Source organism: Streptosporangium sp. NPDC020145 (assembly GCF_040631275.1).
Taxonomy (GTDB): domain Bacteria; phylum Actinomycetota; class Actinomycetes; order Streptosporangiales; family Streptosporangiaceae; genus Streptosporangium.
In genome coordinates, this window is the sequence record NZ_JBEXZT010000027.1 from 1 (window position 1) to 57538 (window position 57538).

At 70.0% G+C, this 57538-nt stretch carries 53 protein-coding genes (1 of these 53 cut by a window edge); 33 read left to right on the plus strand and 20 right to left on the minus strand.

Going from position 1 to position 57538, the window contains the following annotated elements; all coding sequences use genetic code 11:
• Positions 1-1133: 1133 nt before the first annotated feature.
• Complete coding sequence (locus ABZ463_RS33695) at positions 1134-1505, minus strand: YciI family protein (RefSeq protein ID WP_362782404.1); 372 nt, start codon at positions 1503-1505, stop codon at positions 1134-1136.
• Positions 1506-1974: 469 nt separating this feature from the next.
• Between ABZ463_RS33695 and ABZ463_RS33700 the strand changes: the two genes are divergently transcribed.
• The 7 genes from ABZ463_RS33700 (at position 1975) to ABZ463_RS33730 (ending at position 9551) form a co-directional block, all read left to right on the plus strand.
• The gene (locus ABZ463_RS33700; protein ID WP_362782407.1) at positions 1975-2259 is read left to right on the plus strand and encodes a hypothetical protein; all 285 of its coding nucleotides are present in this window, start codon (positions 1975-1977) and stop codon (positions 2257-2259) included.
• 895 nt (positions 2260-3154) lie between these two features.
• Positions 3155-4870, plus strand: a complete 1716-nt coding sequence (locus tag ABZ463_RS33705; protein ID WP_352012883.1) for an ABC transporter substrate-binding protein — start codon at positions 3155-3157, stop codon at positions 4868-4870.
• Entirely contained in the window at positions 4857-5786 is a 930-nt protein-coding gene (locus tag ABZ463_RS33710; protein WP_362782410.1) for an ABC transporter permease, read from the plus strand. The genes ABZ463_RS33705 and ABZ463_RS33710 overlap by 14 nt, the downstream gene beginning before the upstream one ends.
• Positions 5783-6769, plus strand: coding sequence for an ABC transporter permease (locus tag ABZ463_RS33715; protein ID WP_352012885.1), 987 nt, complete (start codon positions 5783-5785; stop codon positions 6767-6769). Before ABZ463_RS33710 ends, ABZ463_RS33715 begins: the two co-directional genes overlap by 4 nt.
• Complete coding sequence (locus tag ABZ463_RS33720; RefSeq protein ID WP_362782414.1) at positions 6762-7796, plus strand: ABC transporter ATP-binding protein; 1035 nt, start codon at positions 6762-6764, stop codon at positions 7794-7796. The genes ABZ463_RS33715 and ABZ463_RS33720 overlap by 8 nt, the downstream gene beginning before the upstream one ends.
• Entirely contained in the window at positions 7793-8692 is a 900-nt protein-coding gene (locus ABZ463_RS33725) for an ATP-binding cassette domain-containing protein (RefSeq protein ID WP_352012887.1), read from the plus strand. Before ABZ463_RS33720 ends, ABZ463_RS33725 begins: the two co-directional genes overlap by 4 nt.
• Positions 8693-8702: 10 nt before the next feature.
• Positions 8703-9551 carry an alpha/beta fold hydrolase gene (locus tag ABZ463_RS33730; RefSeq protein ID WP_362782418.1) on the plus strand — a complete coding sequence of 283 codons (849 nt, stop codon included), beginning with the start codon at positions 8703-8705 and terminating at the stop codon, positions 9549-9551.
• Here ABZ463_RS33730 and ABZ463_RS33735 read toward each other — a convergent pair.
• Both ABZ463_RS33735 and ABZ463_RS33740 read right to left on the minus strand, forming a co-directional pair.
• The gene (locus ABZ463_RS33735) at positions 9538-10500 is read right to left on the minus strand and encodes a LysR substrate-binding domain-containing protein (protein WP_362782421.1); all 963 of its coding nucleotides are present in this window, start codon (positions 10498-10500) and stop codon (positions 9538-9540) included. The genes ABZ463_RS33730 and ABZ463_RS33735 overlap by 14 nt on opposite strands.
• A gap of 247 nt (positions 10501-10747) precedes the next feature.
• Positions 10748-11482 carry a LysR family substrate-binding domain-containing protein gene (locus ABZ463_RS33740; RefSeq protein WP_362782424.1) on the minus strand — a complete coding sequence of 245 codons (735 nt, stop codon included), beginning with the start codon at positions 11480-11482 and terminating at the stop codon, positions 10748-10750.
• Between the two features lie 55 nt (positions 11483-11537).
• Between ABZ463_RS33740 and ABZ463_RS33745 the strand changes: the two genes are divergently transcribed.
• Complete coding sequence (locus ABZ463_RS33745) at positions 11538-11912, plus strand: DUF5997 family protein (RefSeq protein ID WP_352012891.1); 375 nt, start codon at positions 11538-11540, stop codon at positions 11910-11912.
• A 21-nt stretch (positions 11913-11933) separates the two neighbouring features.
• Here ABZ463_RS33745 and ABZ463_RS33750 read toward each other — a convergent pair whose 3' ends face one another.
• From ABZ463_RS33750 to ABZ463_RS33760, 3 genes are all read right to left on the minus strand, one after another.
• The gene (locus ABZ463_RS33750) at positions 11934-12389 is read right to left on the minus strand and encodes a hypothetical protein (protein WP_352012892.1); all 456 of its coding nucleotides are present in this window, start codon (positions 12387-12389) and stop codon (positions 11934-11936) included.
• A 206-nt stretch (positions 12390-12595) separates the two neighbouring features.
• Positions 12596-13672 carry a ParB/Srx family N-terminal domain-containing protein gene (locus ABZ463_RS33755; RefSeq protein ID WP_352012893.1) on the minus strand — a complete coding sequence of 359 codons (1077 nt, stop codon included), beginning with the start codon at positions 13670-13672 and terminating at the stop codon, positions 12596-12598.
• A 182-nt stretch (positions 13673-13854) separates the two neighbouring features.
• Positions 13855-14418, minus strand: a complete 564-nt coding sequence (locus ABZ463_RS33760) for a hypothetical protein (protein WP_362782428.1) — start codon at positions 14416-14418, stop codon at positions 13855-13857.
• A 213-nt stretch (positions 14419-14631) separates the two neighbouring features.
• Between ABZ463_RS33760 and ABZ463_RS33765 the strand changes: the two genes are divergently transcribed.
• Positions 14632-15324 (plus strand): DUF6461 domain-containing protein, encoded by a 693-nt coding sequence (locus ABZ463_RS33765; protein WP_362782431.1) that lies wholly within the window; start codon positions 14632-14634, stop codon positions 15322-15324.
• A 313-nt stretch (positions 15325-15637) separates the two neighbouring features.
• Entirely contained in the window at positions 15638-17254 is a 1617-nt protein-coding gene (locus tag ABZ463_RS33770; protein ID WP_362782434.1) for an RICIN domain-containing protein, read from the plus strand.
• Between the two features lie 148 nt (positions 17255-17402).
• Here ABZ463_RS33770 and ABZ463_RS33775 read toward each other — a convergent pair whose 3' ends face one another.
• The 5 genes from ABZ463_RS33775 to lgt all read right to left on the minus strand — a co-directional run bounded on the left by ABZ463_RS33775 (position 17403) and on the right by lgt (position 24278).
• Entirely contained in the window at positions 17403-17840 is a 438-nt protein-coding gene (locus ABZ463_RS33775; RefSeq protein ID WP_362782436.1) for a nuclear transport factor 2 family protein, read from the minus strand.
• Positions 17841-18191: 351 nt separating this feature from the next.
• On the minus strand, positions 18192-18920 hold the full coding sequence (locus ABZ463_RS33780; protein ID WP_362782438.1) for an alpha/beta hydrolase: 729 nt from the start codon (positions 18918-18920) through the stop codon (positions 18192-18194).
• 145 nt (positions 18921-19065) lie between these two features.
• Entirely contained in the window at positions 19066-21915 is a 2850-nt protein-coding gene (locus tag ABZ463_RS33785; protein ID WP_362782440.1) for an FtsX-like permease family protein, read from the minus strand.
• A complete protein-coding gene (locus ABZ463_RS33790) occupies positions 21912-22673 on the minus strand; it encodes an ABC transporter ATP-binding protein (RefSeq protein WP_352012900.1) in 762 nt (253 codons plus the stop codon). Before ABZ463_RS33790 ends, ABZ463_RS33785 begins: the two co-directional genes overlap by 4 nt.
• Positions 22674-23219: 546 nt before the next feature.
• The gene (gene lgt, locus ABZ463_RS33795; RefSeq protein ID WP_362782444.1) at positions 23220-24278 is read right to left on the minus strand and encodes a prolipoprotein diacylglyceryl transferase; all 1059 of its coding nucleotides are present in this window, start codon (positions 24276-24278) and stop codon (positions 23220-23222) included.
• A gap of 179 nt (positions 24279-24457) precedes the next feature.
• Between lgt and ABZ463_RS33800 the strand changes: the two genes are divergently transcribed.
• The 3 genes from ABZ463_RS33800 (at position 24458) to ABZ463_RS33810 (ending at position 28346) form a co-directional block, all read left to right on the plus strand.
• A complete protein-coding gene (locus ABZ463_RS33800; protein ID WP_362782447.1) occupies positions 24458-25807 on the plus strand; it encodes a hypothetical protein in 1350 nt (449 codons plus the stop codon).
• A gap of 62 nt (positions 25808-25869) precedes the next feature.
• A complete protein-coding gene (locus ABZ463_RS33805; RefSeq protein WP_362782450.1) occupies positions 25870-27108 on the plus strand; it encodes a MoxR family ATPase in 1239 nt (412 codons plus the stop codon).
• Positions 27105-28346 carry a VWA-like domain-containing protein gene (locus ABZ463_RS33810; RefSeq protein WP_362782453.1) on the plus strand — a complete coding sequence of 414 codons (1242 nt, stop codon included), beginning with the start codon at positions 27105-27107 and terminating at the stop codon, positions 28344-28346. Before ABZ463_RS33805 ends, ABZ463_RS33810 begins: the two co-directional genes overlap by 4 nt.
• An 88-nt stretch (positions 28347-28434) precedes the next feature.
• Here ABZ463_RS33810 and ABZ463_RS33815 read toward each other — a convergent pair whose 3' ends face one another.
• The 3 genes from ABZ463_RS33815 to ABZ463_RS33825 all read right to left on the minus strand — a co-directional run bounded on the left by ABZ463_RS33815 (position 28435) and on the right by ABZ463_RS33825 (position 31324).
• Complete coding sequence (locus ABZ463_RS33815; protein WP_362782456.1) at positions 28435-29664, minus strand: cytochrome P450; 1230 nt, start codon at positions 29662-29664, stop codon at positions 28435-28437.
• Between the two features lie 183 nt (positions 29665-29847).
• On the minus strand, positions 29848-30429 hold the full coding sequence (locus tag ABZ463_RS33820; protein ID WP_362782458.1) for a signal protein: 582 nt from the start codon (positions 30427-30429) through the stop codon (positions 29848-29850).
• A 130-nt stretch (positions 30430-30559) separates the two neighbouring features.
• Entirely contained in the window at positions 30560-31324 is a 765-nt protein-coding gene (locus ABZ463_RS33825) for an IclR family transcriptional regulator (RefSeq protein WP_352012907.1), read from the minus strand.
• A 280-nt stretch (positions 31325-31604) separates the two neighbouring features.
• Between ABZ463_RS33825 and ABZ463_RS33830 the strand changes: the two genes are divergently transcribed.
• The 11 genes from ABZ463_RS33830 to ABZ463_RS33880 all read left to right on the plus strand — a co-directional run bounded on the left by ABZ463_RS33830 (position 31605) and on the right by ABZ463_RS33880 (position 45257).
• Positions 31605-32756: an ABC transporter ATP-binding protein gene (locus tag ABZ463_RS33830; RefSeq protein WP_352012908.1), complete on the plus strand. Its 1152-nt coding sequence runs from the start codon at positions 31605-31607 to the stop codon at positions 32754-32756.
• Between the two features lie 50 nt (positions 32757-32806).
• Complete coding sequence (locus tag ABZ463_RS33835; protein ID WP_362782463.1) at positions 32807-33916, plus strand: extracellular solute-binding protein; 1110 nt, start codon at positions 32807-32809, stop codon at positions 33914-33916.
• Between the two features lie 45 nt (positions 33917-33961).
• A complete protein-coding gene (locus tag ABZ463_RS33840; protein WP_352012910.1) occupies positions 33962-35755 on the plus strand; it encodes an ABC transporter permease subunit in 1794 nt (597 codons plus the stop codon).
• Complete coding sequence (locus tag ABZ463_RS33845) at positions 35752-36768, plus strand: hypothetical protein (protein WP_362782466.1); 1017 nt, start codon at positions 35752-35754, stop codon at positions 36766-36768. Before ABZ463_RS33840 ends, ABZ463_RS33845 begins: the two co-directional genes overlap by 4 nt.
• Positions 36765-37838, plus strand: a complete 1074-nt coding sequence (locus tag ABZ463_RS33850) for an alcohol dehydrogenase catalytic domain-containing protein (protein WP_362782469.1) — start codon at positions 36765-36767, stop codon at positions 37836-37838. The genes ABZ463_RS33845 and ABZ463_RS33850 overlap by 4 nt, the downstream gene beginning before the upstream one ends.
• Entirely contained in the window at positions 37835-38713 is an 879-nt protein-coding gene (locus tag ABZ463_RS33855) for a sugar phosphate isomerase/epimerase family protein (protein WP_352012913.1), read from the plus strand. The genes ABZ463_RS33850 and ABZ463_RS33855 overlap by 4 nt, the downstream gene beginning before the upstream one ends.
• Positions 38710-39732 carry a Gfo/Idh/MocA family oxidoreductase gene (locus ABZ463_RS33860; protein ID WP_362782472.1) on the plus strand — a complete coding sequence of 341 codons (1023 nt, stop codon included), beginning with the start codon at positions 38710-38712 and terminating at the stop codon, positions 39730-39732. The genes ABZ463_RS33855 and ABZ463_RS33860 overlap by 4 nt, the downstream gene beginning before the upstream one ends.
• Positions 39733-39771: 39 nt before the next feature.
• Complete coding sequence (locus tag ABZ463_RS33865) at positions 39772-40650, plus strand: 3-keto-5-aminohexanoate cleavage protein (RefSeq protein WP_352012915.1); 879 nt, start codon at positions 39772-39774, stop codon at positions 40648-40650.
• Between the two features lie 8 nt (positions 40651-40658).
• A complete protein-coding gene (locus ABZ463_RS33870; RefSeq protein WP_362782476.1) occupies positions 40659-41561 on the plus strand; it encodes a fumarylacetoacetate hydrolase family protein in 903 nt (300 codons plus the stop codon).
• A gap of 235 nt (positions 41562-41796) precedes the next feature.
• A complete protein-coding gene (locus tag ABZ463_RS33875; RefSeq protein ID WP_362782479.1) occupies positions 41797-43104 on the plus strand; it encodes a glycerate kinase in 1308 nt (435 codons plus the stop codon).
• Positions 43105-43850: 746 nt separating this feature from the next.
• Positions 43851-45257, plus strand: a complete 1407-nt coding sequence (locus ABZ463_RS33880; protein ID WP_362782482.1) for an MDR family MFS transporter — start codon at positions 43851-43853, stop codon at positions 45255-45257.
• A 94-nt stretch (positions 45258-45351) separates the two neighbouring features.
• Here ABZ463_RS33880 and ABZ463_RS33885 read toward each other — a convergent pair whose 3' ends face one another.
• Positions 45352-45615 carry an ABC transporter permease gene (locus ABZ463_RS33885; protein ID WP_362782486.1) on the minus strand — a complete coding sequence of 88 codons (264 nt, stop codon included), beginning with the start codon at positions 45613-45615 and terminating at the stop codon, positions 45352-45354.
• Between the two features lie 52 nt (positions 45616-45667).
• Between ABZ463_RS33885 and ABZ463_RS33890 the strand changes: the two genes are divergently transcribed.
• From ABZ463_RS33890 to ABZ463_RS33900, 3 genes are all read left to right on the plus strand, one after another.
• A complete protein-coding gene (locus ABZ463_RS33890) occupies positions 45668-45805 on the plus strand; it encodes a hypothetical protein (protein ID WP_362782489.1) in 138 nt (45 codons plus the stop codon).
• 273 nt (positions 45806-46078) lie between these two features.
• On the plus strand, positions 46079-47782 hold the full coding sequence (locus tag ABZ463_RS33895) for a tetratricopeptide repeat protein (RefSeq protein WP_362782491.1): 1704 nt from the start codon (positions 46079-46081) through the stop codon (positions 47780-47782).
• A gap of 179 nt (positions 47783-47961) precedes the next feature.
• The gene (locus tag ABZ463_RS33900; protein ID WP_352012922.1) at positions 47962-48357 is read left to right on the plus strand and encodes a hypothetical protein; all 396 of its coding nucleotides are present in this window, start codon (positions 47962-47964) and stop codon (positions 48355-48357) included.
• Between the two features lie 137 nt (positions 48358-48494).
• Here the strand turns inward: ABZ463_RS33900 and ABZ463_RS33905 are convergent, their stop codons facing one another.
• Both ABZ463_RS33905 and ABZ463_RS33910 read right to left on the minus strand, forming a co-directional pair.
• Positions 48495-49844, minus strand: coding sequence for a hypothetical protein (locus tag ABZ463_RS33905; protein ID WP_352012923.1), 1350 nt, complete (start codon positions 49842-49844; stop codon positions 48495-48497).
• A gap of 58 nt (positions 49845-49902) precedes the next feature.
• A complete protein-coding gene (locus ABZ463_RS33910) occupies positions 49903-51135 on the minus strand; it encodes a transposase (RefSeq protein ID WP_362782496.1) in 1233 nt (410 codons plus the stop codon).
• Positions 51136-51201: 66 nt separating this feature from the next.
• Between ABZ463_RS33910 and ABZ463_RS33915 the strand changes: the two genes are divergently transcribed.
• Positions 51202-51324 carry a hypothetical protein gene (locus ABZ463_RS33915; protein ID WP_362782499.1) on the plus strand — a complete coding sequence of 41 codons (123 nt, stop codon included), beginning with the start codon at positions 51202-51204 and terminating at the stop codon, positions 51322-51324.
• 188 nt (positions 51325-51512) lie between these two features.
• On the opposite strand, the gene ABZ463_RS33920 is transcribed toward ABZ463_RS33915, so the two are convergent.
• Positions 51513-51707: a hypothetical protein gene (locus ABZ463_RS33920; RefSeq protein WP_362782502.1), complete on the minus strand. Its 195-nt coding sequence runs from the start codon at positions 51705-51707 to the stop codon at positions 51513-51515.
• An 84-nt stretch (positions 51708-51791) separates the two neighbouring features.
• Between ABZ463_RS33920 and ABZ463_RS33925 the strand changes: the two genes are divergently transcribed.
• On the plus strand, positions 51792-52226 hold the full coding sequence (locus ABZ463_RS33925; protein WP_362782504.1) for a hypothetical protein: 435 nt from the start codon (positions 51792-51794) through the stop codon (positions 52224-52226).
• Between the two features lie 217 nt (positions 52227-52443).
• Here ABZ463_RS33925 and ABZ463_RS33930 read toward each other — a convergent pair whose 3' ends face one another.
• Positions 52444-52839 carry a ChaB family protein gene (locus ABZ463_RS33930; RefSeq protein WP_352012927.1) on the minus strand — a complete coding sequence of 132 codons (396 nt, stop codon included), beginning with the start codon at positions 52837-52839 and terminating at the stop codon, positions 52444-52446.
• Positions 52840-52975: 136 nt separating this feature from the next.
• Between ABZ463_RS33930 and ABZ463_RS33935 the strand changes: the two genes are divergently transcribed.
• Positions 52976-53839, plus strand: coding sequence for an SDR family oxidoreductase (locus tag ABZ463_RS33935; protein ID WP_362782507.1), 864 nt, complete (start codon positions 52976-52978; stop codon positions 53837-53839).
• Positions 53840-53849: 10 nt separating this feature from the next.
• Here ABZ463_RS33935 and ABZ463_RS33940 read toward each other — a convergent pair whose 3' ends face one another.
• The gene (locus ABZ463_RS33940; protein ID WP_362782509.1) at positions 53850-54761 is read right to left on the minus strand and encodes a hypothetical protein; all 912 of its coding nucleotides are present in this window, start codon (positions 54759-54761) and stop codon (positions 53850-53852) included.
• 82 nt (positions 54762-54843) lie between these two features.
• Here ABZ463_RS33940 and ABZ463_RS33945 point away from each other — a divergent pair, with 82 nt between their 5' ends.
• The 3 genes from ABZ463_RS33945 to ABZ463_RS33955 form a co-directional block, all read left to right on the plus strand.
• Complete coding sequence (locus ABZ463_RS33945) at positions 54844-56349, plus strand: histidine kinase (RefSeq protein WP_362782512.1); 1506 nt, start codon at positions 54844-54846, stop codon at positions 56347-56349.
• Positions 56339-57001, plus strand: coding sequence for a response regulator transcription factor (locus ABZ463_RS33950; protein ID WP_352012931.1), 663 nt, complete (start codon positions 56339-56341; stop codon positions 56999-57001). The genes ABZ463_RS33945 and ABZ463_RS33950 overlap by 11 nt, the downstream gene beginning before the upstream one ends.
• A gap of 121 nt (positions 57002-57122) precedes the next feature.
• Positions 57123-57538, plus strand: partial view of an ABC transporter ATP-binding protein gene (locus ABZ463_RS33955; protein ID WP_352012932.1) — the 5' portion only. Its footprint extends 292 nt past the window's final position; 416 of the gene's 708 nt are visible here — the first part of the coding sequence; it begins with the start codon at positions 57123-57125; the stop codon falls past the right edge of the window.

The following is a 57538-nucleotide window of genomic DNA, read 5'->3' on the forward strand; positions in this document are numbered from 1 at the left end:
GCGGCGGGTCACAGCAGCGATCAGTAACGATCAAGCACATCAGGGGGTCAGAATTCAGGCGACGTCAGAGGGTCAAGATTCAGCCGTCGTTGACAGATGTGAGGTCAGACTTCCGAGGTCACCTCGGAGACGGCGGATCCACTCGATGGGGAAGGCCTGATCGAGCCGCTCCTTGCTGATCCCCGGTGTCCCCTTCTTCGTCGGCGGGAGGCGCACACCGTTCTGTATCGTCAGGCGGTTTCCAGGAGCCGGGCAGGTCAGTAAGGCGAGGCGTTGGCACGTCCGGTGCGGCTTCTCGGCCTCACTCGCTGGTGTGGATCACGCCCTTGATGGGCTTCCGTGCTGTTCGTACGGTGAGAGCCGCGAACGCTTCGAGAAGCGCCTCTCGCCTTTCTGGGATTCGAGGGTGACCGCTGTCGCGTACTTGGGCGTTCGGTCTGCGGTCTTGGAGGACCTCTCGATCAGGCCGGGCACCTCCAAGCTCGTCCGGCCGCGGCGTGGCCGGTGCGGAGGCCGACCGGATCGCCTCGTATGCGATGCCGGGGCGCGGCGGCCGGTCCTCGACGCGGTCGTTGGCCCCTTGGAGAAGGTCATGTAGGTGGCTCTGGGCACGCTCGTCCACCCGCTCTCGGTGGCCGGCGACAGTTTGGATGGCGCAACGGCCGTTCTCGTCCCGGGTGATGCGGGCCGGTGTGGGGAACGCGTGGGCGATCTCCTCGCTGGGCAGGCCACCGATCACGCGTGGGGTCGGCCCGCCCGGCCCCGGCCCCGGGGAAAAGCACGGGGCGGTAGCCGACGAACGTCGGTGCCGACACGCCGTCATCGGTCTTGCCGGGATCGGTTCTTCGTTGATGGCTGAGTTGACCGTCGAGTCGGCCGACGGCGGGGCGCATCGATTCTGGAAGGTGGTCGGGTGGCGGAGCGGGTCGATCCTCCACGGTCCAACTGGTCGGTCGGCTTCGCCGGAGGGGCGAGCGGCCATGACGTCACCGTCTCCCGGTCGAGGCTTCGGTCGGCTCGAAGTCGCCGGTGAATCGGGCCGACTCGACGACAGTCCGTGCCGACCAACCCGTAGGACGGCCTCGGTGCCGGTCATGCCCATTGGATCCGGCCGCCGGTCCAGATCTGGGTGGTCAATCGTTGGTCTGCGGGACCTCGTCGTCCCCGGGTACCCGCCGGATCTCGATCTTGGACCCGCGAGCCACCGGGACCCGCTTGGCCCATTCGACCGCCTCCTGCTTCGAGGCGACGTCGAGCATGAAGAAGCCTCCGAACAGCTCCTTGGTCTCGCCGTACGGTCCGTCCGTGACCACCGGGGTCTCGCCGCTGAAGTCGACCACGACGCCCTGGCCCGGATCGTCCAGCCCTTCCGCCGCCAGGAGAACACCGGCCTTGACCGCGTCCTCGATGAATAGGCGGGTCGTGGCCATCATCTCGTCGATATCGGCCATCATGGCCGCGTTCGACTCGTCGGTGCCCCGCATGATCAGCAGGTACTTCGACATCGCGTTCTCCTCGTCCGTCGGGGCCGCCTCTCGGCTCTCTCATCTACACGTCGAATGAGCGGCCTGCGAATCGACACGGTCTCGGAGAAATCTCTCGTCGCGACGTGGCTGATCTTTCCGGTCCGCGTTTCACCCGCCGAAGTGACCCCTGCGCGATGGCCGCGGTGATTGAGCCCCGGTTTTCGGGGCGGGAATCTGCGAGCACAGCAGGATGCGCATCGCGACAGCGGGGGCGGCCAGAAGCGACGTGAGGATGGCCGGAGGCGACGCGGGGGTGGCCAAGAGCGACGAAGGGACAGCCAGGGGCGATGCGGGGCGGACTGGAGCGGGGTGCAAGCCCGGATGGCGTGGGGACGGCCAGGAACGACGAGAGGGCAATCAGGAATGACATGAGGATGGCGGGGGCCTGGGGGTGCATCGGATGGTAGGGGTAGCCAGGGTGAGGCGCAGATGCGCCGGGTGGTGCGGGGTGAACAGAAGTGACGGAGAGGTGATGCGGGGGCGGCTGGGAGTGAGGAGCGGCGCGCCGGGCGATGTGAGGGTGGCCAGAGGCAACGAAGGGACGGTCAGGGGCGATGCGTGGGAGTGGTCGGAGATGAGGAGCGGGCCGGATGGTGTGGGGATGGCCAGGGGCGACGAAAAGGCGATCAGGAATGACACGAGGGTGACCAGGGGCGACGTGAAGTTGCCAAGGGCGATGCGAGGGGTGAACAGGAGTGACGTGGAGGCGATCAGGGGCGATGGGAGCGGCTGAGGGCGAGGCGCAGACGCGCAAGGTGATGTGAGGTGGCTAGGGGCGATGAAAGGACGGTCAGGGGGATGCGGGGGAGCGGTCGGAGATGAGGCGCGGGCCGGGTGGCGTGGGGACGGCCAGAAGTGACGCGGGGGTGTGTCGGGTGGTGCGGGAGTAGCCAGGGGTGAGGCGCAGGGCGCCGGGTGGTGTGAAGGCGGCTAGGGGTGACGCGGGGGTGTGTCGGGTGGCGCGGGGGTAGTCAGGGGTGAGGCGGCAGGGCGCCGGGTGGTGTGAAGGCGGTTGGGGACGGCGCCAGGGTGTGCCGGGTGGTGGGGCTTGGGTCGTTGGGTTGCTCGTCCGGGGGTAGTTGATTTTGAAGTTCTGGTTAATGTTCTGCGATTCCATCGGCTGCTGTTCTGCTCGGTGAAGACGGTGTCGCCGCTCCTGGTGGTCCTGTGCACGGCCTGTGCGTGCCTGTGGTCACTTCACGGCAGGCCTGGATTTAAATATGGTTTTCACCATATTGGGGCATAGTTCACTATCTGCGGTATTTAATCGTTTCATCCGGCGAATGAACGTGTCGTGAGGATGAGAACGGCATGACAGAAGCCTGACAACGGTATGAAAACATCCCAAATATCGCTACAGGCAGGCGCGGTTCCATGACCCAGTGCAGGGGGTCGGTGCGCGGAGGAGAGGGCTCCGCCCGCGGGTGTGTGTCGTGATCTTCCAGCCACCCGGAGAGGGGGGTATCGTGGGTGTCACACGAGCAGGCCTCCGCGATCTATCAGATTTTCTTAAAGATCCCGTGTAGAACTCCTCGATGGACGGGTGCTCTCGCCCGCCAACAGACTCCCTTCCTGAGATCCAGCAGCGGACCCGAACGATTGGGACCGCCTCACAGGAAGCGCGATCTATGGCGAATCGATCCCGGAGAGTGGCGCCCGTAGGGCTCGCGCTCGTCCTGGCCCTCGTGACGGCGGGCTGCAACGCGAACTCGCAGTCCAGCTCGCAGTCCACCGGGCCGACGAAGGACAAGAACGCGACGGCGCTTGAGTCCGTGCCGAAGGGCCAGACTCTGCACTACCTCTCGCGGCGCGCGAACGAGTCCTTCGAGACAGCCAACGCGCAGATGGTGCCGACCAGCCGGTTGCGGTGGGTGCACCGTGGGCTGACGTCGTGGCAGACGTTCCCGGACAAGGACACGGTCCTCGTGCCGGACCTCGCCACCGACACCGGTACGACGGACGACGGCGGCAAGACGTGGACCTTCACGCTGAAGGAGGGCCTGAAGTTCTCCGACGGCAGCCCGATCACCGCGCAGGACGTGAAGTACGGCATCGAGCGGTCGTTCGCGCCGATGTTCCAGGGCGGCCTCGGTTACCACAAGACGCTGCTGGTCGGTGGCGCCGACTACGACGGCCCGTACGACGGCAAGAAGCTCGACTCCATCGAGGTCGTCGACGACCGCAAGATCGTCTTCCGTCTGGCGCGCCCGTTCGGCAACTGGCCGTGGATCGTCAGCATGCCGGCCTTCGCGCCGGTGCCCGCCGCGGCCGACACCAAGCCGGAGACGTACGGCGAGCGCCCGGTCGCCAGCGGCCCGTACCAGGTGACGAGCTTCCGCAAGGGCTCGCAGGCCGTACTGGAACGCAACCCGAACTGGAAGGCCGACACCGACCAGGTACGGCTCGCCGGTCCGGACAAGATCGTCCTCGACATGGGCCTGAACAACGACACGATCGTGCAGCGCCTCATCGACGACAAGGGCGCGGACAAGAACGCGATCAGCAACGCGCTCATCTCGCCGTCGCAGTTCCAGCGGATCGAGTCCGACCCGTCGATCTCCAACCGCATGGCCAACAGCCCGTCGGGCTACTTCCGCTACCTCGCCATGAACGTCAAGCGCCCGAGCCTCTCCGACGTCCGCGTCCGGAAGGCGATCAACTACGCGATCAACAAGGCCGAGCTGCAGAGCGTGTACGGCGGTCCGAAGTTCGGCGGCCAGATCACCTCGACCATCATGACGCCCGGCATCCCCGGCCGCACCGAGTACAACCTGTACGACGGCGGCGAAACCGGCAACGTCGACAAGGCGAAGGAGCTGCTCACCGAGGCCGGGGTCTCCGACCTGAAGCTCACGCTCACCTACCCGACCGACGTGAGCGCGATCGAGGAGAAGGAGGCCCAGAGCATCAAGAACTCGCTGGCGCGGATCGGCGTCAAGGTCGAGCTCAAGGGCCTCGACGGCGACACCTGGTTCGAGCTCATCTCTTCCGACGACGGCGACTACGACATGACGACGAACGGCTGGGGAGCGGACTTCCCGAGCGGCATGAGCACCATCCAGCCGCTGTTCGCGTCGAGTGAGATCGGCGACGGCGGCGGCAACGCCTCCAAGTACTCCAACCCCAAGGTGGACGCCGCGATCGACGCCGCCGTCGCGGAGCCGGACCTCGGCAAGGCCGCCACGATGTGGGCCGCGATCGACAAGCAGATCATGGAGGACGCCCCGATCGTGCCGATCCTCGTGCAGCGCACGCAGGCCCTGGCCGGTTCGAAGATCATGAACTACTTCATCCCCGCCTACCCACCGTTCGCGAACGAGTTGGTCGTCGGTGTCGGCAGCTGAGATCCGGCAGGCGGAGGGCCGGGGCACGTCGGCCCTCCGCCGCTTCCTCAGGAAGCGGTCCGGCGTCGCCGGCCTGGTCATGCTGGTCGTGCCGCTCGTCGCGGGACTCTGCGCCCCGCTGCTCGTGTGGATCGAGGGACAGGACCCGAGCACCCTGCACACCGACCTGCTCGACCCGGACGGCGGCCGTCCGCTGGGCGCCTTCGGCGGCGTCAGCGCCGACCACTGGTTCGGCGTCGTCCCGGTGACGGGTGTCGACCTGTTCGCCCAGATCGTCTACGGCATCCGCTCGTCGCTGTTCATCGCGTTCGGGGCGAGCATCCTGTCGATCGCCTTCGCCGCCGTCCTCGGTACGGCGATCGGCTACTTCGGCGGCTGGTTCGGCGCCGTCGCCGGGCGGCTGATCGACTTCATGTTCGGCTTCCCCGGCCTGATGTTCGTCATCGCGATCATGGCGATCGTGCCCGAGGAGATGCCTCGGGGCCTGGTCCTCGTGCTGGTGCTGGCCTTCTTCGGCTGGACCGTCCCGGCCCGGATCATCGGCGCCCAGGCCGGAGCCGTCAACGCCCGCGCCTTCGTCGAGGCGGCGCGCGCGACCGGGGCCCCGCCCTGGCAGATCATCCGCCGCGAGATGCTGCCGCACCTCTTCGGCCTGGTCGTCGTCCTGTTCGCGATGTCGCTGCCCGGCAACGTCAGCGTCGTCGCGGGGCTGTCGTTCCTCGGCGTCGGTCTGCGTGGCGACGTCCCCGACCTGGGCAAACTGCTCTCGGACTCGCTGCCGTGGATCTACAGCGGCGCGGACGTCTGGTACATGCTCTTCCCGGGAGCCGTGGTGTTCCTGATCGTGTTCGGCGCCACGCTCGCCGGTGACGCGCTCCGCGACGTCCTCGATGTGCGCACGGAGGATGCCGCGTGATCGTCTACATAGCCCGCCGCATGGTCACCGCGGTGTTCATGCTCCTCTCGATCGCCTTCGTGACGATCTGTCTCTTCTTCGGGGCCTCGAAGGACCCGGCCCGCTCCATGTGCGGCAAGCCGTGCCCGCCCGAGACCCGGGCCAAGGTCAGCGCCTACATGCAGACCGACCAGAGCGTGCTGTGGCAGTACACCGAGTTCGTGAAGGGCCTCTTCGCCGGCCGTACGTACGGCCAGGGCGCCCAGCAGGTGCACTGTCCCGCGCCCTGCTTCGGCTACTCGTTCCCGAACCGCAGCGACGTCACGACGCTCATCGCCGAGCGGCTGCCCGTCACGTTGTCGCTCGCGCTCGGCGCGGCCGTCCTGTGCCTCGTCGTGGGCATCGGCCTCGGCGCGTTGTCGGCGATACGCAAGGGCGGGGTCGTCGACCGGTTCTCGACCGGTTTCGCGATGTTCGGGCTGTCGGTGCCGACCTTCCTCGTCGGCCTGCTCGTCCTGCAGGTCTTCGGCTTCATGCTCAACGCGCTGCCGTACTCCGGCTTCGTGTCGTTCTCGGAGTCGCCGGCGGACTGGGCCTGGCACCTGATCGGCCCGTGGATGGTGCTGTCGTTCATCCTCGCCGCCGGATACATCCGGGTCACCCGTACCCAGCTCCTCAACGAGCTCTCGGCCGACCACCTCGTCGCGATGACCGCGCGCGGCGCGTCGAACCGGCAGGTGAACCGGCACGCCGTCCGCGGTGTGATGGTGCCGGTCGCGGCGATGTTCGCGCTCGACGTCACCGCGCTGCTGGGCGGATCGGTGATCGCGGAGAAGGTGTTCAGCCTGCACGGGCTCGGTGACCTGCTGTTGTCCGGCGTGAACGAGTCCGACCTGAGCATCGTCGTCGGGGTGACGCTCTTCTCCGCCTTCCTCATCATCGTCGGCAACCTGGTCGCCGATCTGCTGATGCCGCTTCTCGATCCGAGGATCCGCCGTGTCTGACCCCGTACTCCAGATCGAGGACCTGTGTGTCTCGTTCACCAGTGGCGGCGTCACCGCCGATGTGGTCCGGGATCTCTCCGTGAGCCTGGACGGCGGACGCACCCTCGCCGTGGTCGGCGAGTCGGGTTCGGGCAAGACGATCACCGGCCGGGCGATCATGCGGCTGCTGCCGCGCGGGGCGAGCGCCAGGGGCCGGATCGTCGTCGCGGGCCGGGAGATGCTCTCCGCCGACGAGCGTGAACTGCGCCGGGCCCGCGGTCGTGACGTCGCCATGGTGTTCCAGGACTCGATGTCCGCGCTCAGCCCGTACCTCGACATCGGCGCGCACATCGCCCAGGCGCTCCGCCTGCACGACGCGTCGGTCACCCGCCGCGCCGCGCGGGCCCGTGCGGTCGAGATGCTCGACCGGGTCGGCATCCCCGAGCCCGCGGACGCCGTACGCCGCTTCCCGCACGAGTTCTCCGGCGGCATGCGGCAGCGCGCGGTGATCGCGATGGCCCTGGTGAACCGGCCCGCGCTCCTCATCGCCGACGAACCGACCACCGCGCTCGACGTGACGGTGCAGGCGCAGATCCTGGCCCTGCTCCGCGAACTCCAGCAGGAGTACGGCATGGCGATGCTCCTGATCAGCCACGACTTCGGGGTGGTGGGGAGCGCGGCGGACGAGGTCCTGGTGCTCTACGCGGGCCGCCAGGCCGAGTACGGCAGCCTCCGCGACATCTTCCACCGGCCCGCCCACCCGTACACCGCCGGTCTCCGCGCGGCCACGCCGCGACTGGACGCCCGGCTCGAAACCGGAGGGCGGCGGACCCGGCTGCGTGCCATCCCCGGCGCGCCCACGTCGCTGCGCGACGCCGGACCGGGTTGCGCCTTCGCGCCGCGCTGCGGCCTCGCCGGCCAGGTCGGCGAACGCTGCCTCGTCGAGGCGCCGCTGCCCACCGCCCGCCCGACCAGCGAGGTCGGCGGGCTGCACCTCGCGGCCTGCCACCTCGATCGTCTCCCCGCACCGCAGGAGGTCGCCCGGTGAGCGAGCCGATCCTGGAGATGACCGACGTCAGCAAGCGCTACCGCACATTCGGTGGTTTCGGCCGTGGGCGCGGGGGTTTCCTCGCTGTCGACGGCGTCTCGCTCCACGTCGAGCGAGGCGAGGCGCTCGGCCTGGTCGGCGAGTCCGGCTCGGGCAAGTCCACACTGGCGCGGATGGCCAACGGCCTGGTGGTGCCGACGTCCGGCACCGTCCGTACGGGCGGGCAGGATCTCGCCCGCCTCGGCAGGCGAGGACTACGGCGGCTACGGCGCAACGTCGCCATGGTCTTCCAGGACCCGTTGGCGTCGCTGAACCCGCGGCAGACCGTACGGCAGACGCTGGAGAACGTCTTCCGCGCGCACGGCGAGACGACGTCGACCGCCGAACTGGTCACACTGCTGGAGTCGGTCGGCCTCGGCGCCGAGTACCTGGGGCGTTTCCCGCACGAGGCGTCCGGCGGGCAGCTCCAGCGCGTCGCCGTGGCCCGCGCGCTGGCCCTCAAACCGGATCTGATCATCGCGGACGAGCCGACCTCGGCGCTCGACGTGTCGGTGCGCGCCCAGATCCTCAACCTGCTGGCCGACCTGCAGCGCGACCAGGGGATCTCGTTCCTCCACGTCAGCCACGACCTGGCGGTGATCCGGCTCTACAGCGACCGCGTCGCCGTCATGCAGCGTGGCCGTATCGTCGAGACCGGTCCGTCCGACGAGATCTTCCGCTCCCCGCGGCACCCCTGCACGCGCGCGCTGGTCGAGGCGACACCGGAGGCGGAGCCGCCCCCCTGGCCTGCGGGAGCGTTGCGCGACGCCGACGAGGCGTGCCACGATCACGACCATGTCTCACCAAACGATCACCCTGTTGTGAGCCGGCCGGAGGCCGGCGCCACAGAGCACTGAATGAGGACACGTGGGAACCGACCTGTTCGTCCGAGAGTACGGGCGGGGCGCAGCAGATGCGCCCGCCATTCTCATCCTGCACGGCGCCGTGGAGTCCGGCGCCTGTTACGGTGACGCCGTCGACCGCTGGGGAGGCGACTACCACATCGTGGCGCCTGACGCCCGGGGCCACGGGAAGTCACCCGGCCGCCTGCCCGAACACGAGGGTGTTCCGTCGACCGACGTGATGGTGCAAGACGCGATCGACATCCTCAAGGACATGCTCGACGAGACCGGGCGCAGGACGCTCGTCGTCGGGCACTCCATGGGTGCGCGGATCGCCGCATTCGTCGCCGCCGACGCCCCGCACCTCGTGGCCGGCGTCGTGCTTGAGGACCCGCCATGGTGGGTGCCCGAGGCAGGTCCCAACCCGTGGCTCAGCGTCGAGCAGACCATCAAGGACCCCTTCGACCACGCGGACACGGCGTCGGTCGAGGAACTCGTGGAGATACAGCGCGAGCTCTATCCCCACTGGGCGGAGCAGGAACTGCGTCCGCTCGCCGAGGCGATGAAGGCCGTCGACACCGACTACATGGAGCAGCGGCTCCACGAGAAGCGCCGGATCTGGACGCCGACCGCGCGGCAGATCACGGTCGGCCCGGCGGGCGTGCCCGCGCTGCTCGTCACCGGTACCGGCGACGTCATCGTCGACAAGCACTCCCGTGAGCGTCTCACGGCCGTCGCGCCCGGCTTCGACGTCGTCGTGATCGAGGGTGCCCACCACTGTGTGCGCCGCGACAAGCCGGACGAGTACCACCGGCACGTCGACGCCTTCCTCCGCGAGAACGCGCCACCGGCCGGAGCCGTCACTCGACACTGAAGGTGTCGGACCGCGCGAGCGGGCCGTAGATCTCCGCGTCCGGCGAGGCGACGGCGGCTCGCATCGCCTCAAGCCCCGCGCGTACGACGGGATGACCCTGGTTGTCGCGTCGCGTCGTCATGATCACCTTGCGCAGCGGCGCGACGCCGCGCGTCGGCAGGATCGCCACCCAGTCGGCGTCGCGGGCGGAGAGCGCGGACTCCGGCGCCAGGCAGATCCCCGCCTCGGCGGCGACCAGTGCCAGCGCGGCGCGGTAGTCGTCCGAGACATGGGTGATCGACGGGTGGAAGCCGAGTTCGGCGCACGCCTGCAACACCATCGTGCGGCACGGGTTACCGGGTGAGGGCATGATCCAGTTCTCCTCGGCGAGCTGGGTGAGCCCAACGCCCTCCTCACCGGCCAGCGGGTGCGTGTGGGGGAGAACGACCTTGAACCGCTCGATGTAGAGCGGGAACTTCACGATGTCGGGGGAGTCGCGCTCGGGGCTGGACTCGTACTCCATGGTCACGGTCACGTCGATGTCGCCGCGCATCAGCATCCGGTGGCTCATGTGGGCCTCCGCGTCGACGACCGTGACGTCGACGCCCGGTGCCTGACGGCGCAGTTCGACGATGGCGGGCGCAACCAACCAGCTGATCGCCGTGGGGAAGGCGCCGATCCTGAGCTGCCCGAGGACACCGCCCGCGTGCGCGGCCAGGTCGGCCTCGGCGATCTTCAGCCGGGAGCTGATCTCCTCGGCGTGCTCGGCGAGGATGCGCCCGGCCGGGGTGAGCGCCAGCTTGCGTCCCGCGCGTACGACGAGCACGTGACCGACCTCGCGTTCGAGCGCCGCGAGCTGCTGCGACACCGCGGACGGCGTCAGGTGCAGCGCCGCCGCGGTCGCGGTGACCGAGTCGGACAGCACGAAGGCGCGGAGGATGAGGAGACGGCGGGGATCGATCGTGGGCACGCGGGCTCCGTCGCGAGTCGGCCGGGCGTCCGTCGCGGTAGGAGCGTCCGCGAGGCGGGACCGGGGAACCCCGATGCTAGCGGGCGCCTCAGGACGCGAAACGTCCCGGCCTGGGCTTTTCGCCGCCCACAAGGGCCCGGTCCTTGATCGCTAACCCTGCCGGGGCGCTCCTCTCGCGTCGGCGTGGGCGACCACGACGGGCACGGTCGGGAGGCGCCGCCGGAACCGATCGACGCACCGGGCTCCGTTACCGGCGGTGGCCCTTCTTCTTACGACCGGCCGGTACGGCCCGGCGGCCGGAGCCGTTCTGCGCGGGTTTCTGCGCCTGCCGCTGTGCCGGTTTCTTCGCCGAGGAGGCAGGGGCTTCGGGGGTACGGCCTCGCGAACTGTTCACCGTACGGCCGCGGACGATGCCGATGAAGTCCTCCACCAGGTCGGTGGTCGCGTCCGTGGGCCAGCTCAGCGCGACCTGGGACTGCGGCGCGTCCGACACCGGCCGGTAGGCGAGGTCCTTGCGGTGGTGGAGGCGCGCCAGCGACAGCGGTACGGGGAGAATCCCGGTGCCGCTCGCCACCAGCTCGACCGCCTCCGCCGTCGTGGCAGGGCGGGTGAACGCGGGCTGCCCTGGCCGGACCGCCCACTCGATGGTGTCGTCAAGAGGGTGGAACACCTCGTCGTCGGCGAGATCGGCGACGGTCACCTCGTCGGCGGCGGTCACCATGTGCCCCTTGGGCACCATGACCACCGTGTCCTCCACATAGAGAGGAATCACGCTGAGCCCGTCGCGGTCGATCGGCAGCCGGACGAACCCGGCGTCGGCGCCGCCGCTCCGCAGGAGTTCCACCACCTCGGCGGCGGGAACCGCGACCAGGGTGAGCGGCACCCCGGGCATTCTCTCGTTCCAGATGTTGACCCATTTCGCGGGCGTCACCCCGGGCACGTACGCCAGTCGGAACACCCTGCCGGTCTCTCCATCGGTCACTTCCCCAGGGTATCGATGTCAGGAGAACCCGTTCCGGCTGGCTACTCTTGACGCCATGACCTCGCCCAAACCGAAGACCACCCAGACGATGAAGCCTTCGACGGCGGCCAAGAAGCTGGGTGTCCCCCTCTCGGCCACTCCCGCCGAGTTCCAGGCGAGTGTCGTCTCCAGGGACGAGCTGAACGAGCTGCAGTCGACGCCTCCCGCCTGGCTCGTCGACCTGCGCCGCAACGGCCCGCACACCAAGCAGGTCATCGCCGCGAAGCTCAAGGTCTCCGTCGCCGGTCTGCTCAGGAACGGGATCACCGAACCGCTCACCACCGCCGAGATCGACGCGCTGAAGGCGGAGAACCCGGAGTGGCTGGAGCGCGAGCAGGCCCTCCAGGTCAAGGTTCGCAAAGAGGCGCTCCGCCTCAAGCAACAGGGCTAGACAGCTGAGATCCGGGAACGGTCAGGTGTCGTACGAACCGTCCCAGGGCTCGTAGAAGCCGAGGGTGTCCGGGTAGAGCTCGGCGTGTTCCGTGCCTTCGAAGGTCTCGATGACAAGGCCGAACAGCACGTCGTCGACCTCGTGCCGGAAGGGCCGGATGGCGATGTCGCCGTAACGGTGGCCGGGAAGGGCGTCGAGCCACCGCGTCAGCAGGTTCTCGGCGGTTTCGACGGCTGTCCGGTGGTTCTCGTCGGTGCCGGTGCGTTCGACGCGGGAGCCGAGGTGGTGGCCTGAGGCGTCGAAGGTGTGCAGGACGGCGTGCCAGCGCTTGTGGGCGGGCCAGTCGTCGGTGACGGTGTAGCCGTTCGGGAAGGCGGCGACGACGGAGCCGAGGAACTGCCCGCCGTCCCAGTGGCCGATCGTGTCGGTGTGATAGCCGGGCTCGTGGGCGATGGGAATGACCTCGGGGACCGTCATGCGCCGAAGAGTAGTTACCGGGTACGACAACACGGCGCCGCCCGATCCGGCCACGGCGCGGGGATCTTCGGGACGCCGTGGTGACGAGCGAACGGATCGCCGCGCCCCACCTGGCTGTTCGTGTCCTGCGAGCGGTCCCGGCCAAAGCGTCGGCCGGGCCGTCGAGCACGGTCGCCCGGCGGCCCGGCCGTACGGTCCCGGAGGTCTCAGCCCAGGCCGTGCGCGCGCTTGTACTCCAGGGTGTAGGCCAGCTTTCCTGGCTTGGCGTCGGAGTACGGCTTGCTCAGCTTGTCGAACTCGCCCTTGTTGGCGGCCTTGCCGTTGTTCCACTGGGCCAGCGCGCCCAACTGGGCGGCGGTGAGGCCGTTGTCGACGACGGTGCCCTTGGGCAGCGCGGTGATCGCCTCGGTCAGCGCCTTGACGGTGGCCAGGTAGCTGCCGTGGTCGTTCTGGTTCCAGCCGGCCAGGTCGATCGGCTTGGCGTCGCGGACCCAGCTGCCCCAGTAGAACTCCTGGAACGGCAGCCCGTTCTGCTCGTAGCCGATGTCACGGCCGAAGTAGAGCAGGCTGCGGTACTTGTCGTCGGTGAAGTTGGCCAGGCCCACGCCGGTCGGCAGCTTGTTCACGGTGACCGGCTTGCCGTTGGGGCCGCGCAGCCACACCCACTTCCGCGCCTGCATCTCGTTCCAGAACCTCTGCCGGGTGAAGGTGCTCAGGTTGGCCTGCACCCGTAGCCGTACGTGCAGGTCGGCGCCGCCGTCAGGGGTCTCGAAGAAGGAGGTGAGCGTGTGGTGCCCGTCGGTGAGGAACGGCTCGCCATGGGGGCCGATGACGACGGTCTTCATGGCGGCGACGCTGTCCGGCGTCTCCGCGCCGACCGGGATCTGACACGTGAACGAGGACGGGTCGTCCAGGCGCGCGCCGGGCGAAACGGACGCCGCCTCCTCCCGGCCGTCGGCCTCGCACCAGTCGTCGAACTTCTTGTTGATCGCGTCCTTGCCGAGGGTGTAGCGGCCGAGCTTGTAGTACACCTCGTCGTAACCGAGCGACGGCTGGGTCGGGTGCACGTCGCCGATGCGGACGTCGAGCAGGTCACCGGGCTTGGCGCACAGGTACTTCGCGAACGGCGTGTCGCGGTTGTCGTGCTCACAGAAGGACGGCCGGGTGCCCGGCGCACCGGGTGCGGCCAGAGCGGATGGCGCCAGGGCGGCGCCGGAGCCGACGGTGACGGCGACGGCTGCCCCAAGTGCCGAGGCCAGGCGGTACGGAGAACTGAAGCGCATAACACGTGCTCCTCGTCGGCATTGCGTCTATCGACGGTGAGAGTGCCGGTAATCAACCAACGTACGAGTGCATGCTCATGACATCCAGGGGAACCGGCGGCGAACATCGTGTTCTTCTTCGGGGAACGAAGGAGGTGCGGACTTTCACCGGCCGACGTCAACGGCTCCCGGACGGTCGGATCTCAGAAGGCGCTCACCGGGTGGTCCGGCTTGAGCGGCCGCCCGGTCCCGGGGTCCAGGACGATCACCTGCCCGCCCCAGGGCGCCCGGTCGTCACCCGGCCTGTCGTCCAGGCGCACGTGTGAGGGATCGACCCAGGTCACCGTGGGCAGGCCGTCGGAGTGTTCGGAGCTGAAGCGCTCGACCAGGGGCCACTCACGCGTCAGCAGGCCGTCGTTCCTGCGAACCACGAGCGCCCAGTCGGGGATGATCCAGTCGTCGTACAGGACACGCACCTCCAGCCCGCTGCCGGTCGGGCCGGGGATCCGGGCGTACACCTGCCAGCTGTTCACGTAGGTGACCAGCCCCACCACTGCCCAGATCATCCCGAGCGCGACGGCGGGGCCGCGGGGCCCTCCGCCGAAAACGAGCGCTCCGGCGAGGACGACCAGGCTCACGGCCAGGGTTCCCAGCAGGACCGGCCGGTCGAGAACCGTGTAGTGCCCGAGGGCGCCGACCAGGGCGCTCACCACCGCGAGGACCGCCAGAACGAAGAAAGCACCGGCGACCCGTGTGCGTAGACTCATGGCGGCACGCTATGGACCGGGACTTGTGATCCACTGGAACCGAGCCCGGGCGCGACCCGGACGGCGGCGTGGACGACCGGGTGACGGTGGCGCCCGCTCCCACGGTGACTGTCGGGGATGTCTGATTGGGTCGCCTCAGGAACGGGTGCCGAGCGGGCGGGGACGGGAATGCGGCGATCAGAGCGTCTTTGGCATCTTGTCCGGTCCTACCGCATGGGCGAATGGTTCATGGCGGCCTGGGTCGAGGGGCTGGAGGTGTGGGAGGCGGCACGACGCCTGGGGGTTTCGGTCGCCGACGTGGATGACGCGGTTGAGTGCGTCTGGGCGGACGCCGTACGCGGGAGGCCCGCCGACGGTGACGCGGGGGTTGTCTGGGCCGGTCGGCTGACGGCGGACTGGACGCAGATCATCCAGGTGCGGGGGTTCGACTGCGATCGGGCTCTACGGGAGCTTTCGTACGGCGGGCGGGCGCTGCAGATGAGCTGGAACATCAACGGGCCACGTGATCTTGAGTACGCGGTCAACGGTGACCACGTGACGGGCTTCGGCGTCACCGTTCCCGGAGAGCGGTGGGGACGCGATCCGCAGGCGCTCGACTCCTACGCGCGGGGACTGCAGTTCGACCTGAACGACTCCGGCTGGACGAGCGATCCGGAGTTGCCGGCGGGGTGGCTGGAGTACTGCGCGTGGGAGGAGGCCCGCCTGGAGAGCGGGCAGGAGGACTACGAGGACGACATTCCCGACGGGTGGCAGGACTTCATCTCGCTCGCTCTCAACGGGTACAGCCCGCCCATGGCCACCTGCCTCACATCAGCTCTGGCGCTCGTCGGCAGGGTGACGGGCCGGGAGATCGACCGGGAGTGGATGGACGGGGCCCACACCCGCTACGTGATCCGCGAGCGGTGAGACCGCCGAGAGGAACGATCCGGCTCGGTGGAGGCGGCCGCGGCCGGTCGGCGGTACCGGGTCACCGGGTGCGGCTGTTGGGGGCGGTGGGCGTCACCGCACGACGATCGGGCGCACGGCGGGGACGCCAAAACTCCGGATATCCGAAGCCGAGATCCGAGCTCCGCCGGCCTTCACCACCGCGGCACGCGCCGACAGCCGACGCCCAGCCCCTGAATGATCATTTCAAGTCGTGTTCCTGAGCCGTTCAGTCCGGCGCCTCCCTGGACTTCTAGCCTGCGCGAGCACGTTGAATACTCTGATCAGGAGCGTCATGCACGTCCTCCCCCGGCTTCGCGCCGGTGCCGTCATGCTCGCGGCGGTTACCGCCGTCTTCGGCACGATGGTCATCTCACCTTCACCCGCCGCCGCGGCCAGATCCCCCGAGCAGATCGCTCGCGACTGCCTCAACGTCACCTACCGGCAGGCGGGTGACCTCGTGTACGAGGTGCCCGAGTGCAGGCTCACCTACAAGAGTTCCCAGCAGGTGCTCGGTGAGGCGGAGATCCCCGACGCGATCGGCGACTCCAACAAGCCTCGCCCGGTCGCCCGCTCCTGCGGGGCCGCGGGCGGCAGCGTCGGGGTCGCGGGAATGAAGAGCTCGTCGACCTCCTTCTCCTTCGGGCTCGACATCGGCGGGAAGAAGAAGTTCGGCGACTGGGAGGCGTCCGTCGGGCCGAAGCTCGGCTGGTCGTGGAGCTGGAGCACCAGCGACACCTACACCAACACCGCGAACGTGCCCGGCTGGGGCGTCGCGTGGATCACCGTACGCCGGCCGCTCATCAAGGCCGTCGTGGACATCGCCGCCGACTACGACGACGGCAACGGCATGCAGTACGGCAAGAACCTCACCGTGTACGTGCCCGACAAGAGCCGCTCCTACGACTGGGCGCTGAACTCGCGGCCGATGAGCGACTGGGAGATCTCCAAGTACTGCGGCAGCGGCGGGGGCGGGGACAACGGCTACACCGAGTCGACCTCGTTTGAGTCGTCCTATGGGGACTTCCGTCTGTGGCTGCCGAGCCAGTACCGGCTGTTCAACGCGCACAGCGGCAAGTGCATGGTGGTCAAGGACGACAGCAGGACGGCGGGGGCGAGGATCGTGCAGCGCGACTGCCCGACCGGGACGTCCTCGGCGTTGCGCTGGACCCGGGTCAAGCAGGCCGATGGGTCGTTCCTGCAGAAGAACGACGCCTCCGGCAAGTGCGCGGACGTCACCGGCGATGAGATGGCCGACTGGCTCAGCCTCGACCAGCAGAACTGCACGCCGTCGGCGCCGCAGCAGAACTGGGCGGTGATGCGGGTGACGGTGAAGATCCCGCCGCACTACGACGCGCAGCCTGCGTTCTATCTCTACAACCGCAAGAGCGGTAAGTGCATGGCGCTCGACCACAACAACCTGCTGAGCAACGACGCGCCGCTGCAGCAGTACGACTGCGGCAGCCTGCCCAAGCCGAAGCCCACCGGGGCGTACGACCTGTGGTCGGTGAACACGACCGCCTACAAGAACGTGCTGAGTGGCAAGTGCCTCGACCGCGGTTCGACGATTTCCGGCGGCGGCATGGTCGTGCAGCGCTCGTGCAACGGCAAGTCGTCGCAGAAGTGGACTGCCGCCCCGCGCAACGGCGGATGGTTCAACATCAAGAACGCCAACGGCTACTGCCTGACCGCGCCGTACAACAACGGCACCCCGCCCGGGGAGAACACGCAGCTCATGTGGTGGGGCTGCGAGACCCGCTGGGACTCGGCCAACCAGTACTGGTCGGTCAACCCGATGCCGGGCGGGCGCTACACCTTCTCCAACCAGTGGACGAAGCTCTGCCTGGCCCCGCATTCCAGCGATGTGACCAAGGACGGTGGCCGGGTGGCCCTGCGCCGCTGCGTCTCCTGACCCGATGACCGGCTGGTGCGCCTGTCCGCGCTCGATCGTCGACCCCTGAAAGGGGGGAACGGAGAAGGCGAGGGCGCACCAGCAGGCTCCGGCGGAGCCACCCGGCGCGCCCACCGGCATGCCGCCGGAGGCCGAAAGGGGAGGCGGATCACGCCCTCGGCAGATCCCGGGCAGGCAAGACCACCGAGCTGTTGGCGTGGTCGTGACGCTTTGGAGGCGGGTTCCAAGGCGCGTAAAGGGGGGTGAGGTCGACGAATATTCGGTAGTCGGAGATGAGGCCGTTGTCGTGGGTGCGCCAAATCGACACGGCGACGACGTCGGTCTCCTTGCCGTCGAGGCGTTGGTAGGTCACCTCGGTCTCGGCGATGACGTCGGCGTCGACCTGCCAGCTTCTGACGATCCGGTGCCGCAGGCCGCCGATTGTGGAGAAGAACGCCCGCAGCCCGGCGACGATGGCCGTACGGCCCACCAGCGGTTCGGCGTTGCCGAACACGAACCTGGCGTCCTCGGTCAGCAGCCGCACGAACTCCTCGGGGTCGAAGGAGTCCACCGCCTGGAAAACGCGTCGCACCACGTCGTCGGTCATACCCTCCCTTTCCCACACGGCTGTGATCACTGGTGAGGACGATACGGGGCCAGGAAGGACGCACAACTATCCACAGGGTGGGGATCATGTCGCCGAGGGACGCCCCGAAACGGACGCCCCGGCCCATCGGAACGGCCGCCCCGTCTCGCCCGAACGGGTGCCCCGCCCACTGGAACGGGCGCCCTGACTAACCCGAACGGACACCCCTCCCCGCCCGAACGGGTGTCCCCGCTCTGTCGGAGCAGGGACGTGCCGGGTGTCCCGGCTTGGCCGTACCGGACGCGCACGTGGTTCGGCCGTACCGGTGCGCGCCGGCCGGAGGCGAGGGTCCGGCCGGCGCGTCCTGGCAGGTCAGGTCAGGTGCCGGGCGAGGAACCTCAGGGCGCTGTCCATCTCGAACGACGGCACGTCCCCGTGTGCGCCGGGGTTGACGTGCAGTGTCTTCTGGGGGGAGGCCAGGGCGTCGAACAGGGCCAGGCCCTGGTCGCGCGGCACCAGCCGGTCGTCCCACTGCATCAGGAACCGCACCGGTACGGTGACCCGCGCGGCCTCTTCGGCCAGGCCGTACACGCCGAGCAGGCCCAGCACCGCGGCGCGGATCCTGGGCTCCGCGGCGACGAGGGGGATGCCGAGCCCGCAGCCCATCGACATGCCGCAGTAGCCCACCGGGCCGACGCCGACCCGGTCGAGACGCTGGACCTCGGTGAGGACCGCCCGCCAGTCCGCGACGGACCGACCGGCCAGGTGGCCGTGCATGCCGGCGACCGCGACGCCCGGGTTCTCGCCGGAGGCCATACCGGCCCGCATCTCGGCCACGACGCGGCCGAACTCCTCGTCCTTGGGGCGGTCGCCGTGGTTGGGCGCGTCGATCGCGACGACCGCGAAGCCCTCGGCGGCGTAGCGACGCGCCTGGGACACGATGGTGGGAGCCGTTTTGTGCTGCCCGCCGCCGTGGCCCAGCAGGATCAGCGGCCGCGTGCCGGGGGCGTCATCCGGCGTCCACAGCACGCCGGGGATCTCGTCGAGGGTGAAGAACTGCTCGGTGACGCCGTCCGACGACGTCTGGGAGGTGAAGCGCATCAGCGTTTCGGACCTTTCGGGATGCCTTGTGCGGGCGCTCCCTAGGCCATGCGAAGGAGGGAGCCCCGGCCTGTCACAGCGTTGATCGGACTCACCTCCTCGAATTCGCAATAATGCACGGCGCCGCCGAAGGTATCACAGTGGTTCAGATGAGAAGGCCGGAGTGGGACGGCCGGAGCGCTTCGGCGGAGACGGCGCGTCCCGCCCGGACGGCGAGCAGGGCCGCGGCCAGGGCTGACAGCGCCAGCACCACGAGGAAGGCGACCGGCACCGTGAGGTCCGTGAGGTCCGTGAAGCCGAGGCCGCGCGCCGTGGCGGTCCGCGGCGCCAGGACCTGCCACACGCTCAGCACGCCCAGCCCGGCGCCCAGCACGGTGCCCTGGACGCCGACGAACGACACCTCGACGAGGAGGGCGTTCCTGAGCGCGCCGGGCCTGAACCCGATGGTCCGCAGCATCGCGAGCTGCCCACGTCGTTCGCGGACGCCGCGGACCAGCACGACGGCCAGCCCGGCCATGCCGACCAGCAGCCCCAGACCGATGGAACCCCGCAGGGTCCGAACGAACGCCCCCGTCTTCGCCGACTCGGCGGCGACGTCCGCGGCGAAGGAGTGGGCGTCGGCCCCGGCGGTCACGTAGTCGGTGTTCAGCGCCTCAGCGAGGGCGTCCGCCGTCGTGCCGGGCGCGGCCGCGACGTACTGACGGCGCAGGGGCGGCACCTCGGTCAGGAGCGATCCGGCCTGTTTCTCCGAGACGTACAGCCCGGCCCCGACGAGCCGGTTCCAGTCGCTGAGGCCGACGACCTTCAGCTCGGCCGGACGGTTCGACCGGTCGACGAGCCGCACGCTGTCGCCGACTTCGAGGCCGACGTACTTCGGAACGATGACCGCGGAGGCGTCGGCGGCGACGTGGGCCCAGACCTCGGCGTCGGAGCCGAACTCCTGCGAACGCTCCGCCAGCCTCGGGGGGCGGTTGCCCGCGAGTTCGGGCGTGACGAGGGTGACGGTCCTGCGCAGCGGCCGGGGCGTGCCGGAGTCCCAGGCGTGCCGGTGGCCCTGCGCGGCCTCGTACCTGTCCAGGGCGGCTGAGGTGATCATGGCGTAGCCGTCGGTCAGCCTGATCGCCGACGCGACGTCGCTCCGCGCTCTCAGCTGCTTCGTCGTCACCGGGGACAGACGGCTGCTGAACAGGACGACGTCGTAGCCCCCGCCCGCGCGGGCGACGTCGTTCGGCTCCTCCTGCCTGAGGACCGTGTTGAGGATCGCGGTGAAGGTCAGCGCGAAGGCGACGAGCGCGTACAAGGAGGTGAGCAACGCGGTCCTGACCGGTCGCGCCAGCACGGTCGCCAGACCGAGACGGGGCGCGACGAACCTCCGGGTGACCGCCAGGATCGGGGCGACCAGCCATCCGTCGAACACCGCGACGACGACCGACGACAACCCCACCAGGACGACGCCCCGCACGATGAGCAGCTTGAGGTCGACCTCCTCGAAGGTGCCGGTCAGGATGCCGAAGACGGTGCTCGCCCAGACGAGGGCCAGCCCGCAGCAGAGGGTCACGGCGACCTTGCGGCCCATCCTGTCGATCAGCAGCGGGAGGAAGCCGAGCACGAACACGATCGGCGCGGCGAACGCCGTGAACTGACGGTCCGACGTCAGCATCCAGCCTGCCGCCGCCACGCAGGACAGCGACAGGCCGAGGACGATCCAGCGCCTTGGCCCGCCGGAACCGTGTGGCGCGGCGTCCTGCATCGCGGCCATGATGTCGGCTCCGGTGGTCCTCAGGGTCGCGGCCAGCACGGTGAGCTGCGAGACGGCCAGACCGATGAGCGCCCCCGACAGCAGGGCGGCGGGCTGGACGTCCAGGTGGAGCCGGAGGTTCTCGTCTGCCCCGAACGAGCCGTGGCTCACGCGGACGACCAGGGCCGCGACGCCCACCCCGGCCCCGAGTCCCAGGAGGGTGGCGGGCAGGCCGAGGACCAGCCCCTTCACGGCGAAGATCCTGCGGATGTGTCCCCTCCGCAGGCCGATGGCGCGCAGGGTCCCCAGCTCGGCCCTCCGCTCCGTCACGAACATGACGAAGAGGCTGATGACGAGGAGCACGGCCGCGGCGAAGGGAAAGCCACCGGCCATGCCGAACCGGTTCTTCGCCTCGTCGCCGATCCGGTTCGCCCGGTCCAGGGCAGGTGACTTCACGGAGACGACGGGGGTCCGGTCGCCGAGCGCCGCGACGATCCAGAGTTCCGCCTCGACGGTCCTGTCCGCCCCGCCGTACGTGCCGCCGACGTTCGAGACGGCGATCATGTCCCGGACGACGCCGGGCCGGTGGGGCAGCGCGTCGCTCAGTGTGCCCTTCGTGACGATGATCGGTGCGTATCCGGCGATTCCCCGCTCGCGGAGCACCCTGGCGACGCGCAGTTTGACGGTGGTCGGACCGGCGGTCAGTTCGAGGTCGTCTCCGGGGGTGAGGTCCAGGCTCCGGGCCAGACGTGTGTTGATCGCCACCTCGTCGCGTCCGAGCCTGGCGGGCAGCCGCGTCAGGCCTGAGGCGTCGAGGTCGTCGCCGAACGCGCGTGCCTCGGCGGGCTCCAGCTCCCAGAACCTCGTGCGGGGCCGCGTCCTTCCGTGGCCGTCGGTGGCGGTGATCTCTCCTTCGCGCACCGCCATGACCGACTCGATCGGGCTGTGGTCCACCAGGCGCGACGCGTCCAGGGTACGGAGGTCGTCCTTGACGTTCTCGGACGTGACGAGCAGGTCCAGCGGCCCCAGGTGGGTCTCCGCCCGGACGCGGTAGGAGGTCCCGAAGGAGTCACCGACGACGAACGACCCGGTGATGAGGGCCGTCGCGAGCATCGAGCCGAAGACGACCAGGGCCGCCGCTCTCGGACGCCGCAGGACCTCACGCAGCCCGATCCTTCGGATGGCCGGGCGGAACACGAGGTCGAAGACGATCGGCGGGACGAGCAGCGCCAGGACGGCGACGGCGGCGTACGTCACGACTGCCTCCAGTCACCCCAGGTGACCGGGACCGTGGCGACACGGCCGTCGATCAGCTCGATCGTCCGGTTGGCGCACGTGGCGACCGTGTCGTCGTGGGTGACGATGACGATCGTCTGCCCGCCCTCGTTCAGTTCGGCGAACAGTTCGACGACGGCCGCGGCGGTCGAGGAGTCGAGGTTCCCGGTCGGCTCGTCGGCCCAGATCACGGCGGGGCCGCCGACCAGGGCGCGGGCGATGGCCACGCGCTGCCGCTGGCCTCCGGAGAGCTGGCCGGGCCGGTGTCTCGCCCGGTCGGTCAGGCCGACCCTCGCCAGCATGGCGTGGGCGCGTTCGCGTGCCTCGGCCGGTCTGACCGACGCCGCCAGGAGGGGGAGCTCGACGTTCTCCACCGCGTTGAGGACCGGGATCAGGTTGAAGCCCTGGAACACGAACCCCATGCGCCTGGCCCGGTGCTCCGTACGCCTCCGGTCGGAGAGCGCGTGGATGTCGAGGCCGTCGACGATCACCGTGCCGGAGTCGACGGTGTCGATTCCGGACAGGCAGTTCATCAGCGTCGACTTCCCGGTGCCCGAAGGGCCGACGATGGCCACGAACTCACCGGCCTGGATTTCGAGGCTCACGCCTCTGAGCGCGGGCACCGACATCTCGCCGGACCGATACGTCTTGACGATGCCGTTCGCGCGGATCAGCGTCCGGCCGGTCTCGTCGGGCCGCGGGCCGGTGCCGTTCGCGCCGCCCCTGATCGTCGACCACACCTTGGACGCCGCGGGCCACCTTCGCCGATCACGTCTCGGAACCTGCGCGGAGCCCCTGCCGAGGGAGGCGGCATTCCTCGTCGCCGGTGATTTCGTGCGGTTATCGGTGGCCATTGATTCCTGTTTTCTTTGACTCGTGACTTTTCTGTGAATCCAGACCCCGCCGATGTACGGCGTGGCGTTGTCGGCGGCCCGGGGGGCCATGGCGACAACAAGAGCACAAGCACCGGAGGTGAAGGCCTTTTTCATCGATCCGTCGACGGGTTGGTGAGTGGAGCGTCCGCCGATGGGGGATGACGCGTGACTGATCGCGTCAGGCTGCTTGGCTTACGGGCGAGTATAAGGACGGCCCTGACGTCCGACAAGTGGAATAATGTATGTCACTTGATGTGGTGAATGGAATGTGAGAGGCATGTTCGATGGCTTGTCCACATTCGCAGGAATGAGAGGAAAGATTCCTGGACGGCGACCGTTCTCTTCGGTCTGTTCAGGAAATCGACACAATCGTTCCGGTCATGAATTGTCGTTGAAAGAGTAAAGGGGTCGTCAGTTCTTGGCCTGTGCCCCGTCCGGCTCGTCCGCGGGGGCGGAATCGCCGGTGCCGGTCCGGGGTTCGGCCGCCCTGTGGGCGAGGAACTCCGCCTCGGTGACGGTCAGGAAGCCCTCACCGCCGGGAGCGGGAACGAGATGGTCCCTCGGCCCCCTGCGCAGTACGAAGTAGGCCAGGGCGGACAGGAACACCACGATCGCGACCCAGAAGTTGAGACGCTGGCCGAAGAGGATCAGGGCCTCGTCCGTCCTCAGGGTCTCGATCCAGGCCCGGCCCGCGGTGTAGGCCATCACGTAGAGCGCGAACGCGCGGCCCTTGCCGAACCTGTGTCTACGGTCGAGCCAGTAGACGAACCCGGCCACGCCGAGGTCCCACACCATCTCGTAGAGGAACGCGGGGTGGTAGAGGCCCTCCAGCAGGACCGGCCTGCCCTCGGCGTCGACCGCCGCGCTGCCGGTCGGCGGGTCTCCCGGGCCGCCGCCGGACATCCTGTGCACCTCAAGGCCCCACGGCAGGTCGGTCCTGCCGCCGTAGAGCTCGTTGTTGAACCAGTTGCCCAGCCGGGCGATCACCTGGCCGATCGGGAGGCCGACGGCGATGCAGTCGGCGAGGAGCGTGAAGCTCAACCGCGTTTTCCTGCAGGCGATCCAGGCGCCGAGCGCGCCTCCGGCGACGGCGCCCCAGATGCCGATGCCGCCCTCCCACACCCTGAGGGTGCCCATGACGCCCTCACCGCCTGCGCCCCAGTATTTCTCCGGGGTGGTGACGACGTGGTAGAGGCGGGCGCCGACGATGCCGAAGGGCACCGCCCACACGGCGATGTCGAGGGCGGCGGTCGCGGGCGCGCCACGGCTGCGCATGCGTCTGTTCGTGATGAGGCTCGCGGCGACGACACCGGCGACCATGCACAACGTGTAAGCCCGGATCGGAATCTCGAAGAACCCGAGATTCACGTACCAGACCGCTGTCGCCGGGCTGGGAATGCTCGCGAGTATCACGGTGGAGAACACTACAGGCGCGCCACCGGGGCGTACAGGAACGACCAATCTGTCCACAGGACCGGTTTATGGCCGGGTGGCCGCGTGGAAAACGGAAATTCCTCCGGAAAATCGTCCCCCTTCCGGTGGGGCCGGTATTTCGTGCATGGCGGATCCGGTGGGGAAGGCTCTATGCTGGCCGGGATGAATACCTACTCCTGTGGATTGGGGGTCTCGTTCCGGCAAGGTGAGTGCTGATGCGCCCCTTGACCGCGACCGAGGATTCCCGGCTCTCCCTCTGGCTGCACGTGCGCGAGTTCGCCGTGCCGCCCTCCATGATCGAGACAGCGACCGCCCGCCGTACCGTCGGAGACTGGGCGGGGGCGTGCGCGGCGGCGCACGTCGACATCGATCTGAACCTGCGCTCCACGGCTCGCACCCACGGCCGGGAGCTCATGGCCCGAGTCCGGGACGACCTTCGTCACCTGGCTCCTGACCTGCTGCGCTGGCACATGCCGCGGATCGTCCCCGACGGTCTGCTGCGGCCGGGCCTGACCGTCTCCCTGGCCCGATACCACCCTGCGTCGTACGGCGGCGGCGCCACGGTGCACCTCGTGGCCCGGACCCCACCCGCCTGGGCGGGCGCCGGGCAGCGGATCAGCCTGGCGCTGTGGGACGGGTCCGGGGCCGGACGGCATCCGCACCCCCGGCCGAACCGACGTTTCCGCCTCGACCTGCACCGCCACCTGTGGGACGCCCGCAGGGCCGGTGAGCTGCGGGTCCGCGCCGGGGCCGGCGACCCTCCCTCTCAGGATCCGGGGGTGCCGCTGGAGCCCGGCTGCGCCGTGGACCGGTGGGCGGCCGAGGCGTGGACCCTTCTCCAGGAGGAGAAAGGGGACGCGGTCGCCGTACGGCTCGGGAGGCGGCGCCTGCTGGTGCTGGACCTGACGGCGTTCCCTGAGGCACGGATCACGACGGCTCCCACACGGGGCGGCCGGTCGGCGCTGCCCGTGCTGCCGGACGCGGCGACGTGGGTGCCGCCCGACCTGATGCTGCTCCGCGCCGGACTGATCGAGGCCGACCGGCTGCACCCGCTCGTCGCGTCGGCGCTCGCACCGGACCACTCCCCGTCCCGCCCACCGCGAACCGGTGGCCGGGAGGCGTGGCGGCTGGTCGAGTGCCGTGGCGCCCGGCACCGGATCGGGCTCGTCGACGGGGTGCTCGTGCCGCTCGACCACGACCCCGCGGAGATACACCGCGAGAGGTTGCTGTCCGCGCTGACCGGTACCCCGCTGCCCTGCCTGCGGGTGATCGAGGAGGCGCACCGTGCCCCGGAGGGCCTCCCCGGCATCCGCGCGCGGCTGGAGCACGGCGACGTCGCCGGTGCCCTGGCCGCCGTCGAGGACCTCCTCGGCCCCGGCGCCGCACTGCCCGAGGGCGCCCTACGGGACGAGCTTGAGGCGGCGGCACGGCGACGGGTCGCGCACGGGCTGTTCCGGACCGGACTGACCGGGCCAGGCAAGGAATCGGCCATCTGGCCTGGTCAGGTGCCCCAGACAGGCGCCAAGGCCGACCACGCGCGTTCGCACCGCACGACGTCCCGCTGAACGTCCCCACCGAACGTCAGCGGACATCCCGCTGAACCCTTCTCAGACCCAGAGGTGATCCGATGCTCGAATTCTCATCCCGTACCGCTCACGCCGGCGATCTGGAGGTCGCCGCCGACCTGATCGCGCTGCTCGGCGACACGACCACGGAGCCGCGTGCCGACCCGCAACTTGAGGCGCTGACCCTGGCCGTGGCGGCCGACCTGCCGGTGCTGCTGTGGGGGGAGCCGGGGATCGGCAAGACCGCGGCCCTCCAGCAGCTCGCCGACGCCCTCGACCTGCCGCTGACCACGGTCATCGCCAGCGTGCACGAACCGTCCGACTTCTCCGGCCTGCCGGTGGTCGGCGACGACCCCGAGACCCAGGGCGTCCCGATGGCCCCGCCGGACTGGGCCGTACGGCTGGCCGCGGCGGGCAGGGGGCTGCTCTTCCTGGACGAGCTGTCCACGGCGCCGCCCGCGGTGCAGGCCGCCCTGCTCCGTCTCGTGCTCGAACGCCGGGTCGGCGCCCTGCGGCTTCCGCCCGGGGTGCGGATCGTGGCGGCGGCCAACCCGCGTTCCTCGGCGGCCGACGGCTGGGAGCTGAGCGCGCCCCTGGCCAACCGGTTCGTCCACCTGCGGTGGGCTCACGACCACGACGTGGTGGTGCGCGGTCTCGGCGGGACCTGGCCGAGGGCGACGCTGCCCCGGCTCGACCCGGAGCTGTTGCCGCAGGCCGTGACGTTCGCCAGGCGCGCGGTGTGCGGGCTCCTCGCCGCCCGTCCCACCCTCGTGCACCGGCTGCCGAGCGAGGAGACCCGCAGGGGCGGGCCGTGGCCCTCGCCCCGTAGCTGGGAGATGGCGCTGCGGCTCACGGCCTTCGCCACCGCGGCGAACACCTCAAGGGAGGTGCTGTCCACGCTGGTCAGGGGCACGGTCGGGGACGGCCCCGGGCTGGAGCTGCTGGCCTGGACGGACAGGATGGACCTGCCCGACCCGGAGACGCTGCTGGCCGACCCGGCGGCGGCCGTCCTGCCGGAACGGGGTGACCTGCGCCAGGCCGTACTCGACGGGGTGGTCGAGGCGGTCAGGAGGCGGCCTGAACGGGCCAGGTGGGAGGCGGCGTGGGCCCTGCTGGTCAGGGCGTTGGAGACCGGGGCCCCTGACCTGGTGGTCGTGCCCGCGTCCACGCTCGCCGCGTTGCGTCACGCCGACTGGGAGGTCCCGGCGTCGATCGAGAGGCTCGCCGGGGTGGTGTCGCTGAGCGGGCAGGCCGACAGGGCGGCGGCACGGATCACCGCCGTCGCGGGGCGGGGCCGATGACGTCCGGCGCGACGGGGACGCTGGACCTGGAGAAGCTCTTCGCGGCCCGGCTGCTCGCCGTCCGGGCCCGGCCCTACCTGGCGACGGCGCTGTTCGCGCTGCACCCGGTCGAGTCACGGCGGGTGCCGACGATGGCCGTCGACAGGTACTGGCGCTGCTACGTCTCGCCGCCGTTCGTCGCCGCGACCTCCGTGGAGGAGCTGGCGGGCGTGTGGGTGCACGAGGTCTCCCACCTGCTGCGCGACCACCACGGACGCAGCGACCGGGTCGCCGCGGAACGGGGACTGACCGGGCCGGGGGAGCGGCTGCGGATGAACATCGCCGCGGACTGCGAGATCAACGACGACGTGTACGGGGACGGGCTGGTCAGGCCCGAGGACGCCGTCTATCCGAAGGCCCTCGGGCTGCCCGAGGGCAAGCTGATGGAGGACTACCTGCGCCGGTTCACGCTGGGGCCGTACACGCAGGGGCTGGTCTGGCTGGACTGCGGCAGCGGGGCCGACGGGCTGGAACGGGAGTGGGAGCTCGGGCCGGACGGCGCGTACGGGCTCAGCCCGCAGGAGCGGGACGCGGTGCGTTTCCGGGTGGCGGAGGGCATCGTCGGCCGTCCCGGCGACGCCCCACAGGGATGGCGCAGGTGGGCCGAGGAGGCGTTCCACCCGCCTCAGCCGTGGCGCGAGCTGCTCGGCGCCGCGGTCCGCTCCGCGCTCTCCGGCCCCGGCGCGGGTGAGGACTACATGTACGGCAGGCCGTCGCGGCGCTCGACGAGCCTGCCCGGCGTCGTGCTGCCGAGCCTGCGGCGCAGACCGCCCAGGGTGTCCGTGGTCGTCGACACCTCGGGGTCGGTCAGCGACGCCGAACTGGGCGGCGCGCTCGTGGAGATCGCCGCGATCGTCCGGGCCGTGGGCGGCAGGCGTGACCTGGTCGGCGTGCTGTCATGCGACGCGGCGGTCCAGGCCGTGCACGGGCTGTGCCGCGCGGAGGGGATCCCGCTGGTCGGCGGTGGCGGGACGGATCTGCGTACGGGCTTCGCCGGAGCGCTGCGGACGAGGCCCGCGCCGGACGTCGTCGTGGTCCTGACCGACGGGCAGACCCGCTGGCCGGAGGTACGGCCACCGTGCCGGACGGTGATCGGGCTGTTCTCCAGGAGGGGGCGGCTTCGCTCGTGGGAGGAGGACGACTCCTTCTACGTGCCGGATCGGCCACCCGAGTGGGCACGGGTGGTGACCATCGGCTGACCCGGTCGTCGCCGACCGGGCCTGCGCGGGGCGACCGGCTACCCGCACGGGTAGCCGGCCCAGAGGTCCTCCGGGATCGTACGGCGGGCTACTCGGCGGCGCGCAGGCGCACGGGGAGTTCCTGGTGGCCGTTGCTGATGAGGCTGGGGACCGGCCGCAACGTGTCGGCGGGCGCCGCGAGCGACATGGCGGGGAAACGCGCGAAGAGCTGCCGCAGGGCTTCGGCGACCTCAAGGCGGGCAAGGGGGGCGCCGAGGCAGAAGTGCACGCCGTAGCCGAACGTCAGGTGGTCCTTCGCCGCCCGGGTGACGTCGAAGGTGTCGGCGTCCTGCCCGTGCCAGTCGGGGTGGCGGTTGGCGGCGCCGTACGCGGCGAGGATGGGGTCTCCCGCGGCGATGACCTGCCCGCCGGGCAGTTCGATGTCGGTCACGGCGAAGCGCAGCGGCAGGTATTTGACGGCGGGTTCGGCGCGGAGGGTCTCCTCGACGACGTCCTCCCAGGTGGCCCGGCCCTCGTGGACGAGGTGGAGCTGGTCGGGGGAGGTCAGCATCGCGAAGACGGCCTGGTCGATGACGTTGACGGTCGTCTCGTACCCGGCGCTGATCATCAGGATCATGGTGTCGCGCAGTTCGGCGTCGGTGAGGCCGGTGCCGTCCGACTCCTCGTCGCGCGCCGCGATGAGGAGGGAGGTCATGTCGTCGCCGGGGTTGTCGCGTTTGTCGGCGATCAGCCGTTCGATGGTCTCGAAGAGCAGCGCGGTGTTGGCCTGGGCCTGCTCGGGGGTGAGGGTGCTGTCGAAGATGTTGTCGACGAGCTGCCGGAAGTCGTTGCGCCGTTCCTCGGGGACGCCCATCAGGTGACCGATCACGGCGATGGGCAACGGGTAGGCCAGCCGCTCGCGCAGGTCGACCACCTGTCCCGGGGGAACCGCGGCGAGGTCGTCGACCAGCCCGGTGACCATGGCCTGGACGGTCGGCCTCAGCTCGGCGATGCGGCGCGCGCTGAAGGCGGGGGCGATCATGCGGCGTAACCTGCGGTGGTCGGCGCCGTAGGCGGTGAACATGTTCTGAACCCCGATCCACAGGGCGAGCGGCCAGGTCTCCATCGTCCGCTGGAAGGCCGGGTAGTGAAGGCGGCCGTCCTTGGAGACGTCGGGGCTGGTGAGCAGGGTCCTGAGCAGGGCGGGGTCGGTGACCGCCCAGACGCGCAGGCCGAGGACGTCGACCGGGGTGGCCGGGCCTCGGTCCCGTAGGGCCCGGTACTCGGTGTACCGGTCGGCACCGGCGGGGTCGATGACGAACGGGAGGGGGTGGGACACGTGCCTTCTCCTAACGGTCGCGACGGCGAAGCACACTGAAGATCGATTCTCCGCGCACAGTTGACAGGGCAGCCCGGCCATCTGTGACAGAGGACCGCTCAGTACATCCCCCGGCCGGCGGGAAAGGCCACCGTTCCCTTCCAGGACGATCTTCACCGTGGCGAGGGCCCCCGGAACAGGTCCTCAGGCCTGGGGACCGGGGGGATCGACGACGAGCGTGTAGTCGACGCCCGTGCGGAAGTCCTCGGAGGAGCCGCGGATGGTCAGGGTGTGGCGGCCGGGCTTCAACGGCCGCAGCCGTACCCAGATGCCGCACGCGGGGGAGAGCATCCTCCCCTTCCGGCCGGTCAGCGGGTTGCCCGCGACGCCGGTTATGGCGACGCGGCCCTCGGTCAGCCGTTCGGACGCGACCGGCGCGCCGTCGAGGACGGCCTCACCCTTGGCTGCGGCCATGAACCTCCGGCACTCGGCCCTGGTGGCGGTCCGGTTCACCAGGGGGAACACGATCGGCCGTCCCTCGGGAACCTCGCATGTCCGCCGGGCCGTACCGCCGAAGGTGCCGGCGAGGAACCACACGTCCTCCGGCTGGTTCCGGTGGCAGAACCGTCCGCTCGGGTCCGTGACCGGATTCGTGTTCTCGGGCTCCGAGGACGCCCAGGTCCACCAGCGTCCCTGGATCGACGTCTCCGCCCCGGCTCCGCGAAGCCCGCAACCGGCGACGAGCCCAAGGATCAGCAGAAGGAACGGAACGGATCTGAGGGGCATCCCGGAATCATAGGACTCCGGATCTCGGGTCGGCGGTGTCGTCCGTGACGTTGGTTTCTCCGGGGAGGGCGCGGTGCCCGCTGGGTGACGTTCGGCGAGGGCCGTCCCCGATGTGGGCGCTCGCCGAAGGTCAGAACGTGTTCGCGATCTCGCCGACGAGGAAGGAGCCGAGCTCGACGAGGCGGTCCTTGGGCATGCGGGAGGTCGGTCCGGACAGGGCGATCGAACCGATGCACCTGCCGTTGTTGTTCAGGGGGGCCGCGACGCAGGACGCGCCGACGAGGGTCTCGTCGATGTCGAGGGCGTAGCCGAGGAGCCGGGACTCCTCGACCCGTTGGCGCAGGTCGAGCGGGCCCTTGGCGGCGCGGTCCGTGCCGCCCGAGTAGCTCAGGGTGCCGAGGACCTCGTCGAGGGCGACGTCGTCGAACGTCGACAGGTAGGCCCTGCCGACCGCCGAACAGTGGATGGGCCGTACGGTGCCGAGCCGTTCGCGCAGGGTGAGCACCTCGGACGAGGGCTGGTACTGCACGTAGACCATGTTTCCGCTGGCCGGGGCGGCGAAGAGGGAGGCCTCACCGGTCCCGCCGGTCAGCCGCTTGAGCAGCGGGCCGACCTTCTCTATCAGCTGTTCGTGCGCGGGATGGTTGACGATCAGCCCGTAGAACCGCTCCGGGCGGATGGTGAACTCCTTGGTGGCGTCGTCGCGGGCGACGTAGCCGGCGTCCACGAGATCGCCAAGTATGCGCAGCGCACTGCTGCGGTTCACGTTGACCAACCGCCCTACCTCGGCCGCCGTCGCAGACTTGGTGGCCAGTTGCTCAAGAACCATGAGACCGCGCCTGATGTGCGACATGCTCCCGAGGTCGCTGTTGTCCCGTGATGGATTGTCTGGCATAGAGAAATTCTCTCCTTACCAAGATCCTGGACTGACCGTCTTCTCGGAATCTTCTCAGTGTGGGCAGGGGTGCGCCGCGCACTGAGGTGTGTTGCGCTGCCGACAACATAGCACGCTCAAGTTGGGCCAAGGAAGCGCCCGATTTCGCAGCTGGACCGGTCCAAGGTGCCGGATCTGTGCTGTTTCACCCCTGGTTGACCCCTTGACACGCCTTGCGGGGCTGCCTAAGTTCGTCAGCCATACGCGTTGCATTGATTGCAACTTTACCGAGGAGTTGAGGATGTCCGAGGTGTCGGAGGGCGTCCAGGTCGTCGACCAGGTCGCGACGGGCGGTGAGGTTGAGCTGGACGGCCTGTCGAAGAAGTACGGGACCGTCGAGGCGGTGCGCGGTGTCTCGCTGAACATCCGACGCGGTGAGTTCCTGGCGATCCTGGGTCCCTCCGGTGCGGGAAAGACGACGCTGCTCAACATGCTCACCGGCTTCGAGGAGCCGACGAGCGGTGCGATCCGCATCAACGGCCGGGACGTCGCGCGGCTGGCGCCGCACAGACGCGAGATCGGCGTCGTGTTCCAGCACTACGCCCTGTTCAAGCACATGACCGTCGCCCAGAACGTGGGCTTCCCGCTGCGGATGCGGCGGATGCCGCTCCGGGAACAGCGCGGCCACATCCAGCACGCCCTTGAGCTGGTCAAACTTGAGGACTACGCGACCCGCTTCCCCGACCAGCTCTCCGGCGGTCAGCAGCAACGGGTCGCGCTCGCCCGCGCGATCGTGTTCCGGCCCGCGCTGCTCCTCATGGACGAGCCGCTCGGCGCGCTCGACAAGCGGCTGCGCGAGCACATGCGCGTCGAGATCAAACGCCTCCAGCGCAACCTCGGCGCGACCGTCATCTACGTGACCCACGACCAGGGCGAGGCCCTCACCATGGCCGACCGCGTCGCGGTGATGAACGACGGCGCCGTCGAACAACTCGGCACGCCGACCGACCTGTACGAGAGACCCGCGAGCGCCTTCGTGGCCGACTTCGTCGGGGAGACCAACTTCTTCACAGGCCGTTCCGTCCTCGACGCCGACGGCCAGGTTCGGGTCGTCCTCGACGGCGACTCGTCGGAACACCGCCGTGAGGTGGCCAACGCGGCCTCGCTCAGGCCCGACCGGGGCGTCGAGGTCGGGGTCCGCCCGGAACAGGTCTCGCTGCTGCCCCCCGACGGCGCCGACGGCACGGGCGCGCAGGCCGTACCGGGTGTGGTGAGCGAGGTGCTGTACGAAGGCGCGACGGCGCTGCACGTCGTCGAGACCGCGATCGGGAACCTCAACGCGCGCCTGTCGTTCAGGAACCTCACCGAGACCAGATGGACCGTCGGCGACCGGGTCGCCGTCCACTGGGACCCCTACGCCGCACGCGGCTACCACGCGGACGGCCGGCGGTAAGCCGCGGGCCAGGACGCGTCAGAGATGTGCAAGACAGAAAGGTTCGGCTGATGAAGTTCTCCCGGAAGACCGTGCTGGGGGCGGCGGTGACGGCCGGAGCCCTGCTCACGACCACCGCCTGTGGAAGCGGCGACGACACCGGCGGTGCCCCCTCCGCCGGTACGGTCGTCGTCCCCGACCCCGGTGGTGACCTGGGCAAGGCGATGAAGAAGGCCTTCTTCGACCCGTTCGAGAAGAAGACGGGGATCGACGTCGTGCTCAGCCCCGGCGAGTTCGACGCCGCCGTGGTGCTCACGGGCGTCAAGGCCGGTGCCCCCGCCTTCGACCTGGTGAACATCAACGGCGCCGTACTCCAGCGGTTCCGCGACGGCGCCGCCCTCGAACCGGTCGACTACACGCTGTGGAAGGCCGGGGACCGCGAGAAGATCTCCCCGGTGAAGGCCGCCGACGACGCGGTGCCCGCCTACTACATCTCCGTCGTCCCGGCCTGGAGCACCGCCAAGCTCGGCGACCAGGCGCTGACCTCGTGGGCGGACTTCTGGGACGTCGCGAAGTTCCCCGGGAAGCGGACCCTCGCGCCGGGCGCCTGGGGCGCGGGCGGCGCGACGTTCGAGATCGCGGCACTGGCCGACGGCGTCGCGCCGAAGGACCTCTACCCCATCGACTACGACCGGGTGTTCGCGAGCCTGGACAAGCTCAAGCCGAACCTCGTCAAGTACTGGGAGACCGGCGCCGAGCCCATCCAGCTGCTCACCGGCGGCCAGGTCACGGTCGCCAGCGCGTGGAACGGCCGGGTCGCGGGCGCCAAGGAGAAGGGCGTACCGGTCGCGAGCACGTGGAACCAGTCGATCCTGCAGTACGACAACTGGGCGATCCTCAAGGGCGCCAAGAACGCCAAGAACGCCCAGAAGCTCCTGGCCTTCATGATGGAGCCGCAGGCCCAGGCGGACTTCGCGAACGCGATCACCTACTCGCCGGCGAACTCGGCGGCCTTCGACCTGCTCCCCGAGGACCGCGCCGCCCTGCTGCCGACGTCGCCGAAGAACGTCGCCTCCGCCGTGACCCAGGACTACGACTGGTGGACCGCCACCGCCCCCGGGTCGACCAAGTCCAATGAGGAAGTCGCCATCGAGCGCTGGCAGGCGTGGGTCTCCAAGTAGCCCACGGCCCGTCCGCGATCGAGACGACCTCGACCTAGGAGATCCATGTCGGTCGACAGCTCCCCGGAGCGGTTCACCGGTGATCCGGCCGCCCCCCCACGGCACAGGCCGGATCGCCGGTGGCTCACCCTGGTTCCGCTCCTGGCGGTCCTGATCCTGCTGTTCGTCGTCCCGCTGTGCTCACTGCTGGTCGACAGTTTCCGCGGCGGGCAGGGACTCACCCTGGAGAACTACCACGAGCAGGTGACCTCGCCGGTCTTCTGGCGGGCGATGCGCCGCACCCTGGTCATCGCCGCGCTCTCGACCGGCATCTGCGTCGCCCTCGGGTACTGCATGGCCTACGCGCTCACCCGGATGCCCAAACGGCTGCGCGGCGCGCTGATGGTCGTGGTGCTCGTGCCGTACTTCACGAGCATCCTGATCCGCTCCTACGCGTGGATCGCGATCCTCGCCCCCAGCGGGCTCGTCGCCAAAACGCTCGCGCTTGTCGGCATCGACAACCCTCCTGACCTGGTGTTCAACCAGACCGGCATGCTGATCGGCACCGTGCAGATCCTGCTGCCGCTGGCGCTGCTGCCGATCTACAGCGTGATGAGCGGCATCGACCGCGCCGCCGTACGGGCCGCGCAGAGCCTGGGGGCCTCACCGGCGGTCGCGCACTGGCATGTGTACCGGCCCGCGACCTCCTCGGCGGTCCTGGCCGCCGCCGCCCTGGTCTTCATCAGCACCCTCGGCTTCTACGTGACGCCCGCGCTGCTCGGCGGCCCCGGCGACACGCTCATCGCCCAGTCCATCCTCGTCCAGTTCTCCAACCTCGTCGATCCCGCCGGGGCCGCGGCGCAGGCCGTACTGCTCCTGCTGGTCGTCCTGGTGCTGTTCGTCGTCCTCTTCCGCTATCTCGCGCCCTCGCTCTCCATCGGGAGCACCGCCGCGAGCCCCCGCCGGGAGTCCGCGAAACAGGACGAACGGTATGAGCGGCTGCGTGACCTGCGTGCCCGGGTGCTCGACACCGTCCTCGGCGTCGTCGGACGGCTGCGCCTGCCCATCCTGGTCGGCGGCTGGCTCGTGGGCGCCGCCCTGCTGGTCACGCCGCTGGTCGTGGTGGCCATCTGGTCCTTCAGCGACGCGACCTACCTGATCTTCCCGCCGGAGGAGTACTCCACCCGGTGGTTCGCCGACTACCTCGCCGACGAGTCGTGGATCGGCTCGACCTTCCTCAGCCTGGGCATCGCCTCGCTCTCCGCGGCGATCGGCGTGGTCATCGGCGGTCTCGGCGCCTTCGGTCTCGTACGGGGCCCACGGCGCTCGCGGGTGCCGGTCGCGGTCCTGGTCGCGATGCCGATGATCGTCCCTCCGATGATCTACAGCCTCGGGTTCTTCGTGCTCGTGGCGCCGCACGGCCTCGTCGGCACCCCGCTGGGCCTGGTCCTGCCGTACGTGGTGCTGGGGCTGCCCTTCGCGGTGTCGATCACGGCGGCGGCGCTGCGCAACCTCGACGTGCGGCTGGAGAACGCCGCGCGCAGCCTCGGCGCCGGACCCCTGTCGGTGCTCAGACACGTCCTGCTGCCCGCGCTGCGCCCGGCGCTGGTCAGCGGCTTCGTGTTCGCCTTCCTCGCCGCGTTCGACGACGTCGTCGTCGCGACCTTCATGTCCGGGCCGACCGCGGTGACGCTGCCGCTGCGGATGTTCCAGGACATCAAACTCGAAGTGAGCCCGAGGACAGCCGTCGTCGCCGTCGTCCTGCTCGGAGCAGGGGCGGCCGCGGTCCTCCTCCGGTTCGTCATGGCCTGGCTCGTGCGCGCCGTACGGGTGGCGCTGAGCCGGATGGGAGCCTCATGAACACCCCCTCGGTCGTCGCGGAGATGACCTCCCCCTATGTCGAGAACCAGGAGTTTCCCGGCATCGTCTACCCGACCTCGGTCACGGCGACGCTGGAGGCCTTCCGCCGGTCGTTCCCCGACGCCGAACGGCTCGCGCCCGAGGAGGACGGCGGCGCCGCGGCGCTGACCGTGCACAGCCCCGAATACGTCGACTTCGTCAAGGAGGGCAGCGGACGGCAGGAGGGGTCCACGAAGTTCCCGCTGAACGTCATCGCGGTCCCCGCCCTGAAGGTCTCCGAGCCGCGCACCTTCGTGGGACGGCACATCCAGTACTTCTTCGACGAGATCACCCAGGCCACCCCCTCGGTCTGCCAGGGGGCGCTGCACAGCGCGGCGGCCGCCCAGCAGGGCGCCCGCAGGCTCGCGCGGGCCGACCGGTCCTCCCCGGGGCTGGTGCTCGTGCCGTCCCGCCCCCCGGGCCACCACGCCCTGCCCACCGTGGGCGGCGGACTGTGCGTGTTCGCCAACGCCGCCATCGCGGCCCGCGAACTCTCCCGAAGCGGCCGGGTCGCCGTGCTCGACATCGACCAGGACCACGGCAACGGCACCCAGGCCGTGTTCTACGACGACCCGTCGGTCCTGACCGTCTCGATCCACGCCGAGGGCTGGCCGCACGTCGCCGGGTTCGCCGAGGAGACCGGTGGCCCCGGCGCCCCCGGCGGCAACCTCAACCTGCCGTTGCCGACCGGTTCGGGCTTCGACGCCTACCTGCCCGCGTTCGAGACGGCGCTTGAGGCGATCACCCGTTTCGAACCCGACCACCTCGTCCTGGCCCTGGGCTACGACGCCCACCGGGAGCAGGGGTTCGGGCTGCTGCGCCTGGACGTCGCGGACTTCGGCGTCCTCAGCCGCCGCATCGCCGGGCTGCGCCTGCCGACGCTGGTGACCACCGAGGGGTGCTACGGCTACTACGACTCGACCGCCGAGGCCGCCGACGCCTTCTTCGCGGGGTGGGCCGAGGGATGGCGGTGAGCGCCACCATGCGCGCCGCGCTCCTGACCCGCGTCGGCGGGCCGCTGGAGATCCGCGAGGTTCCCGTCCCCGAGATCGGGCCGGACGAGGTCCTGGTACGGACTCTGTCCAGCGGCGTGTGCCGTACCGACCTGCACATCCAGGACGGCCTGGCCTACGTGCCCGGACTGCCGCACATCATGGGCCACGAACCCGCGGGCGTCGTGGTCGAACGCGGCCGGGACGTCTCCGGGGTCGAGATCGGCGAGGTGGTCGTGCCCCACCTGTTCGTCGCCGAGCGGGAGTGCCGCTTCACCCGGGCCGGGGCCGACGCGCAGGCGCTGCACCTGCGGGGGATCATCGGCGTGACGCTGCCGGGAGGCTTCGCGGAGTACTTCGCGGCCCCCGCGAGGAACCTGCTGAGGGTTCCCGAAGGCCTCGACCCCAGGATCGCCGGGCTGTCGAGCTGCGCGGTCGTCACGGCGGTGCACGCCTACCGGCGCGGCACCGTGACGCCGGTGCGGACCGCGGTCGTGATCGGCGTGGGCGGCATCGGGCAGATCATCCTCCAACTCCTGGCCGGTGCCGGGATCTCCGCCGCGGCCGTCGACGTGCGGCAGGAGAACCTGGCGCTCGCCGTACACAACGGGGCCGAGTACGTCGTGCCCGCGTCGTCGGCGGACCGGGTGTCCGCCCTGTGCGCCTGGGCCGCGTCCCGGGCCGGTGACGAGGGCCCCGCCGACGGCGCCGACCTGGTGATCGACCTGGTCGGAACGTCGGAGTCCATGGCCGACGCCGCGCGGTACGTACGCCGCAGGGGCCGGATCGTCGTGGTCGGTGAGGAGCCCGACCTCCCCGGCGTCAGCTCGACGGTCCTCGCCCAGCGCGAGCTGGAGATCGTCGGCTCGCGCAACGGCGACAGGAAGGACCAGCACGACGCGCTGCGGCTGCTCGCCGAGGGCGCCATCACCCCGGCACTGGACGAGGAGTACCCCCTCGACCGCGCCAACGAGGCACTCGCCCGGCTGCGAAGCGGCCAGGCACGGGGCCGGGTCCTCATCACGCACAACGACCAGCGAGGAACGAGATGAAGATCGCGACCGACACGTGGATGCTGCGTCCACACCCCATCGACACGGTGTTCTCGACCGTACGGCAGGCGGGCTTCGAACACCTGGAGCTCTCGCCCCGGCCCGACGTGATGCCGAGCTACGGCGGCAGGCGCGCGTCCAAGGCGAAGATCGCCGAGATCGCGACGGCGTCGAAGACCCACGGCGTCGGGATCGCGTCCATCTTCATCGAGCAGGCCTGGGGAAGCTCGGAGGAGGACATCCGCCAGGCGGCGGTCGGCTACTGGAAGCAGACCGTCCAGCTGGCCGTCGACCTGGGCTGCGACCGCATCAACTCCGAGTTCACCGGACGGCCGAGCGCCCCGCAGGCCGGTGAGGCCGCGATGCGCCGCTCCCTGGAGGAGGTGCTGCCGCTGGCGGAGTCCGAGGGCATCACGATCGCGCTCGAACCGCACCCCGGCGACTGGCTTGAGTCCGGCATCGGGGCCGTCGACTTCATCAGGGGCCTGCAGAGCGACCACGTCACCTACCTGCACTGCGTGCCGCACACCTTCTACCTCACCGGTGTCGAGGACGAACGCGGCCACCTCAAGAACGTCAACCGCGACATCATCACCTACGCCGGCGAGACCATGGACCACGTCCACCTGGCCGACACCCTGCTGCCCGGCCGTACCTTCCTCAACCCGGGAAGCCCCGGGGTGCGCAACCACCAGCACCTCGACATCGGGCACGGCGACATCGACTGGGACGAGGTGTTCGACGCCCTGCGTGAGGTCGCCTTCGACGGCGTCCTGTCGGTGGCCGTCTTCCGGCACGAGTCACGGGTGATGGATTCCCTCACCCACAACCTTCGCATCATTCGCGAACGTCTCGAAGGGAGCGTTGCCCAGTGACCGGATCGATACGCTTTGGCGTCGTCGGCCTCGGAGAGATCTACCAGCTCGCCCACCACCTCGCCTACCAGCGGGCCGACGGCCTGGAGGCCGCGGTCGTCTGCGACCTGGACCCGGCCGTCGCCGAGCGGACGGCACGGTCGCTCGGGGCACGGGCGTCCACCGACTACCGCGAACTGCTCGACGACGACCGGATCGACGCCGTCGACCTCGTGCTTCCGCACAACGTGCACTACGAGATCGCACGGGAGTTCCTCGAAGCGGGCAAACACGTCCTGATCGAGAAGCCCATGACCGTGGACGCCGGGCACGCGCGTGAACTCGTCGCCCTCGCCGCGAGCAAGGGCCTCAAGTTCACCGTCAACGAGAACACCCGGTTCATCCCCGCCTACCAGGCCGCCCTCGACGCCATCAACGGCGACGAGATCGGGGACGTGACCCTCGTCCGCACCCTGATCAGCGGCAACGAGTTCGAACGGCTCGGCAACCCGAAGCTGTGGAAGGGCCGCCAGGACGGCTCGGGCGGCGGCACCATCATCGACGCCGGTGCCCACTCCTTCTACCTGCTGAAGTGGATGTTCGGCGAGGTCGCCTCACTGCGGGCCATGTCCGACCGGCTCGTGGACGTCAGCCAGGTCGAGGACTGGTCGCTGGTGTGCGGCCGGACGCGCTCCGGCGCGCTCTTCTCCGTCGAGTCCACCTTCACCTCGGGAGGACCGTGGAACGAGCGCCTCGAAGTGCACGGCACCAAGGGCCTCATCGTCGTCGACCAGCACCAGAACCCCCCGGCCATGATCTTCCACGGCAAACGCGACCACGAGGGGTCGCCCCTGCCCGGTACGGCCTACGAGCCCACCACCTGGAAGTACAACTCGATCGCGGCCGGGATCGAGAGCTTCGCCCGTTCGATCGCGAAGGACGAGCCGACCGCCGTCGCCCCCGAGGACGGCGCCTACGCGGTGCGGATCATCGAACTCGCCTACGAGTCGGTGGCCACCGGCCGTCCCGTCTCGCTCTGAGATTTGTCACCCCGTTCCACAGACAGAGGAGAAACCCCCATGGACCCGCTCGTCATCACCGTCACGGTCGACAGCACGATGTCCTATCCCGGCTACAAGGGCATGCCGGCCATCGAGGACACCGACAAGGTCGGCCAGGAGTACATCGACTCGGTGAACGCGGGCGCGACACTGTGCCACCACCACGGTGTCCACTACCTGGAGGACGCCATCCAGGAAGACGGCAAGAAGCTTTCTAAGATCGACTTCGACGGTTGGCGGGATCTCACCGAGAAGATCCGGACCGTGGGCACCGATCCGATCATGCAGTTCGGCATCGCCAGCGCCCGGCTGCCCGAGAAGGTGGAACTCATGTCGCTCAAGCCCGACATGATGTCCTACGCGTTCAACGTGCACGACGAGTACTTCCAGCCCGACCCGGCCTACCCCGCCAACGAGATGTACTCCCTGCACCCGAGGGACGAGCTCGTCGAGTTCGTCACCGCGGCCGAGGCCAACGGCGTGAAGCCGGAGATCGAGTGCTTCTACACCGGCGCGTTCTGGAACCTGGAGTACGTCCGGCGGCAGGGCCTGCTGAAGGAGAAGGCCTGGGCGACCCTGTTCTTCGGCTGGCAGGGTGGCGCGTGGACGCCGCCGACCCCGGACGCGCTCATGTACATGGTCAACCACCTCCCCCCGAACACGAACTGGAACATCAGCGTCATGGACCCGGTCGCGCAGTGGCAGCTGCTGCCGCTGGCCATCGCGCTGGGCGGCCACGTCCGCGTCGGCTGGGAGGACAACCCCTACCTGCCCAACGGTGAGGCCTCGCGCAGCAACGCCGAACTGGTCGAGGTCGCGGTCACCATGGCCCAGCAGATCGGCCGCCCGATCGCGAACGTCGAAGAGGCCAGGCGCATCGCCGGGGTGAGCAGGTGACCGGCCTGATGAGTGGCGGTACCGCACAGGACCCGGTGCGCGGTGGTACCGCACCGGATCCGGTGCGTGCCGTACGGGGTCTGGCGCGTGCCCGGCTCGGCGACGGCCGGGTCGTGCTCGTCAGGATCGAGTCGGAGAAGGCGACGGTCCTCGCGACCGAGTCCGACCACCCGGCGGCCGACGTGCTGAGGGAGGCGCTGCACACCGGCGCGTGGCGCGCCGACGGCGAGCCGGTCGCGGCCGGTGACCTCGAACTCCTCGCCCCGGTCGTGAACCCCTCGAAGATCGTGTGCGTCGGGCTCAACTACCGTGACCACGCGGAGGAGTCGGGCGTCGAGCCTCCGGCCAGGCCGTTGCTGTTCGCGAAGTTCCCCAACGCGCTGCGGGCCTCCGGCGCCGTCGTCGAGGTGCCGGAGGACCTGTCCGGCCAACTCGACTACGAGGGCGAACTGGGCGTCGTGATCGGGCGCCGGGCCAGGGACGTCGCCCTGGACGAGGCGCTCGACCACGTCCTCGGCTACGTCGCGGCCAACGACCTGTCGGCCAGGGACGCCCAGTTCTCCGACGGCCAGTGGCTGCGCGGCAAGTCCGCCGACGGGTTCTGCCCGGTCGGACCGGTCGTGACGCTCGCCGAGGACGTCGAGGACCCCCAGGCGCTGCGCATCGTCACCCGGCTCAACGACCAGGTCGTCCAGGACGGCTCGACGGAGAAGATGATCTTCTCCGTCGCGGAGATCGTCTCCTACGCCTCCCGCTACCTGACGCTCGAACCGGGGGACCTGATCCTGACGGGTACCCCGCCGGGTGTGGGTTTCGCGCGCACGCCCCCGCTGGTGGTGGGGGACGGCGACGTGGTGACGGTGACCGTGGAAGGCGTCGGCGAGGTCGTCAACCGGGTACGCGTCATATGAGATGACCGCCCGGCCGCCCTCCAGGGAAGTCCTCCAGGAAGGGCGGCCGGCCTGTCACCGGTTTGCCGGAGTCGGGCTGGTTGGTCCGTCATCGGTTCGCCGAAGTCGGGACGGCCGGTCCATCGCCGGTGCGCCGGAACCGGGCCGGTCGGTTCGCCATCGGTCCGTCGTCGGCTCGCTGGAGTCGGGCGGGTCGGGACGGAGCAGCGGGAGGTACATCGGGGAGGGACACGGCATGACAGGGCTCACAGCGGGACTCACGGCGGGACGGATCATCGTCGCGCCGGACAAGTTCCGTGGGTCGCTGACCTCTCCCGAGGTGGCCGCCCACGTGGCCGCCGGACTGCGCGCCGCCGCTCAGGGGCGGGTGGCCGTGGTCCGGCTCCCGGTCGCCGACGGCGGTGACGGCACCGTGGAGGCGGTGGTCGCGAGCGGGTTCACCCGGGTCGAGACGGAGGTGACCGGACCGGTCGGCGCGCGGATCCCGGCGGCCTACGCCGTACGCGACGAACGGGACGGCCGGGTCGCGGTCGTCGAGCTGGCCGAGGCCTCCGGCCTGCGGAAACTGCCCGGTGACCCGGCGCCGCTGACCGCCACGAGCCGGGGCGCCGGCGAACTCATCGCCCACGCCGTACGGCACGGCGCGCGGCGGATCGTGCTCGGCCTCGGCGGCAGCGCCTGCACCGACGGCGGCGCGGGCATGCTCCAGGCGCTCGGCGTGCGGCTGCTGGACGCGGCAGGGAACGACCTGCCGCCGGGCGGCGCCGCGCTGTGCGACCTGCGCACGATCGACGCCTCGGGCAGACTGCGCAGCTTCGAGGTCGTCGTGGCGAGCGACGTGGACAACCCACTGCTCGGACCGTACGGCGCCGCGACCGTGTACGGCCCCCAGAAGGGCGCAACCCCCGAGGACGTGGCCGTCCTTGAGGCCGGCCTGACCAGGCTGGTAGCCGTCACCGAGTCCGGCGGTGTCGCGTCCGTGCCGGACACGGCCGGGTCAGGCGGCGCCGTACACGCGCCGGACACGGCCACCCCCGGCAGTGCCGTACACACGACGGGCGTGGCTGTTCCCGGCGGGGCCGTACACGCGCGGGACACGGCCACTCCTGGCGGGGCCGTACGCGTGACGGGTGTGGCGAGCAGGCCCGGGGCGGGGGCGGCGGGTGGGGTGGGGTTCGGCGCGCTGGCCTTCCTCGACGCGGAGATCCGGCCCGGCATCGGCTACCTGCTTGACCTGGTGGACTTCGACCGGCACGTGAGGGGCGCCCGGCTGGTGATCACCGGTGAGGGCTCGATCGACGAGCAGACCCTGCGCGGCAAGGCCCCCGTGGGCGTCGCGGCGGCGGCCGCCAGGCACGGCGTGCCGGTCGTGGCGGTCTGCGGCCGGCGTTCGGTGAGCGAAGCGGAGCTGCGGGCGGCCGGTATCGAGGCCGCCTACGCGCTGACCGACATCGAACCCGACGTACGACGATGCATGACCGAGGCGGGTCCCCTCCTCGAACGCCTCACCACCCGGATCGCCACCAGGTTCGTCACCCCCTGAGACGGTCACCTGGCTCACCCCCTGAGACGGTCACCGGACGATCTCCCCACCCGTCGTCGTTGACGCCGAGGGCCGAACCGGTACCGGAAGGTGACCCTGAAAGGGCCGCGGCGGCGTGATCCGGCCGGACCGGGCGCCGTGGCCTCCGGTTCCCGCCGTGGAGCCGGTCACGGACACGCGGGAACACGCCGGGTACACGGAGGAACGCGGGGCCGTCGTCGCCCCCTTTCACGAGTTCGGCCACGTCGGGGCACGCGGAGACACGTGGGGGCCTCGGTCCCACCGCCTCCACGAGTTCGGCCATGCCGGGGCACGTGAGGGCCTCTGTCGAAGGGCCTCCGGCTTCGCCGTACCGAGGTGGCGTGTCCTGACACCTGACGACCACTCGGGGGAGGCGCCGTTTGGGGAAGTGTCATTCGGGGGATAGAAGGATGTTCCGGCCTGTGATGTCCGAACTTGGTCACTGAGTGGCATTCGCCCAGCTCGTAGGTGGTTTCGGGGAGCTGTGCAGGGCTCTGGGAGCCCCCATCGGTGGTGAAAATCGGGTGACATTTCGCGTCAGATGGCGGAATGTTGAGCGTGAGCGATGAGTTTTGTCGGTGGCACCCGTCAGTCTTTGTACGAACACACTTTCGTGTGTCTCACGGCTGGAACGCCAGCAACGACGTCCTGTCCGACAACCCGATTGAGGTTCCGTGCCCAGCACACAGCTCGACTCACCAGTCAAGCCCGTGACCGTAACCAAGGTGCGCACCCCTGCCGTGATCCGGCTGTTGGTGCTCGCCACGTTCGTGGTCATCCTCAACGAGACGATCATGATCAACGCGATCCCGCGGCTGATGAGCGCGATGAACATCACCGCGCAGACCGCGCAGTGGCTCTCGACGGCCTTCATGTTGACCATGGCCGCCGTCATCCCGATCACCGGCTGGTTCCTGCAGCGGGTGTCCACCCGCACGGCCTACACCGCCGCGATGGGCCTGTTCCTGATCGGTACGGCCCTGGCCACCGTCGCACCGACCTTCGAGGTGCTGCTGGGTGCCCGCATCATCCAGGCGTCCGGTACGGCGGTGATGATGCCGCTGCTGATGACCACGCTGATGCAGGTCGTGCCCGAGGGCAACCGGGGCCGGGTGATGGGCAACGTCACCCTGGCCATCTCGGTCGCGCCCGCGATGGGTCCCACGGTCTCGGGGGTGATCCTCCAGTTCGGCTCCTGGCGGCTGCTGTTCGCCGTGGTGTTCCCCATCGCCGCGCTGATCATGTGGGGTGGGCTGAGGCAGCTCCAGAACGTCGGCGAGCCCAAGTTCAGCACCGTCGACTGGCTGAGCGTGCTGACCGCCGCGGCGGGCTTCGGCAGCCTGGTCTACGGGCTCAGCGGGTTCGAGAGCGGCGACACCCGTACCGCCGTCGGGTTCGTGGTGGCGGGCCTGGTGGCCATCTCCGTCTTCGTCTGGCGCCAGCTGCGCCTGCAGAAGCGCGGCACGCCGCTGATGGACCTGCGCACCCTGCGCCACCGCACCTACACGATCGCGTTGATCATGATGGCGGTGGCCTTCCTGGCGATGATCGGCTCGATGATCCTGCTCCCGCTGTACCTGCAGAACGTCCGTGGGCTCACCGCCCTGCAGACCGGGCTTCTCGTGATGCCGGGTGGTCTGGCGATGGGGCTGCTCGGCCCGACCGTGGGTCGGCTGTTCGACCGCTTCGGCGCCCGGGTGCTGATCGTCCCCGGTGCGATCGGCATCGCGGTCGCGCTCGTCGGGTTCACCCAGGTCACGATGACCATGCCGTTCTGGCTGCTGCTCGGCCTGCACGCGCTGCTGATGGTGAGCCTGGCCGCGACCTTCACCCCGGTGTTCACCCTCGGGCTCGGGTCGGTTCCGGCCTCGCTCTACTCTCACGGCAGCTCGATCCTGAGCACGCTGCAGCAGGTCTCGGCCGCCATCGGCACCGCGCTCGTGGTCACCCTGATGAGCGTGCGGGCCGAGACCCTGAAGGCGACGGGCGCCAGCGACGCGCTCGCCAACCTCGGCGGCATGCGCACGGCCTTCATCGTCAGCGCGGCGCTGTCCGTGATCGTGGTCATCACCGCCCTGATGCTGCCGGCCAGGGCCGCCACCACGACGGAGCACCAGGCGGCCCACGTCTAGGAAAACCGCCTGGGAAGACCGTCTAAGAAGACCGTCGCCGTGGCTCTTCGGGGGTTCGCCGTCATCGAGCGGCGAACCCCGGAGCCGTTGGCGCCTACCTCCCGATCCGCTGATACCGGCGGGTCGCCAGGGGGACGAAGACGACAAGGATCGCGACCGACCACAACAGGACGGCCGCGATCGGATGCTGTAGGGGCCAGGCGTCCTGCGGTACGGCGGCGCCCGGATCACCGAACAGGTCGCGACAGGCGGCGACGAGCGCGCTGACCGGGTTCCACTCCGCGACGAGCCGTAGCCACCCGGGCATGCCGTCGGTGGGCACGAAACCGTTGGACAGCGCCGAGGTCGGAAAGATCACCGGGATGAACGCGTCCGCGGTCTCCGGACGGATCGACAGGCCGGACGGTCACATGGATTCGCCATCGGCGATCTGGGCACGCGTCTCGGAGCCGCAGCGTGCCCGTGAGCGCCTTCTCGACTACGAGATCATCACCAGGGCCTCGGTCGCCATCGCCGACCTCGACGGCCTCGCCCTCAGTCTGCGGTAGCGCCAATTGTCATATAACGCCCAGATCTGACGATAAGCGACCAATCATGATGGGTCCACATATTTCGGTTGGACCGGATTATGCTCTGGGCAGTTCGAAGTGGATCTCCGGAGGTGTCCATGAGGAAGATGACCGTCCGTCGCAAGGGCGCGCTGCGCCTGCTGTCCGGCGCTCGCCGTCTCTGGTTCGAGTGGTGCTGGTAGTTGCCGGTACGGCGGGCGCCCCCGGGTGCCCGCCCCTGCGGCGACCGGCCCGGTTGTGACCGGCCCGACTGTGACCGGCCCCTCTGAGACCCACGAGGACGGCTACGACTGCCACCGCGACGGCGGACCGTACGCCGGGGTCGCCTCCTTCCTCACCCAGGTCGCCGCGGAACGGCCCCGCCTGGCGGCCCGCCACCGGGTCGAGCTGCACGCGATCGCCCCCTGGCTCGACCGTACGGCGCGCCCCGCCGCCGAGGAGGAGCCGATCCGCTTCCACCCCGCCCGGCGCACCGCCTGCCTGGCCTACGGCGCGGCGGAGTTCGTCACGGCCTGGGCGGACACGCTCAAGAACCCGGTCACCGTACGGTTCGACCACGTCGGCGACGCCGACGAGACCACCCGCGAACTGCTGGACGCGCTGGTCCGCGCGGAGCCGTCCACGCTGCGCCTGGACCTGCGGGACGGCGGCGCCCCCCGGCGGGCGGCGGCTGAGCCGACCCCCGAGGAGACGCGCAGGGCCCTCGGCGACAGCCTGGCCCGCGGTTTCTACCACCACGCGGCCAGGACCGCCCGGCGCGGGCGCGCGACGGTTACCCCGGACGGCGACCTGCGGCACTGGTGGGCGTTCACCACCGGCCTGGCCACCGCCCTGGCCGCGCTTGAGCAGGCCGAGGAGGCACTCGACCTCTACCACGAGGCGCGCGCCGTCACCGACGACCCGAAGATCACCACGTCGGCCGCCTACTCCACCGCCATGCTGTACGCCAGGCACCTGCCCACGGCCGGGCAGGACCCGGGGCGGGCCAGACACTGGCTGGAACGGGCACTCGACCTCGCCACCAAGCTGGACGACCCACGTCAGCGGACACTGTCCACCGTCTTCTACGAGCAGGGACTCGCCCTGCTGGACGCCAGGGACGGCGAGCACGCCCGCGCGCTGCGGCTGATCGACGACGGTCTGGCCCGGCTGGCGGCGGTGCTCAGGCCGGGAGAGCGTCCGCAGGACCTGGCCAGGCTGCGCCACAACCGGGCCCAGGTGCACCTGGCCATGGGAGACCGGGACCGGGCCCTGGCCGACCTCGACACCGTGATCGCCCACGACCCGGACAACTGCGAGTACTACGTGGACCGGGCCGCCCTGTACCGCGCGGCGGGACGGTCCAGGGCCGCGATCGAGGACTACGGCACCGCGATCCGCCTGGGGCCGCACCTGCCCGAGGCGTACTACAACCGGGCCGTGCTCCAGCAGGAGCGGGGCCGTACGGCACGGGCCCGCGCCGACCTGGAACGCGTGCTCGCCATCGAGCCGAGACACCTGGACGCCAGGATCGCCCTGGTCAACCTGCTGGTGGAGCGCGGCGCGCTCGACGAGGCCGAGGCCGAGGCGCGGGCCGGGCTCGAACCGGCCCCGGAGGACCCCGCGCTGCTGTGCACCCTCGGGCTGATCCGCTCGGAGCGCGGCGACCTCACCGAGGCGGACGACCTCCTCACCCGGGCCCTGGCCGGGGACTCCGAACTCGTCGAGGCGTGGACGAACCGGGCCGCCGTACGGTTCGAACGCGGTGACGTGGCCGCCGCGGTGACCGACCTGGACCGGGCGGTCGCGCTGTCGGCGGCACCGGTGCCCCGCTACAACCGAGGGAAGGCGCTGGTACGGCTCGGCAGACTTGAGGAGGCCGCGCGGGACTTCGCCGACGCCCTCACCCAGCCGGGCCTCGACCGGGCGCTGCGCCGTGACCTGCGCGCGGAACTGGCCCGCTGCCGTCGCGCATGACGGGATGACCCCGAGGCCTCGTTTTCCGGCCGGGTCGAACCCCACTTTGTACGGTTGCCAATTCATCCAGGCATTACATGCGGATTTATCCGTACACCGTCTGGTTGCGTGTTGTTAAACCGGCCTTGTCAGGCTTTCTTGCTGAAACGAACGTTCCGCACGAACTACAGGAGGTTTGCATGCGCGTGCTCAAGTCCCTGTCGATCGTCGCCGCCGTCGTCATGGCCGTGTTCACCGCCGTCCCGGCACAGGCCGCCACCGGGTGGTCCATGGAGTGGGGCGCGACCGTCACCCAGTCCACCATCGACTGGACATCCGGATATTCCGCCTATGTCTCCGGCCATATCAAGGCGGTGAGCGGCTACCGCGAGGTGTGCTTCTGGGGCCAGAACGGGTCCGAGAAGACCGGCAAAGTCTGCAAATATTCCACCAACGGCACGTACTCCTGGTCCAACGAGCTGCTTCGGATAACCGTCGCCGGTGGTGTGCAGCGCATCTACGCCGACCTGATCGTGGACGGCGACATCGTCCACGAGGTCTGGTGCACCCGCAACGGCTGCAGCCGCAACTGGTAGGACAGGGCGGTTCGGGTACGGCCGCGCGGCGCGAGGAGAAGGCGCGTCGCGCGGCACCCGGCGGTGGTACGCGGCACCCGGCGGTGGTACGCGGCACCCGGCGGTGGTGTGCGGAACCCAGTGGTGGTGCGCGGTGTTCAGCGGTAGTGGAGCGCCGGGAAGCACTCGGGGAACGGCCGCCGCCAGCGGTGCCCGTCCGGCGGCACGTGCGCCTCAAGATGCTCGCGCACCGGCGGCACCATGGCCTTGAAGAAGCGCCGTGGCGTGGCGCGCGGGTTGGTCTCGGCGAGATGGCACAGGGCGTCGGCCCCGGTCAGCAGCGTGTAACGACCCTGGCCCCGGCCGTAGAAGACGTAGGTCGGGGTGCTCCAGCGCCAGGCCGACCTGCCGGTGTTGCGGTTGCGGACGGCGGTGGCGATCAGCCGTCCCCCGGTCCGCCAGGCGGGCAGCGACGGCCTCCCGGTCCGTTCGCCGATCGGCCAGGCGTCGAGCCACACACGGTGCCCGTCGAAGATCCAGCGCACGTCCCAGCCGTGTTCCCGCAGGATGTCGGCGTGGTCGTCGAACACGGTCGGGTGGGGAGGCCGGTGCGCGGGGCGGTGGTTGCGCGGGTCCTGCCGCGCCTGCTGGACGAGTTCGGCGTACTGGACGGGATACCGCTCGACGAGGTGGCGGTGGACCGGCGCCTCGGCCCGGCGGCTTCGCCGGTCCTGCTCGACCAGCGCGGCCCGGACATGGGTGAGGAAGGTGAGCTTGGACGCCCACTTCTCGCGGGACGCGTCGTGACGGGCCTGGATAAGGTGCGGGTCCGGGACGGCGAAGAGGTTGCGCACCCGCACGGGCGTCACCTCAAGACCGATCTCGGTGAACGCCATCGTGCCGATCGCCACCAGGGCCTCGTACCAGCGGGACAGCAGCGCCGGATGGCGGAGCGGGTGGCACACCCCGCTGTCCTTGATGTCGTTGCCGACCAGCTCACGGAAGGCGGTCGTGCCCATCGCCAGCATCCTGGCCACCTCCGGAGGCAGGCCGTCGCCGGCCCCGCCCGGACGGAGCAGCGAGTCGGCCTCCTCCCGATGGGCCGCGACGAGCGCCGCGACCGCCGACGCCGCCGCCCGGTCGGTCGTCAGCCCGGCGTGCGCCTCGACGGTGAGACGCGCCTCGACGCCGCGCTGGCGGATGCGGGCCAGCCGCCGTTCGGCGCGCCGGGTCACCGGATCGTCGAAACCGGAGCCGCGCACGTTGTTCCACCACGACAGCTGGTGGAGCCCCTCCTGCCGGATCAGCACGTCCTCCCAGACCTCGCAGGTCTCGGCGGAGGACAGCCAGCGGCTCAACCCGGAGGGAACCCGGTTGAGGGTGGCCTCGGCCACCGCCAGGAGGCTGATGGTGTCGGGATCGTCGCCGTACTGGTCCCGTAACCCCTCGGGAGTGATGTCGGGGTCGAGCTGTGCGACGTCGGCCAGTCGCATTCGCGTGCCGCTCACCTGATCTCCTCGCCGTAACGGTAGTGGTACGCGCATGTGGATTGGCTTCCTCCCGGCCCTAAAGGACCGGGATTCCCCGTGCCGCTGACGTGGCATGCCGCCGCGCTCGTGGCCGGGGCGGTTGACGCTTCACAGACCGCCTGATGGCGAGGTCTCCACGTCCTGAGACCGCCTGCCCGGCGGCCTTGATGTTCTTGGCGGCGTTCACGTCGGCATGCTCGACATGACCGCAGGAGGTGCAGGCGAACCGCGCTTGGCTCTCACGCGATGCCGCATCCACCACCCCACAAGCCGAGCACGTTTGAGACGTGTACGCCGCCGGGACCTTGATTACCTTGCTGCCGGTGTGCCGAACCGCGTTGTTAACCGCGAATTCCAGCCCGTACCAGCCCTTATCCAAGATCGCCTTGTTGAGGCCGGACTTCTGAGCGACCCGCGAACCGGGTCGTTCGACGGTGCCCTTCGCGCTGGCCGTCATGTTCCTCGTGTTGAGGTCTTCCAGCACGAGGGTGCCGTACCGGACGGTGAGCGTCGCGGCGAGCTGGGCGTTGAAGTCCGCGCGGCGGGACCGGACCCGCCGCATGACCGCGCCCAGTTCGGCCACCACGCGCTTACGCCGATTACCGCCCTTACGGGTGCGGGCGAGCTGCTGCTGGAGGCGGCGGTACCGTTGCGTCTCGCCGCTGGTGATGAACGGCCGGTCGTGGAACGTCCCGTCGCTCGTGGTCGCGGCGACCACCACTCCGCGGTCGATCCCCACAGCCGGGCCGGGATGCGTCTCAGGGGTGGTCTTGCCGTCCTCGACGAGGAACGACACGAACCAGTTCCCGCCGTCGCGGGTGATCGTGGCGGAGCGCAGGACACCGCCGAGTGGACGCGACCAGCGGAATCGGACCCAGCCGAACTTCGGCAGTTTCACCCGGCCCCACCGGCGGCCGATCCGTTCCACGACGATCTGCTTGGCGTCGGGGAACCGGAACGACGGCGACCACCTGCGGTGCGACCGCCACCGGACCTTCCAGGCCCCGTGGGTTTTGACCGCCTGGTCCAGATCCTTGAGCGTCTGCTGGAGCACGTGGGACGGCGCATCCGACATCCAGCCGAAATCCCGTTTGGCGTCGGCGAGTTGCCTGCACTGCTCGGCGTACCCGATGAACGCGCCGCGCCGCCGATACTCCCGGCGCTGCTGCAGACCGGTGTTCCACACCGACCGGCAGATACCGCCGATCTGTTCGGCGAACGCGGTCTGTGCCGGGGTGAACTCGATCCGATACCTGCGGCCGGACAGCATGAAACACCTTCCTCCGCGGAACATCCAAGCCATCCAATGACACTCTGCGAGATCATGATTGAGCGTATGAACGTTCGGGAACTCCGAGACAACCTCGGCCATCGCGTCGGAGCGGCGCACCTGGCCGGGGAGCACACCATCGTGGAGAAGTACAGCGAAATCCAAGCCGTCCTCGTCCCCTACACGTGATGGGCCGAACGGCAGGACGAGCGGGGCGGTTCCGGGCTTACCCCGCCCTGAAGGACAGGGCTTGCGCCCTTCAACGAGAGCGGTCAGCAGGACCGTACACCGGTGACGGCCGATCACATCGGCGATTAGCGCACACCGCCTCCTTTCGGATCGATCAGGTAATCCATATATCCAGAAATATCGGTGTATCAGCGGGCACTGGGCAGTACCTGGGCCTCGGCCTCCTCAAGCCAGCGGAGATACCAGCGGGCGAACCCGAGGGGCATGCCGTCGTCGTCGAACAACGGCTGGAACCCCTCGTCGCTCATGATGCCGTTGGCCCACATCCGGCCCCGCGCCGGACCCGTGACCACCAGGCCCTCCAGATGGGAGCAGCCGGTCATACCCGGCACCTTAAAGGACGGACACGTGAGAAATCGGGCCTGCGATCATGGTCGTCCGGCCCGGTACGGCGGAAGGCGGACGTGGTGTCCATGCGGTTGACGCTGGTGAGGATCGACCCCGAGGTGCTGCGGGCCGTACGGGCGAGGCCCGATCTGGCGGAGGAGATCCTCTCGGGGCACTCCCGGGAGGAGGACGTGTTCACGGACGACTACCTGGCCCTCGGCGACATCGCGGAGGGCAGGGCCGAGGCCGAGCACGGGGACGCGCGGTGGGCGTGTCACTACCCCTGGCTCGCGGCGGCGACCGGCGCGGACGGTGAACACGACCTGCCAGGCCACACGTTCGGGTACGGCCCGCCGTTCGCCCTCGATCCGGAGCGGGTGGCGGAGGTCGCGCGGGGCCTGGCCGGTGAGGGGTGGGGTTTCGCCGCCGCCGGGCAGGACGGGTTCGCGGGCCTCGGCCCGTTCTACACGGCGGCGGCACGGGAGGGCGGGGCGGTCGTGGGAGGGGTGAGCTGACCCTCACGGGAGCCGACCCTCACGGGTGCCGACCCCGTGGGAGCCGACCCTCACGGGACTCGGTTCTCGCGGGAGCCGGCCTTCGCGGGCGATCCGGGCTCTCCTGGAGCCGGTCGTCGCGGCGGCCGGGTCCTCCCGGAGGCGCCCCTCGCGGTCGGGTCGTCCCTTGTGGGAAGGCTGGTCGCCCCTCCCGTCGCCCCTCCCGTCGCCCCGTGTGTCAGGAGCGCGCCTTGGCGGACGCCCTGCGGTTGGCCTTCTTGATCGCGTCGACGAGTTCGGTCTTGGTCATGGACGACCTTCCCGGCACGTCCAGCCGCCTGGCCACGTCGTACAGATGCTGCTTGGAGGAGTTGGCGTCGACGCCTTCGGCGGTCTTCCCGCGCTTGGGAGTGTGCCGGGCCGCCTGCCTGTCGGAGGGGCCTTTCCTGCTCTTGGGCTCCCAGTGGTCGCCGATCTTCTCGAAGGAGTGCTTGAGGGCGGCGTTGGCCGTCCGGTGGGCGCGTTCCCCCTCGCCGTACTCCTTGACCGCGGAGTCGTGGGCCTTGATCCACGTCTCCTGGGCCTTCTTGGGAGAGCGTTTGAGTGTCTCGGGTAGTTCCTGACGGACGGGCATGATCGTCACCTCTTCTCCGGGTCGGATGTTGGCCTCATCCGGGCCATACCCCTCAATCCATCCCGAAACATCATTCAATTGTGAAATCAACAGTTATGTCCTGTTAGCCGATCAGGGGGTGGGGCACGTGGGGGAAATGCCTGATGAACCACGCCAGACACCACCAGAACAGCAGCAGCCGTACCCGGGCAGCAGCGGCGACATGACCCCCGCTCCCCGGGACGAGATGCGCGACTACGAGGGCCGTGGCCTGCTCAGGGACCGGCGGACACTGATCACCGGGGGTGACTCGGGAATCGGCAGGGCCGTCGCCGTGGCGTTCGCGAAGGAGGGAGCGGACGTCGCGATCGCCTACCTGTCCGAGCACGAGGACGCCGAGCACACCCGCAAGCTGGTCGAGGAGGCCGGACGGCGGTGCGTACTGCTGCCGGGAGACCTCTCCCAGGCCGCCCACTGCGCCGACGTGGTGGACCGTACGGTGGGCGAACTCGGCGGGCTCGACGTGCTCGTCAACAACGTCGCCTACCAGCAACCGGTCGACTCGCTCGACGAGCTGGACGACGAACAGTGGGAGTACACCTTCGCCGTCAACATCCACAGCTACTTCCGGGTCACCAGGGCGGCGCTGCGGCACATGGGCGAGGGGTCGGCCATCGTCAACACCTCCTCGATCAACGGCCTGCGCGGCAACAAGACCCTGATCGACTACGCCACGACCAAGGGCGCGATCAACGCCTTCACCTACTCGATGGCGCAGAACCTGCTCGAACGCCGCATCCGGGTCAACGCCGTGGCCCCGGGGCCGGTGTGGACACCGCTCATCCCGGCCACCATGCCACCGGAGAAGGTGGGCAAGTTCGGCGAGCAGGCGCCCATGGAACGGGCCGCCGACCCCGACGAGATCGCCCCGTCCTACGTCTTCTTCGCCTCCGACCGCCTGTCGTCCTACTACACGGGCGAGATCCTGGCCCCGGTCGGCGGCGAGACCCTCCCCGGCTGATCCTTCGAGGTCATCGGGACGGAACGTAGGAGGAGACGACCAGCCAGACGGCGCAGAGGACGACCACGGCCGTCACGGCGACGGTCCGCATCCTGGCGAGGGACCCGGGCCCGACCTCCAACCGGGCGGGCCGGGCGGTCCAGACGACGAGGAGGGCGGCGAGCGGCAGGTGCGACCGTACGAGGAGGAGTTCGTCGAGCAGGAAGACGTCGAGGACCGGGAAGAGGAGAAGGACCGCCGCGACCGTGGCGCCGATCCACCGTGACAGGCCGGTGGCGTGCGCGATCGCGGCCAGGGCGACGAGGGTGACCGGCAGGCCGATCCTGTCGGCCTGGGTGAACCACTGGAGAGCGGCGCAGAGCCACTGGGGAACGTCTCCTGAAGACCCCGGCGCCACGTCGAAGAAGACGGTGAACGAACGTTCGTCGAACGCGGAGACGGGCCGGTCGCACAACGCGCCCCACGCGGCGGGGAGGACGGCCGCCCACGGGGCGAAGCCGTACCGCCTGGTGGGCAGGGGATGCCGGGCCGCCAGGAGCAGGGCCCCGACGGCCAGCGGGTAACAGACGAGCAGAGGCCAGGGGGAGGAGGCCGTACGGATCTGGCCGGTGCACGGGTCGGGGCCGGAGACGAGAAGGCCGAGAACGAGGACGGCGCCGGTCACGAGGGCGGCGGAGAGCACGGCCCTGCGCGAGCCGTACGAGACGAGGCCGGCGACGACGGCCGGCAGCAGCAGGACCCCGAGGAACAGCGCCTCCGCGGGGACGCTCCCCAGCGCGTACGGACCCTCCGGCAGGTAGGGGCTCTCCGAGGAGCAGAACCAGGGGAGGTCGCCTCCGCCGATACCGAAGGCCGTCAGGACCACCGGCCCCGAGACGGCCAGGACGGCGTAGAGGCGCGATGCCACCGCGAGTTCCGGCATCGGCACGTCCTCTCGGCGTCGACGGGCTTAGTGATCTTCAGCGTAGTGGCCGTCCCGGGAGTCCGTCGCCTACGGTGCTGGGGTGCGGAGTTGGGGGCGGGGGGTTGGGGCGGACGTCGTCGCGGCGGTCGCCGTTGTCGGGATGTTCTGGGCGTTGCCGACGGCTCAGGCAGCCGCCTGGCCGTACGTCGCCGTGGGGGTGGTGCTGGCGGCGGTGACCGCGGGGGCGATGGTCCTGCGCGGGCGGCTGCCGTTCGCCGCGACGGTCACCGCGGGGGCCGCGACCGTCGTTGGCGGTGCCCTGGGGGTCTGTCAGGATCCGATGCTGGCCGCGGCCTGGTGTCTTTATCCGCTCGCGGTCGAGCGGGCGCGCCGTACGCGGGTGGCGGTCGTGATGCTGGCGGCCATGTTCGCGGCGCTGGCGCTGGTCGTCGCCGTTCCCGAGGGCGCCGCTCGCGGCCTCGGGGAACGGGTGGTCATCGCGGTGGCCGCGCTCAGCGCGTCGTGGCTGTTCGGCACGACCACCGGCAGACAGATCGAGTCCGCGCGGGAGACGGAGCGGATGCGCGTGCAGCTTGAGGTGGCGCGTGACGTCCACGACGTGGTCGGGCACGCGCTGGGGGTGACGCTGGCGCAGTCCGGGGTGGTCCTGAGCCTCCCCGACGTCGGGGAGGCCGAGCTGCGCGAGACCCTGGCGGAGGTGGAGACCCACACGCGCCGGGCGCTTGAGGACGTGCAGGCGCTGGTGCGGACGCTCCGCGACCCGGACGGCGGCCCGGGGCCGGGCCTCGACGGCATCGCGGCGGTCATCACCGCGACCCGCGCCGCCGGAATCGACGTCGAGACACGGATCAGCCGGGAACTCGGCCTGGGGATCGGCGCGGGGCCCAACCGGGGGCCCACCCGGGAGGGCGGTACGGAGACGGGCGGGAAGCTTGGCGCGGGGCCCACCCGGGAGGGCGGTACGGAGGGCGACGCGGGGCTCGGTCCGGGAATCGGTCCGGAGACGACCGGGAAGGTCGGGGACGGGGTGGGGGCGGTGGCGTTCAGGGTTGTTCAGGAGGCGCTGGGCAACGTGGTACGGCATGCTCCAGGAGCGAAATGCGTCGTTGACGTGCACCGGGAGCGCGACGCCTTGGTGGTCAGGGTCGCCGACGGCGGGGCGCTCGCGGGTCGGGACGCGGCCCGGTCCGCCGGCGCGGGGGTCGGCCTGCGGGGTATGCGTGAACGGGTCCGCCTGGCCGGTGGGACGGTGACCTGGGGCGTCCGGCCGGAGGGCGGATTCGCGGTCGAGGCCAGACTGCCCCTCAACGACCAGGGCCAGGCCACGACGCAGAGGAGAAACCAGGCCGGCGTTCAGGGACAAAGCCAGAACGGTGTTCAGGAGCGAGGCGAGGACGACGTTCAGGGCCAAAGCCGGACCGGTGCTCCGGGGCAAAGCCAGGCCATGGCTCAGGAACAAGACCGGGTCTCGGCCCAGGGGAGAAGTCAGGCCGCGGTTCGAGGGCGAGACGAGGACGGCGTTCAGAGGCAAAGCCAGGCCGGTGTTCAGGGGCGGGGTTTCGAGGGAGGTGATGATGTCCGCTGAGGTGGTGTCGGTCTTTCTGGCCGACGACGACGCGGGCATGCGTGGGGCCTACCGGAAGCTGTTCGAGCGTACGGCGGGCTTCCGGTTCGCCGGGGAGGCGGCCGACGGGCTTGAGGCGGCCAGGCTGGTCACCGCGCTGCGACCGGATGTGGCGCTGCTCGACGTGCAGATGCCGGGAACCGACGGGATCGAGGCCGCGCGGCGCATCGTGGCCGACACGACCACCAGGGTCGTCATGCTGACCACCTTCGACCTGGACGAGTACGTGCACCGGGCCCTCACGGTCGGGGCCTCGGGCTTCCTGCTGAAGAACGCCTCCCCGGCGGAGATCCTGCGGGCCGTCCGTACGGTCCACGAGGGCAACGCCATGCTCGCCCCCGAGGTGACGGCGCGGTTGCTCGACCGGTTCGCGCCCGAGCGGCCCGTCGAACGGCACCCCTTCGCCGAGCACGTCCTGTCCGAACGAGAACTGCAGGTCATCCGGCTGGTCGCCAGGGGCCGTTCCAACCAGCAGATCGCCGACGAGCTGTTCCTGAGTCTGGAGACGGTCCGCACCTACCTTCGCCGGATGTTCGCCAAGCTGGGGGTCAACGACCGTACGCACCTGGCGGTGCTCGCCCACGAGGCGGGACTGCTGCGCGAACCCCGGTAACCGTCCGCTCTCGAACACCACGGGTCGGGGCGGTCGGTGGATGTCCACTTTCGGGTGACGCGGGGTCGGGGTGACGGGGAGCACGCTGGACGTCCGGATCCCAGGCGACGCGAGGCGGGCGATGATCGAGGTTTCACGGCTCAGCAAGCGCTACGGCGCGAAGACGGCGGTCGACGACGTCAGCTTCACCGTACGGCCGGGCACGGTGACCGGCTTCCTCGGCCCGAACGGCGCGGGCAAGTCCACCACGTTGCGGGTGCTGCTCGGTCTCGACCACCCGACGAGCGGCACCGCGCTGATCGACGGCAGGCCGTACCGCGACCTGAGCCATCCGTTGCGCAAGGTCGGGGCGCTGCTCGACGGGGCGGGGCCGGTGCCCGAGCGTCGCGCGATCGACCATCTCACGTGGATCGCGCAGAGCAACCGCATCCCCCGGAGCCGGGTACGGGAGGTGCTCGACCTGGTCGGCCTCGGCGACGCGGCCAAGCAGCGGGTCAAGAAGTACTCCCTCGGCATGGGGCAGCGCCTCGGCATCGC

Excerpts from the sequence above, each read along its gene's own strand:
- ABZ463_RS33695 (WP_362782404.1), bottom strand. The coding sequence starts at position 1,505 with ATGTCGAAGTACCTGCTGATCATGCGGGGCACCGACGAGTCGAACGCG.
- ABZ463_RS33705 (WP_352012883.1), top strand. The coding sequence starts at position 3,155 with ATGGCGAATCGATCCCGGAGAGTGGCGCCCGTAGGGCTCGCGCTCGTC.
- ABZ463_RS33745 (WP_352012891.1), top strand. The coding sequence starts at position 11,538 with ATGACCTCGCCCAAACCGAAGACCACCCAGACGATGAAGCCTTCGACG.
- ABZ463_RS33750 (WP_352012892.1), bottom strand. The coding sequence starts at position 12,389 with ATGACGGTCCCCGAGGTCATTCCCATCGCCCACGAGCCCGGCTATCAC.
- ABZ463_RS33755 (WP_352012893.1), bottom strand. The coding sequence starts at position 13,672 with ATGCGCTTCAGTTCTCCGTACCGCCTGGCCTCGGCACTTGGGGCAGCC.
- ABZ463_RS33760 (WP_362782428.1), bottom strand. The coding sequence starts at position 14,418 with ATGAGTCTACGCACACGGGTCGCCGGTGCTTTCTTCGTTCTGGCGGTC.
- ABZ463_RS33765 (WP_362782431.1), top strand. The coding sequence starts at position 14,632 with ATGGGCGAATGGTTCATGGCGGCCTGGGTCGAGGGGCTGGAGGTGTGG.
- ABZ463_RS33770 (WP_362782434.1), top strand. The coding sequence starts at position 15,638 with ATGCACGTCCTCCCCCGGCTTCGCGCCGGTGCCGTCATGCTCGCGGCG.
- ABZ463_RS33775 (WP_362782436.1), bottom strand. The coding sequence starts at position 17,840 with ATGACCGACGACGTGGTGCGACGCGTTTTCCAGGCGGTGGACTCCTTC.
- ABZ463_RS33780 (WP_362782438.1), bottom strand. The coding sequence starts at position 18,920 with ATGCGCTTCACCTCCCAGACGTCGTCGGACGGCGTCACCGAGCAGTTC.
- ABZ463_RS33800 (WP_362782447.1), top strand. The coding sequence starts at position 24,458 with ATGCGCCCCTTGACCGCGACCGAGGATTCCCGGCTCTCCCTCTGGCTG.
- ABZ463_RS33805 (WP_362782450.1), top strand. The coding sequence starts at position 25,870 with ATGCTCGAATTCTCATCCCGTACCGCTCACGCCGGCGATCTGGAGGTC.
- ABZ463_RS33810 (WP_362782453.1), top strand. The coding sequence starts at position 27,105 with ATGACGTCCGGCGCGACGGGGACGCTGGACCTGGAGAAGCTCTTCGCG.
- ABZ463_RS33820 (WP_362782458.1), bottom strand. The coding sequence starts at position 30,429 with ATGCCCCTCAGATCCGTTCCGTTCCTTCTGCTGATCCTTGGGCTCGTC.
- ABZ463_RS33825 (WP_352012907.1), bottom strand. The coding sequence starts at position 31,324 with ATGCCAGACAATCCATCACGGGACAACAGCGACCTCGGGAGCATGTCG.
- ABZ463_RS33830 (WP_352012908.1), top strand. The coding sequence starts at position 31,605 with ATGTCCGAGGTGTCGGAGGGCGTCCAGGTCGTCGACCAGGTCGCGACG.
- ABZ463_RS33835 (WP_362782463.1), top strand. The coding sequence starts at position 32,807 with ATGAAGTTCTCCCGGAAGACCGTGCTGGGGGCGGCGGTGACGGCCGGA.
- ABZ463_RS33840 (WP_352012910.1), top strand. The coding sequence starts at position 33,962 with ATGTCGGTCGACAGCTCCCCGGAGCGGTTCACCGGTGATCCGGCCGCC.
- ABZ463_RS33845 (WP_362782466.1), top strand. The coding sequence starts at position 35,752 with ATGAACACCCCCTCGGTCGTCGCGGAGATGACCTCCCCCTATGTCGAG.
- ABZ463_RS33855 (WP_352012913.1), top strand. The coding sequence starts at position 37,835 with ATGAAGATCGCGACCGACACGTGGATGCTGCGTCCACACCCCATCGAC.
- ABZ463_RS33865 (WP_352012915.1), top strand. The coding sequence starts at position 39,772 with ATGGACCCGCTCGTCATCACCGTCACGGTCGACAGCACGATGTCCTAT.
- ABZ463_RS33870 (WP_362782476.1), top strand. The coding sequence starts at position 40,659 with ATGAGTGGCGGTACCGCACAGGACCCGGTGCGCGGTGGTACCGCACCG.
- ABZ463_RS33875 (WP_362782479.1), top strand. The coding sequence starts at position 41,797 with ATGACAGGGCTCACAGCGGGACTCACGGCGGGACGGATCATCGTCGCG.
- ABZ463_RS33890 (WP_362782489.1), top strand. The coding sequence starts at position 45,668 with ATGGATTCGCCATCGGCGATCTGGGCACGCGTCTCGGAGCCGCAGCGT.
- ABZ463_RS33900 (WP_352012922.1), top strand. The coding sequence starts at position 47,962 with ATGCGCGTGCTCAAGTCCCTGTCGATCGTCGCCGCCGTCGTCATGGCC.
- ABZ463_RS33910 (WP_362782496.1), bottom strand. The coding sequence starts at position 51,135 with ATGCTGTCCGGCCGCAGGTATCGGATCGAGTTCACCCCGGCACAGACC.
- ABZ463_RS33915 (WP_362782499.1), top strand. The coding sequence starts at position 51,202 with ATGAACGTTCGGGAACTCCGAGACAACCTCGGCCATCGCGTCGGAGCG.
- ABZ463_RS33920 (WP_362782502.1), bottom strand. The coding sequence starts at position 51,707 with ATGACCGGCTGCTCCCATCTGGAGGGCCTGGTGGTCACGGGTCCGGCG.
- ABZ463_RS33930 (WP_352012927.1), bottom strand. The coding sequence starts at position 52,839 with ATGCCCGTCCGTCAGGAACTACCCGAGACACTCAAACGCTCTCCCAAG.
- ABZ463_RS33935 (WP_362782507.1), top strand. The coding sequence starts at position 52,976 with ATGCCTGATGAACCACGCCAGACACCACCAGAACAGCAGCAGCCGTAC.
- ABZ463_RS33940 (WP_362782509.1), bottom strand. The coding sequence starts at position 54,761 with ATGCCGGAACTCGCGGTGGCATCGCGCCTCTACGCCGTCCTGGCCGTC.
- ABZ463_RS33950 (WP_352012931.1), top strand. The coding sequence starts at position 56,339 with ATGTCCGCTGAGGTGGTGTCGGTCTTTCTGGCCGACGACGACGCGGGC.